45 protein-coding genes (1 of these 45 running past the window's edge) are annotated in these 57,671 nt (G+C 66.1%); 24 read left to right on the top strand and 21 right to left on the bottom strand.

The annotated features are described in order from the left end of the window. The 6 genes from HGR_RS05595 to rfaE1 all read left to right on the top strand — a co-directional run. Positions 1–1,438, top strand: partial view of a bifunctional 3-phosphoshikimate 1-carboxyvinyltransferase/cytidylate kinase gene (locus tag HGR_RS05595; RefSeq protein WP_006297154.1) — the 3' portion only. Its footprint begins 653 nt before the window's first position; only the last 1,438 of its 2,091 coding nucleotides appear in the window; its start codon lies off the left edge, out of view; the stop codon is at positions 1,436–1,438. Between the two features lie 229 nt (positions 1,439–1,667). Next, positions 1,668–3,347, top strand: coding sequence for a 30S ribosomal protein S1 (rpsA, locus tag HGR_RS05590; protein ID WP_006297153.1), 1,680 nt, complete (start codon positions 1,668–1,670; stop codon positions 3,345–3,347). 119 nt (positions 3,348–3,466) lie between these two features. Next, positions 3,467–3,769 (top strand): integration host factor subunit beta, encoded by a 303-nt coding sequence (locus HGR_RS05585; protein WP_006297152.1) that lies wholly within the window; start codon positions 3,467–3,469, stop codon positions 3,767–3,769. 66 nt (positions 3,770–3,835) lie between these two features. Further along, positions 3,836–4,165, top strand: a complete 330-nt coding sequence (locus tag HGR_RS05580; RefSeq protein WP_006297151.1) for a LapA family protein — start codon at positions 3,836–3,838, stop codon at positions 4,163–4,165. A gap of 36 nt (positions 4,166–4,201) precedes the next feature. Further along, positions 4,202–5,473: a lipopolysaccharide assembly protein LapB gene (locus HGR_RS05575; protein ID WP_006297150.1), complete on the top strand. Its 1,272-nt coding sequence runs from the start codon at positions 4,202–4,204 to the stop codon at positions 5,471–5,473. Positions 5,474–5,521: 48 nt separating this feature from the next. Beyond that, positions 5,522–6,454, top strand: coding sequence for a D-glycero-beta-D-manno-heptose-7-phosphate kinase (rfaE1, locus tag HGR_RS05570; protein ID WP_006297149.1), 933 nt, complete (start codon positions 5,522–5,524; stop codon positions 6,452–6,454). Between the two features lie 84 nt (positions 6,455–6,538). On the opposite strand, the gene HGR_RS16760 is transcribed toward rfaE1, so the two are convergent. From HGR_RS16760 to HGR_RS05515, 11 genes are all read right to left on the bottom strand, one after another. Further along, positions 6,539–6,901 (bottom strand): hypothetical protein, encoded by a 363-nt coding sequence (locus HGR_RS16760; protein ID WP_006297148.1) that lies wholly within the window; start codon positions 6,899–6,901, stop codon positions 6,539–6,541. Between the two features lie 12 nt (positions 6,902–6,913). After that, positions 6,914–7,528, bottom strand: coding sequence for a hypothetical protein (locus HGR_RS05560; RefSeq protein ID WP_006297147.1), 615 nt, complete (start codon positions 7,526–7,528; stop codon positions 6,914–6,916). Positions 7,529–7,581: 53 nt separating this feature from the next. Continuing rightward, entirely contained in the window at positions 7,582–11,292 is a 3,711-nt protein-coding gene (locus tag HGR_RS05555) for a hydantoinase B/oxoprolinase family protein (RefSeq protein WP_006297146.1), read from the bottom strand. Between the two features lie 49 nt (positions 11,293–11,341). Continuing rightward, positions 11,342–12,139 (bottom strand): putative hydro-lyase, encoded by a 798-nt coding sequence (locus tag HGR_RS05550; protein ID WP_006297145.1) that lies wholly within the window; start codon positions 12,137–12,139, stop codon positions 11,342–11,344. After that, the gene (locus HGR_RS05545; RefSeq protein ID WP_006297144.1) at positions 12,136–13,494 is read right to left on the bottom strand and encodes an amidase; all 1,359 of its coding nucleotides are present in this window, start codon (positions 13,492–13,494) and stop codon (positions 12,136–12,138) included. Before HGR_RS05545 ends, HGR_RS05550 begins: the two co-directional genes overlap by 4 nt. Position 13,495: 1 nt before the next feature. Then, positions 13,496–14,176: a DUF2848 domain-containing protein gene (locus HGR_RS05540; protein ID WP_006297143.1), complete on the bottom strand. Its 681-nt coding sequence runs from the start codon at positions 14,174–14,176 to the stop codon at positions 13,496–13,498. Positions 14,177–14,193: 17 nt separating this feature from the next. Continuing rightward, positions 14,194–15,477: a TRAP transporter large permease gene (locus tag HGR_RS05535; RefSeq protein WP_006297142.1), complete on the bottom strand. Its 1,284-nt coding sequence runs from the start codon at positions 15,475–15,477 to the stop codon at positions 14,194–14,196. After that, positions 15,474–16,070: a TRAP transporter small permease subunit gene (locus HGR_RS05530; protein WP_006297141.1), complete on the bottom strand. Its 597-nt coding sequence runs from the start codon at positions 16,068–16,070 to the stop codon at positions 15,474–15,476. Before HGR_RS05530 ends, HGR_RS05535 begins: the two co-directional genes overlap by 4 nt. Then, positions 16,070–17,122 carry a TRAP transporter substrate-binding protein gene (locus HGR_RS05525; RefSeq protein ID WP_006297140.1) on the bottom strand — a complete coding sequence of 351 codons (1,053 nt, stop codon included), beginning with the start codon at positions 17,120–17,122 and terminating at the stop codon, positions 16,070–16,072. Before HGR_RS05525 ends, HGR_RS05530 begins: the two co-directional genes overlap by 1 nt. Before the next feature lie 127 nt (positions 17,123–17,249). Continuing rightward, complete coding sequence (locus HGR_RS05520) at positions 17,250–18,176, bottom strand: LysR family transcriptional regulator (RefSeq protein WP_006297139.1); 927 nt, start codon at positions 18,174–18,176, stop codon at positions 17,250–17,252. 93 nt (positions 18,177–18,269) lie between these two features. Then, positions 18,270–18,809 (bottom strand): winged helix DNA-binding protein, encoded by a 540-nt coding sequence (locus tag HGR_RS05515; RefSeq protein WP_006297138.1) that lies wholly within the window; start codon positions 18,807–18,809, stop codon positions 18,270–18,272. A 164-nt stretch (positions 18,810–18,973) separates the two neighbouring features. Here HGR_RS05515 and HGR_RS05510 point away from each other — a divergent pair, with 164 nt between their 5' ends. From HGR_RS05510 to HGR_RS05490, 5 genes are all read left to right on the top strand, one after another. Next, complete coding sequence (locus HGR_RS05510) at positions 18,974–19,945, top strand: TRAP transporter substrate-binding protein (protein WP_006297137.1); 972 nt, start codon at positions 18,974–18,976, stop codon at positions 19,943–19,945. Between the two features lie 12 nt (positions 19,946–19,957). After that, the gene (locus tag HGR_RS05505) at positions 19,958–20,521 is read left to right on the top strand and encodes a TRAP transporter small permease (RefSeq protein WP_006297136.1); all 564 of its coding nucleotides are present in this window, start codon (positions 19,958–19,960) and stop codon (positions 20,519–20,521) included. Further along, on the top strand, positions 20,522–21,832 hold the full coding sequence (locus HGR_RS05500; protein ID WP_006297135.1) for a TRAP transporter large permease: 1,311 nt from the start codon (positions 20,522–20,524) through the stop codon (positions 21,830–21,832). 26 nt (positions 21,833–21,858) lie between these two features. Beyond that, entirely contained in the window at positions 21,859–23,550 is a 1,692-nt protein-coding gene (locus HGR_RS05495) for a methyl-accepting chemotaxis protein (RefSeq protein ID WP_006297134.1), read from the top strand. A 502-nt stretch (positions 23,551–24,052) separates the two neighbouring features. Beyond that, positions 24,053–25,804, top strand: coding sequence for a methyl-accepting chemotaxis protein (locus HGR_RS05490; protein WP_006297133.1), 1,752 nt, complete (start codon positions 24,053–24,055; stop codon positions 25,802–25,804). Positions 25,805–25,853: 49 nt separating this feature from the next. On the opposite strand, the gene HGR_RS05485 is transcribed toward HGR_RS05490, so the two are convergent. Both HGR_RS05485 and HGR_RS05480 read right to left on the bottom strand, forming a co-directional pair. Next, complete coding sequence (locus tag HGR_RS05485; RefSeq protein WP_006297132.1) at positions 25,854–28,289, bottom strand: two-component system response regulator; 2,436 nt, start codon at positions 28,287–28,289, stop codon at positions 25,854–25,856. An 11-nt stretch (positions 28,290–28,300) separates the two neighbouring features. Then, complete coding sequence (locus tag HGR_RS05480; RefSeq protein WP_006297131.1) at positions 28,301–29,707, bottom strand: sensor histidine kinase; 1,407 nt, start codon at positions 29,705–29,707, stop codon at positions 28,301–28,303. A 207-nt stretch (positions 29,708–29,914) separates the two neighbouring features. Between HGR_RS05480 and HGR_RS05475 the strand changes: the two genes are divergently transcribed. From HGR_RS05475 to HGR_RS05425, 11 genes are all read left to right on the top strand, one after another. Further along, positions 29,915–31,144 (top strand): nitrate regulatory protein, encoded by a 1,230-nt coding sequence (locus HGR_RS05475; RefSeq protein WP_006297130.1) that lies wholly within the window; start codon positions 29,915–29,917, stop codon positions 31,142–31,144. A 434-nt stretch (positions 31,145–31,578) separates the two neighbouring features. After that, a complete protein-coding gene (locus HGR_RS05470) occupies positions 31,579–32,844 on the top strand; it encodes a CmpA/NrtA family ABC transporter substrate-binding protein (RefSeq protein WP_006297129.1) in 1,266 nt (421 codons plus the stop codon). Between the two features lie 32 nt (positions 32,845–32,876). After that, a complete protein-coding gene (ntrB, locus tag HGR_RS05465; protein WP_006297128.1) occupies positions 32,877–33,854 on the top strand; it encodes a nitrate ABC transporter permease in 978 nt (325 codons plus the stop codon). A gap of 61 nt (positions 33,855–33,915) precedes the next feature. Beyond that, positions 33,916–34,728, top strand: a complete 813-nt coding sequence (locus tag HGR_RS05460) for an ABC transporter ATP-binding protein (protein WP_006297127.1) — start codon at positions 33,916–33,918, stop codon at positions 34,726–34,728. 83 nt (positions 34,729–34,811) lie between these two features. Continuing rightward, positions 34,812–37,295, top strand: a complete 2,484-nt coding sequence (gene nirB, locus HGR_RS05455) for a nitrite reductase large subunit NirB (RefSeq protein ID WP_006297126.1) — start codon at positions 34,812–34,814, stop codon at positions 37,293–37,295. 48 nt (positions 37,296–37,343) lie between these two features. Further along, positions 37,344–37,730 carry a nitrite reductase small subunit NirD gene (gene nirD, locus HGR_RS05450; protein ID WP_039852528.1) on the top strand — a complete coding sequence of 129 codons (387 nt, stop codon included), beginning with the start codon at positions 37,344–37,346 and terminating at the stop codon, positions 37,728–37,730. Between the two features lie 20 nt (positions 37,731–37,750). Beyond that, positions 37,751–40,648 (top strand): nitrate reductase, encoded by a 2,898-nt coding sequence (locus HGR_RS05445; protein ID WP_006297124.1) that lies wholly within the window; start codon positions 37,751–37,753, stop codon positions 40,646–40,648. Between the two features lie 34 nt (positions 40,649–40,682). Continuing rightward, positions 40,683–41,423: a type IV pili methyl-accepting chemotaxis transducer N-terminal domain-containing protein gene (locus HGR_RS05440; protein WP_006297122.1), complete on the top strand. Its 741-nt coding sequence runs from the start codon at positions 40,683–40,685 to the stop codon at positions 41,421–41,423. Between the two features lie 30 nt (positions 41,424–41,453). Continuing rightward, positions 41,454–41,867 carry a fluoride efflux transporter CrcB gene (gene crcB / locus HGR_RS05435; protein ID WP_006297121.1) on the top strand — a complete coding sequence of 138 codons (414 nt, stop codon included), beginning with the start codon at positions 41,454–41,456 and terminating at the stop codon, positions 41,865–41,867. Continuing rightward, positions 41,864–42,814 (top strand): uroporphyrinogen-III C-methyltransferase, encoded by a 951-nt coding sequence (gene cobA / locus HGR_RS05430; RefSeq protein WP_006297120.1) that lies wholly within the window; start codon positions 41,864–41,866, stop codon positions 42,812–42,814. Before crcB ends, cobA begins: the two co-directional genes overlap by 4 nt. Then, positions 42,811–43,524 carry a Rieske 2Fe-2S domain-containing protein gene (locus HGR_RS05425; protein ID WP_006297119.1) on the top strand — a complete coding sequence of 238 codons (714 nt, stop codon included), beginning with the start codon at positions 42,811–42,813 and terminating at the stop codon, positions 43,522–43,524. Before cobA ends, HGR_RS05425 begins: the two co-directional genes overlap by 4 nt. A gap of 475 nt (positions 43,525–43,999) precedes the next feature. Here the strand turns inward: HGR_RS05425 and HGR_RS05420 are convergent, their stop codons facing one another. Both HGR_RS05420 and gstA read right to left on the bottom strand, forming a co-directional pair. Then, positions 44,000–45,532, bottom strand: coding sequence for a chromate transporter (locus HGR_RS05420; protein ID WP_006297117.1), 1,533 nt, complete (start codon positions 45,530–45,532; stop codon positions 44,000–44,002). Beyond that, positions 45,532–46,137 (bottom strand): glutathione transferase GstA, encoded by a 606-nt coding sequence (gene gstA, locus HGR_RS05415; RefSeq protein ID WP_006297116.1) that lies wholly within the window; start codon positions 46,135–46,137, stop codon positions 45,532–45,534. Before gstA ends, HGR_RS05420 begins: the two co-directional genes overlap by 1 nt. Before the next feature lie 346 nt (positions 46,138–46,483). On the opposite strand from gstA, the gene HGR_RS05410 reads away from it, so the two are divergent. Further along, the gene (locus HGR_RS05410; protein ID WP_006297115.1) at positions 46,484–47,743 is read left to right on the top strand and encodes an Hsp70 family protein; all 1,260 of its coding nucleotides are present in this window, start codon (positions 46,484–46,486) and stop codon (positions 47,741–47,743) included. A gap of 144 nt (positions 47,744–47,887) precedes the next feature. Here HGR_RS05410 and HGR_RS05405 read toward each other — a convergent pair whose 3' ends face one another. The 6 genes from HGR_RS05405 to HGR_RS05380 form a co-directional block, all read right to left on the bottom strand. Continuing rightward, positions 47,888–48,109 carry a formate dehydrogenase subunit delta gene (locus HGR_RS05405; RefSeq protein WP_006297114.1) on the bottom strand — a complete coding sequence of 74 codons (222 nt, stop codon included), beginning with the start codon at positions 48,107–48,109 and terminating at the stop codon, positions 47,888–47,890. 19 nt (positions 48,110–48,128) lie between these two features. Then, positions 48,129–49,010, bottom strand: a complete 882-nt coding sequence (fdhD, locus tag HGR_RS05400) for a formate dehydrogenase accessory sulfurtransferase FdhD (protein ID WP_006297113.1) — start codon at positions 49,008–49,010, stop codon at positions 48,129–48,131. Between the two features lie 20 nt (positions 49,011–49,030). Beyond that, the gene (gene fdhF / locus HGR_RS05395) at positions 49,031–51,916 is read right to left on the bottom strand and encodes a formate dehydrogenase subunit alpha (RefSeq protein ID WP_006297112.1); all 2,886 of its coding nucleotides are present in this window, start codon (positions 51,914–51,916) and stop codon (positions 49,031–49,033) included. Between the two features lie 34 nt (positions 51,917–51,950). Beyond that, positions 51,951–53,531, bottom strand: a complete 1,581-nt coding sequence (locus HGR_RS05390; RefSeq protein ID WP_006297111.1) for a formate dehydrogenase beta subunit — start codon at positions 53,529–53,531, stop codon at positions 51,951–51,953. Beyond that, positions 53,528–54,010, bottom strand: coding sequence for an NAD(P)H-dependent oxidoreductase subunit E (locus HGR_RS05385; protein ID WP_006297110.1), 483 nt, complete (start codon positions 54,008–54,010; stop codon positions 53,528–53,530). The genes HGR_RS05390 and HGR_RS05385 overlap by 4 nt, the downstream gene beginning before the upstream one ends. 286 nt (positions 54,011–54,296) lie before the next feature. Continuing rightward, complete coding sequence (locus tag HGR_RS05380; RefSeq protein ID WP_006297109.1) at positions 54,297–55,121, bottom strand: EAL domain-containing protein; 825 nt, start codon at positions 55,119–55,121, stop codon at positions 54,297–54,299. Between the two features lie 180 nt (positions 55,122–55,301). Here HGR_RS05380 and HGR_RS05375 point away from each other — a divergent pair, with 180 nt between their 5' ends. Continuing rightward, on the top strand, positions 55,302–57,620 hold the full coding sequence (locus HGR_RS05375) for a putative bifunctional diguanylate cyclase/phosphodiesterase (RefSeq protein WP_006297108.1): 2,319 nt from the start codon (positions 55,302–55,304) through the stop codon (positions 57,618–57,620). Positions 57,621–57,671: the final 51 nt, after the last annotated feature.

Below are 57,671 nucleotides of genomic sequence, written 5' to 3'. Positions count from 1 at the left end.
CACCATTGAAGTGGTCGGTGAACTGATCTCCAAGCCCTACATCGAGATCACGCTCAAGCTGCTCGCGCGCTACGGCATCGAGGTCGAACGCGATGGCTGGCAACGGTTCACCATCCCGTCTGGCAGCCGCTACCGCACCCCCGGGACGCTGCACGTGGAAGCCGATGCCTCCTCGGCCAGCTACTTCATCGCCCTGGGTGCCCTGGCGGCCGACACCGCCACCCCGGTACGCATCGAGGGCGTGGGCGAAGACTCCATCCAGGGTGACATCCGCTTTGTCGAGGCCGCGCGCCGCATGGGCGCGCAGATCTGGAGCGGCCCCAACTGGCTCGAGGTATCGCGCGGCCACGGCCCGCTCAAAGCCATCGACCTGGATTGCAACCACATTCCCGACGCGGCCATGACGCTGGCGGTGATGGCCTTGTTCACCGACCCGGCCGGCGGGCCGACCACGCTGCGCAACATCGCCAGCTGGCGCGTCAAGGAGACCGACCGCATCGCCGCCATGGCGGCAGAGTGCGCCAAGCTGGGCGCCATCGTGGAAGAAGGTCCCGACTACCTGCGCATCCATCCGCCGACCACGGCGCAATGGCGGGCCGCCGCCATCCACACCTACGACGACCACCGGGTGGCGATGTGCTTCTCGCTGGCGGCGTTCAACCCGGCCCATCTGCCCGTGCGCATCCTGGACCCGCAGTGCGTGGCCAAGACCTTCCCGGACTATTTCGAGACCCTGTTCACCGTCACCAGCCCCGTCGCGGGCACCGTGCCGGTGCTCTGCGTGGACGGCCCCACGGCCTCGGGCAAGGGCACCCTGGCCGCGCGACTGGCCGCGCGCCTGGGCTACCACTTGCTGGATTCCGGTGCGCTCTACCGCGTGACCGCCCTGGCCGCGTTGCAAGCCGGGCTGAACATCGACGCGGCGAACGAGACCGCCATCGCCGAGCTGGCTCGGCGCCTGCCCGTGCGCTTCGAGGGCGACCGCGTGCTGCTGAACGGCCAGGACGTGAGCGACGCCATCCGCAGCGAGGAAGGCGGCATGAACGCCTCCAAGGTCTCCGCCCTGCCCGCCGTGCGCATCGCCTTGGTCGCCCTGCAGCACAGCTTTGCCCGCCTGCCCGGCCTGGTGGCCGACGGGCGTGACATGGGCACCGTCATCTTCCCGGCCGCGCCGCTCAAGGTCTTCCTCACGGCCAGCGCCGCCCAGCGCGCCGAGCGCCGGCATAAGCAATTGATTTCCAAGGGAATTCCGGCTAGAATCGACGTCCTTCGCGCTGACCTTGAGGCGCGTGACGCACGGGACATGAACCGCGCGGTCGCGCCCTTGAAGCCCGCCGAAGACGCCCTGCTCCTGGACAACTCCAGCCTCTCCATCGAAGCCTCGGTGGATCAGGTGTTGGCCTGGTGGCAGGACAAACAGCCGTTCAAGGCTGCTTGACTCAAACACGCTGTCAAGCACCGTGTGTTGAACACCTTGAACAGTTGACCGGTCCCGTCGGTCCTTCTCGCGCAGCAGCGCACCGATCGACGGGTTCATTCACTCTTGCCGCGGAATATCCGCACACAACCACCGTCGAAAGCTAGCCCCCATCGGCAATGGTGCCGGTGTCACGCCACATGCCGCGCCGCAAGCGGGCCGTGGACGCTGAGACGGTCAAGGAAACTCAATGTCTGAATCTTTTGCCGCCCTGTTTGAAGAATCCCTCAAGCGCTCCGAAATGAAAGCGGGCGAGGTCATCACGGCCGAGGTCGTGCGCATCGACCACAACCACGTCGTGGTGAACGCGGGCCTCAAGTCCGAAGCCTTCGTGCCCGTCGAGGAATTCAAGAACGATCAGGGCGAGCTCGAAGTCCAAGTGGGTGACTTCGTGTCGGTGGCCGTGGACGCCATCGAAAACGGCTACGGCGACACCATCCTGTCGCGCGACAAGGCCAAGCGCCTCGCCTCGTGGATGAGCCTGGAAAAGGCCCTGGAATCCGGCGAATTCGTCACTGGCACCACCAGCGGCAAGGTCAAGGGTGGCCTGACCGTGCTGGTCAACGGCATCCGCGCCTTCCTGCCCGGCTCCCTGGTCGACACCCGTCCGACCAAGGACCTCACGCCCTACGAGAACAAGACCCTGGAATTCAAGGTCATCAAGCTGGATCGCAAGCGCAACAACGTGGTGCTGAGCCGCCGCGCCGTGGTGGAAGCCTCCATGGGCGAAGAGCGCGCCAAGCTGATGCAGAACCTCAAGGAAGGCGCCATCGTGCAAGGCGTGGTCAAGAACATCACCGAGTACGGTGCGTTCGTGGACCTCGGCGGCATCGACGGCCTGCTGCACATCACCGACATGGCCTGGCGCCGTGTCCGCCACCCGAGCGAAGTCGTTCAGGCTGGTCAGGAAATCACCGCCAAGATCCTCAAGTTCGACACCGAGAAGAACCGTGTCTCCCTGGGTCTGAAGCAAATGGGCGACGATCCCTGGCTGGGCGTTTCGCGCCGCTACCCGCAAAGCACGCGCCTGTTCGGCAAGGTCACGAACATCGCCGACTACGGCGCGTTCGTGGAACTGGAGCCGGGCATCGAAGGTCTGGTGCACGTGTCCGAAATGGACTGGACCAACAAGAACGTGGCCCCGTCCAAGCTCGTCTCCCTGGGTGACGAAGTGGAAGTCATGGTGCTCGAGATCGACGAAGACAAGCGCCGCATCTCCCTGGGCATGAAGCAGTGCAAGGCCAACCCCTGGCAAGAGTTCGCGCAGAACACCAAGCGCGGCGACCGCGTCAAGGGCCCCGTCAAGTCCATCACCGACTTCGGCGTGTTCGTGGGCCTGGCCGCTGGCATCGACGGCCTGGTGCACCTGTCCGACCTGTCCTGGAACGAGCCGGGCGAAGCCGCCGTGCGCAACTACAAGAAGGGCCAAGACGTGGAAGCCATCGTTCTGGCCATCGACGTGGACCGCGAGCGCATCAGCCTGGGTATCAAGCAGCTGGACGGCGACCCCTTCGCCACCTTCACCTCGATCAACGACAAGGGCGCGACCGTGACCGGCAAGGTCAAGACGGTGGATGCCCGCGGCGCCGAGATCGATCTGGGCGAGGACGTGATCGGTTACCTGCGCGCCTCCGAAATCAGCCGTGACCGCGTGGAAGACGCGCGCAACGTGCTGAAGGAAGGCGACGAAGTCACGGCCGTGGTCACCAACGTGGACCGCAAGACGCGCAACATCCAGTTGTCGATCCGCGCCAAGGACTTGGCCGACGAGCAAGGCGCCATGGCGAACCTGAACCAAAATTCGGGCAACGCTGGCACGACCAACCTGGGCGCGCTGCTCAAGGCCAAGCTCGACGGCAACAACGGCTGATGATGTCTGACTGACCCTGCCGCCCACGCGGCCCCGCCGACGCAGGACCCTCGCGGGTCCTGCTTGTCGACGGAGTCCAAGCGGCTGGGTTCCGCATCGACCCACGCGCACGTCACGTCATGACCCGCTCCGACCTGGTTGAAGCGTTGGCTGCCCGTTTCGAGCAGCTCACGCACCGAGACGCCGAATCGGCCGTCAAGGCCATCCTGGACGCGATGAACGACGCGCTGGTGCGTGGGCGCCGCATCGAGATTCGCGGCTTCGGTAGTTTTTCCATCAACCGTCGTCCACCGCGCATGGGTCGCAACCCGCGCAGTGGCGAAAGTGTCGCGATCCCGGAGAAGCGCGTCCCCCATTTCAAGCCGGGCAAGGCCCTGCGCGAGGCGGTGGACGAGAGTGCGCCAAGCGAAGATCCGGACTGAACGGCGCGTGCTTAAAATCGGGCCTCCCACCCGCACGGAACGAAGGTGGACAACTGAGGTCGCACGATGAACAAACTGATCTGGCTGCTCAAGTGGATGCTTCGAGCGGCCATTTTTTTCGCCCTGCTGGTATTCGCCCTCAACAACCAGACGCGGGTCACGCTGAATTTCTTCTTCGACTACCAATGGACTGCGCCCCTGGTGTTCGTCGTGCTGGCGACCTTCACGCTGGGCTTGGTCTTGGGCATCGTGGTCATGCTGCCGCGCTGGCTGACCCAGCGGCACGCGGCGCGCAAGGCACGCCGACAGCTCGAATCCGACAACGAGAGCAAGCTGGGCATGAGCACGCAGTTCATACCCTCCAGACCCTTCCCCCACGACCGAACCGCCGGATGACGCGCGCCCTTCCCGACCGCCGCACACTCTCAACTTATGACTCCTGAACTGAGCTGGCTACCCAGCTGGTTGTCTTTTGGCCTGATGGCCCTGCCCGTCGCGTTTGCCTTGGGCTGGCTGGCCTCCCGCCTGGATTGGCGCCAATTACGCCTGGAAGACCGCCGCAATCCCCGGGCCTACTTCCGGGGACTGAACTTCCTGCTCAACGAGCAGCAAGACCAGGCGATCGACGCCTTCATCGAGGCCGTGCAGAACGACCCCGATACCTCCGAACTGCATTTCGCGCTCGGCAATCTGTTTCGCCGCCGTGGCGACTACGAACGCGCGGTGCGTGTGCACCAGCACTTGCTGTCGCGCGGTGACTTGAGTGAAACCGAGCACCAGCGCGCCCAGCACGCCTTGGCGCTGGACTACCTCAAGGCAGGCTTGCTGGACCACGCGGAAAACGCCCTGCTCAAGCTGGAAGGGACCCCCTTTCAAACCCAGGCCCGCTTGGCGCGCTTGGCCAACCACGAGCGCGCACGCGACTGGGCACAGGCCGCCGCGATCGCTCGTTCCCTCGACAACGCCCGGGACTTGGGTGCGGGGGGGACCAGCGCCGGCACGCAACTCGCGGGCAGCTTCGCGCCCCGACTGGCGCACTATTTGTGCGAGCAGGCCGCCGAGCGGCTGGCTTCCCGGAACGTGGAAGGCGCGCAGGAACTGCTCTTGCGCGCCATTGACACCGCACCCCAGGCGCCGCGTCCGCGCATCGATCTCGCCCGGCTGCAAATGCAGCGGGGCCAAGCCTCGGACAACGAAACGGTGCGTCGCGAAGCCGCAAGCCAGGCGTGCGAGACCCTGAGTGCAGCGTTGGATGCCAGCCCCGCCGCGGCGCCCTTGATCGCGGCGCCCCTGGTCAAGGCCGCTCAAGCCTGCGGGCAGGAAGCCTCGGTCCAGGCCCGCTTGCGCGCGTTGTACGAACAGGCGCCTTCGCTGGATCTGCTGGAAGCCCTGATCGCCTTGCACGCGCCCGTGCCCGATGCCGCCCCAGGGGACGCGTCCAAGCCCGAGAACTTGCGGGGCTGGTACCTGCGCCATCTGCGGCACGAACCCTCCCTGGCGGCGGCCAGCAAATGGCTGGCCGGTGAAAAACTGGAGCACGAGGAAGAGCGCCCGCTGGTCCAGCGTGCCCTGGACCGCGCGGCGCAACCCTTGCTGCGCTACCGCTGCGCCGCCTGCGGCTTCGAGGCCAAACAGCATTTCTGGCAGTGCCCAGGCTGCCAGTCCTGGGACAGCTACCCCGCGCGCCGGGTGGAAGAGTTGTGAGCGGACGCCCTCGGCGAACTTCTCTCCCCGCGTCACGGCCCCTCCACCATGGAAATCACCCCGGCTCAGCTCTCGCGTTCCCGCGTGCTGGTGGTGGGCGACGCCATGCTCGACCGCTACTGGCACGGCGCGGTGGACCGCATCAGCCCCGAAGCGCCGGTGCCCGTCGTGCGGGTGACGCGCGAGGACGTGCGCATGGGAGGTGCCGCCAATGCGGCCGCCAATGTGGTGGCGCTGGGCGCGCGAGCGTCCCTGCTCACGAGGGTGGGAGATGACGATGCCGGTCGCACCCTGGACAGATTGATCGCGCACAGTGGCATTCAAGCGCACGTGGGACGGGACCCGGGATTAACAACCACGGTGAAGCTGCGGGTCATCGGCCGTCAACAGCAATTGATCCGCCTCGATTTCGAGAACCACCCGCCCCAGGACGTGCTGGCAGCGCAGACAGCCAAGTTTGAGCAGTTGCTGCCCGCGCATGACGCCGTCCTGTTTTCCGACTATGGCAAGGGCAGCTTGGCCCACCTGCCCGGGATGATCGGACAGGCGCGAGCGATGCGTCGGCCGGTGCTGATCGACCCCAAAGGCCCGGACTACACCCCCTATGCAGGCGCCACGGTCATCACGCCCAACCGAGAAGAACTGCGACAAGTCGTCGGCACTTGGCGCAACGAGGACGAACTGAGTGCCAAGGCTCAGGCCTTGCGTGCAGGTCTTCAGCTCAGCGCCCTGCTGCTGACCCGCAGCGAAGAAGGCATGACGCTGTATGACGCCGACGGGGAGATCAGCGTGGCGGCTGAGTCACGCGAGGTCTACGACGTGACGGGCGCGGGCGACACGGTGATCGCCACCCTCGCGGCCTTCATCGGCGCGGGCTTTTCAGCCCGCGCGGCCATGCCTTGGGTCAACAAGGCTGCGGGCATTGTCGTGGGCAAGTTCGGCACGGCCACCGTCAGCTACGAGGAGCTGATGGGCGCTTGAGCTAACCCCGCGGCCCAGCCTCTGCGGCACGGAGGGACCACGGGGTCGGCCTCAGTGGACGGCCCCACGGTCGATGCGCAAGGCTCAGGGGCAGCGGTACACCTCGAAAGTGCGCTGCCCCAGCTGGGGCGACGCACCACTCACCAGCGCATTGCCACCCAATCGAAACGCTTGACGTCGCGCCTCGATCAGCAGGTTTTCTTCCACGGCTTCGGAAACGCGAGCCACGGGCCCCACGCCGGCCCACACGGTCACCGCGGTGCTGCCCAGGTGTCGGCAAGGGAACACCTCGACCTCCGTCGCGAGGCGGATGTCCTCGTGCTGGCGCGGGTTCAGGGCGCTGCAGGCCGACAAGCCGCAAACCGCCAACAAGGCCCAGGCGCCAAGCCAACGGCCACGCCGCACCTTGAAGTGCGCGGATGTACGGTTCAGCTTCCAGTGTGTCATGCCATGTCCTTGTCAAGCGCGGATGCCAGTGACCTGCAGATAGCCCGTGCGGGTGGCGGGTGACACCGCGTCGAGCAACTGGGCGTGCCGGGTTTGGTGACGGGTCACCATGCGCGCGTCGGCCACGCCGCGCGAGCGGCAGAACCAGTGGCAGCTGTGCTGCATCAGCAGCAATTCCGCCATCAGGGTGAAGGCCTTGTCACGGGGCGAGCGCTGCTCGCGGTTGTCCGCCACCGCGCCAATGCCCTCGGCATGGACGGTCAGCAAGGCGCGCATGTCGAAGGTGCGCCGAGGCAGCAGCTTGTCCGCGTAGGGGAAAGACCAGTCCAGGGTGCTGACCAGGGTCTGGTCGTTCCAGACCTTGGAAAAATCCTCGGCGAAACGCTTGAATTGTCGACTGAGGTCCTGTTCGGCGCCTTGCAGACTGGCCCAGATCTGCTCGCGGCGGATGGGCTCACTGGCGTCGAGCGCGCGCAGGTAGCCTTCCGTCACGGTCTGCATCAGCTTTTCGATCTGGTGCTGGTTCAGGAACCGCGCCAGCAGCAGGATGCGCCGGCGCTGGTCTTGAACCTTGAGGAATTGGAAGCCCAGAACGGGCGCGAGCACGAGGGCGAGGAAGATCTCCATGCGTTCTTCTGATGGGTCGTTGCGGATGAACAGCCCATCAGTGTAGCCAAGGCTCAGATCGCCGCGCCGTATCCCCCACCGCCCGGCGTGTGGATTTCAAAGACGTCGCCAGGCCGCATCTCCGCGGTCCCGATGTGTCCCAGCACTTCCACCGATTCGGTCGATCCATCGCTGGATGCGCGGACCACGCGGTTGATGCCCGCTTGCCCCGGTGCGCCGCCAGCCATGCCAAACGCGCCATGCACGCGACCGTTGGACAAGATGCCCGCGGTCATGGGTTCGAGGAACTGCACGCGCCGCACGCCGCCGTCACCGCCGCGCCAACGGCCTGCACCGCCGGAACCTCGTCGGATCTCGTAGGCCAGCAGGCGCACCGGGAAGCGGAACTCCAACACCTCGGGATCGGTCAGGCGCGAGTTGGTCATGTGCGTCTGCACCACGCTCGTGCCATCGAAGCCGCCCACCACCCGACCCGTGTCGTCGACCACCGCGCCCGCGCCAGAGCCCCCGGAAATGGTCTCGTAATACTGGTACTGCGCGTTGCCGAAGGTAAAGTTGTTCATCGTGCACTGGCTGGCCGCCATCATGCCCAGGGCGCCGTAGAGCGCGTTGGTGATGCACGACGAGGTTTCGACATTGCCCGCCACCACCGAAGCGGGCGGATTCGGGTTCAGCATCGAGCCCGGCGGGATGATGACCTTGAGCGGCTTGAGGCAACCCGCGTTGAGCGGGATGTCGTCGTCGACCAAGGTGCGGAAGACATAGAGCACCGCCGCCATGCAGACCGCCGTGGGCGCGTTGAAGTTGTTGATTTGCTGCGGACTGGTGCCCGTGAAGTCGATCTCCGCGCCCCGGTTGGCGGCATCGACGCGCACCGCGACGCTGATCTGCGCGCCGTTGTCCAAGGGCAGTGTGTAGCGGCCATCCTTGAGCCGGGTGATGACCCGGCGCACCGACTCCTCGGCGTTGTCCTGCACGTGCCGCATGTAGGCCTGCACCACGTCCAGACCGAACTGAGCGACCATCTTGCGCAGTTCCTGCACGCCTTTTTCATTGGCGGCGATCTGCGCCTTCAAATCGGCCATGTTCTGCTGCGGGTTGCGCGAGGGGTACTCACCACTGGCCAGCAGGGCCAGCACCTCGGCCTCGCGCAGCGCACCGCGGTCCACCAGCTTCACGTTGTTGATCTGCACACCCTCTTCCTCGATGCGCGTCGAGAACGGCGGCATGGAGCCCGGCGTCGTGCCGCCGATGTCGGCGTGGTGCCCGCGCGAGCCGACGTAGAAGGTCGGCTCCGTGCTGCCCGCGATGTAGACCGGTGTGATCACCGTCACGTCGGGCAGGTGGGTGCCGCCGTGGTAGGGGTCGTTGAGCATGTAGACATCGCCCGGCTGCATGCGCCCCGTGTTCTCACGGATCACGGTCTTGATGCTCTCGCCCATGGAGCCCAGGTGGACCGGCATGTGCGGCGCGTTGGCAATCAGATTGCCTGCGGCGTCGAACAGCGCGCAGGAGAAATCCAGCCGTTCCTTGATGTTGACCGAGTGCGCGGTGTTCTGCAGTTGCAGGCCCATCTGCTCGGCGATGTTCATGAACAGGTTGTTGAACACCTCGAGCAGCACCGGATCGGCCTGCGTGCCCGCCGCGTAGCGCTGTTCGCGCGCGAGGCGGCGCTCCAGCACCAGGTGGTCCAGGGCAGTCAACTTCGCTTCCCAGCCGGGTTCGACCACCGTGGTCGCGTTCTTCTCGGCGATGATGGCCGGGCCAGTGATCACATCACCCGGACGCAAATCCTCGCGCACGACCAGGGCGGCGGGGTGCCAAGCGCCGCCGGAGTACAGCCGCACGGTGTCGCGGCGCGGCGTCTCGCGCGGCACGCTCAAGGCATGCCGACGCTCAGCCGGCGCGTCGCCAGCGATCACGGCCTCCACCGAAACCGCCTCGACGATCAGGCCCTTGCCCGGCATGAGGAAGGCGTAACGCTGGCGGTAGGCGGACTCGAAGCCAGCGACGATGCCCGCCTGGATGGCGGCTGGACTCGCCGCCTGGGGATAGGACACGACCAAGGCCGCATCGCTGCCCTCGTAGCGCACGTGCACGCGCCGCTGCACGGTGATCGCGCCCTGGCTGACCTGCTGCCCGGACAGTGCCTCGGCCGCGCTGTCCGCCAGCGCATCGAGCCGCGCCTTGAGGTCCGGCAGCGCGGCCGCGCTCAGGGCGATTTCCACGGCTTGCTCGCGGATCAAGCTCTGATCGGCCAGGCCCATGCCGTAGGCCGACAACACGCCCGCGAGCGGATGCACCAGCACGCGCGTCATGCCCAGGGCGTCGGCGACCAGACAGGCGTGCTGACCACCCGCGCCGCCGAAGCATTGCAAGGTGTAGCGCGTCACGTCGTAACCGCGGGCCACCGAGATCTTCTTGATGGCATTGGCCATCTGTTGCACGGCGATGTTGATGAAGCCTTCGGCCACCTCCTCCGGACTGCGGCCCGTGCGGGTCGCGAGTTCGCCGAACTTGAGGCGCACGGCCTCGGCGTCCAATGTTTCATTCGCCTTCGGGCCAAACACCTGGGGGAACCAGGCCGGCTGAATCTTTCCGAGCAGCACGTTCGCGTCGGTCACGGCCAGCGGCCCGCCGCGCCGATAGCTGGCTGGGCCCGGGTTGGCGCCAGCGCTCTCGGGTCCGACGCGGAAACGCGCGCCGTCAAAACTCAGGATGGAGCCACCGCCTGCCGCGACCGTGTGGATGCTCATCATGGGCGCGCGCATGCGCACGCCCGCCACCTGGGTCTCGAATTCGCGTTCGAAGGAACCCGCGTAGTGGCTCACGTCGGTGCTGGTGCCCCCCATGTCGAAACCGATGACCTTGACGCCGCCCTCGGTCGGCGCGGACGCCGCATCGGTGAAGGCCAGCTCCGCCGTGCGCGCCATGCCCACGATGCCGCCGGCCGGGCCCGACAGGATGGCGTCCTTGCCTTGAAAGGCTCGTGCGTCCGTCAGCCCGCCCGAGGACTGCATGAAGTACAGCGGCACGCCCGGCATCTCGCTCGCCACTTGCTCGACGTAGCGGCGCAGGATGGGCGAGAGGTAGGCGTCCACCACCGTGGTGTCGCCCCGGCTCACGAACTTCATGAGCGGGCTGGTGCCGTGCGAGGTGCTGATCTGGGTGAAGCCGACTTCGCGCGCGATGGCGGCGGCTCGCGCCTCGTAGGCGCTGTAACGGTAGCCGTGCATGAACACGATGGCCACGCTGCGCAGGCCCGCGTCGAACTGCGCCTGCAAGTCGCGACGCAAGGTCGACGCGGCCACATCTCCCAGCGGCGCCACCACATCCCCATGCGCGCCCATGCGTTCATGAGCCTCGATGACGGCGGTGTAGAGCAGTTCCGGCAGCAAGATGCGGCGGTCGAACAGACGGGGCCGATTCTGATAAGCGATGCGCAGCGCGTCGCGAAACCCCCGGGTGGTGACCAGCAGCGTGGGCTCGCCCTTGCGCTCGAGCAAGGCGTTGGTCGCCACCGTCGTGCCCATCTTCACGCACTCCACCTGCGCGGGCGTGACGGGCTCGCCTGGCTTGAGACCCAGCAGATGGCGGATGCCCGCCACCGCCGCGTCCTTGTACTGCTCCGGGTTTTCGGACAGCAACTTGTGGGTGGTGAGGGAACCGTCGGGCCGCTTGGCCACGATGTCGGTGAAAGTGCCGCCGCGGTCGATCCAGAATTGCCAGCGACCCGCGTGCGTGAGCGTGTTGTTTTCAGCCATGTTTGGAAAGTGCGTGTAAGTGCGTATGAGAGCGCGTGAAAGGAAATCGTTAGAAAACCGCCATGCGGCTGTTCAACAGGTCGGTGACCAGCATGTGACCGGGCGCATGGGTGATGCAGAACTCAGGCTTGACCGCGGCCACCACCGACTGCGGCGTGACGCCACAGGCCCAGAACACGGGGACTTCGCCAGGGAGGATGTCCACCGCGTCACCGTAGTCTGGGCGTTGGATATCGGAGATGCCGATCTCGGCCGGTTCACCGAAATGCACCGGTGCACCGTGCACCGAAGGGAAGCGCGACGTCACCTGAATGGCGCGGATCGCGTCGGCGGCCTTGAGCGGACGCATCGACACCACCAGCGGGCCCTTGAAAACCCCCGCGGCCTGTGTCGGCACATTGGTGCGGTACATGGGAACGTTGCGCCGCTGCTCAATGTGACGCACGGGCAGGTCGTTCTCTTGCATCGCCTCCTCAAAAGAGAAGGAACACCCAATCAGGAACGACACGAGGTCGTCACGCCAGAAGTCACGCACATCGGTCGGCTCGGCGATCAGTTGCCCATCCTTCCAGACGCGGTAGCGCGGAATGTCGGTACGAATGTCGATGTCATGACCCAATTCCGGCAACGCCGGGCTGCCAGGCTCGGACATGGCCAAGAGCGGGCAGGGTTTGGGATTGCGTTGGCAGAAGAGCAGGAAGTCATCGGCCAGCGCGCGCGGCAGGATGGCCAGGTTGGCCTGCACCCGCCCTGGCGCAAGGTTCGCGGTCGGCCCGGTGAGTTCACCGGCACGCGCGCCCAGGCGCACCTGGTAAGCGGCGTCATTGATCTGGGTGTCGTGGTTCATGGGGAAATCTTCTTCAGCTCGGCCTCCACGGCCATGCCAATGGACAGGATGCGCCGGTCGCTGCCATTCGAGCCAGCAATCGTCAGCCCCACGGGCGCGCCGCCGCGGGGATGACAGGGCAGGGACAAGGCGCAGCCATCCAGGAAATTGATGAGGGTGGAATTGCGCAGCATCAAGAGATTGGTGGCGCCATACAGCTCGTCGGACTCTTGCAGCGCGGCAATGGGCGGGGCCACCACGGGCACGGTCGGCAGCAGCAGCGCGTCATACCCCGCGATGCGTTGCTCGACGGCCGCGACCCAGGCCTTGCGCGCGGCCATCAAATCCAGCCAGTCCGCCGCCGACAACGCCGCGCCACGCCGGATGCGCGAGATGACCCGCGGGTCGTAGCGCTCGGGCGCGCGCGCGATGTGCGGACGATGCCAGGCCCAGGCCTCCGCGGCGGTGAATCCGCCCTGGGCGTTGATGGAGGCCAGTTGCGCGAACTCAGGCAGCGCCAGGTCCTCGACCAGGGCTCCGGCCGACGACACGGCACGCAGCGCCGCATCAAAGGCCGAGGCGACGCTGGCATCCATGCCTTCGCGCACCAAGGTCAGGGGCGCGGCCAGGCGCAGAGGGCGCAAGGCAGCGGGCTCGGGCAGCTTGCCTCCCTCCCCCGACAAGACAGCGTCCAGCACCGCGCAGCAGACCACGCTGGCCGCCAACGGACCGATGGAATCCAGTTGGATGGACAAGGGCAGCACACCGTCCATGGGCACCCGGCGCGCACTGGGCTTGAAGCCCGTCAGGCCGCAGAGGGCCGAGGGAATGCGCACCGAGCCGCCCGTGTCCGAACCTATCGCGGCCAGTGCCATGCCATCGCTCACGGAGACGGCTCCGCCCGACGTCGAGCCGCCCGGAATACGCCCGGTGGCCCGGTCCCAGGGATTGCGGGGGGTACCGTAGTGCGGGTTCAGCCCCAGGCCGGAATAGGCGAACTCCGTCATGTTGGTGCGCCCCATGATCACCGCACCCGCGGCGATCAAGCGTTGCACGACCAGGGCGTGAGCCTGGGCGGGCGGGGCGTCGCGCAGCACCACGGACCCGGCCAGCGTGGTCTCGCCCGCCACGTCGAACAAGTCCTTGATCGACACCGGTAAGCCTTCCAACGGCGAACGCGCCAGGCCGGCGCCCAACAGGCAATCGGATGCCTGGGCTTGGGCGCGGGCGCGCTCGGCATACACGCGGGTGTAGACACGCGTGCCCTCGCCCGCCGGGTCGCTGGTGCGCGCCAGCGCCGCCTCGACGAGATCGCGCGCCGTGACTTGGCCGGTGCGCAGGGCATCGGCCTGTTGCTGCAAGGTCGGCAGGGTCATGTCAGGACACCTCGGGCAAGACGTCAACCTGGTAGCGGTGCTTCAGGCTGCGATCACGGCGCGGGTCGTGCAGTTCCATGGTGAAGACCGCCGCGGGGCGGATGCCCCCGATGGCGGCCATGGTGCCGCAGGTCATGCCGGTGCCCTCGGGCAAGGTGCCACTCTCGCAGGCGGCGATCAGCTCGATCGGTGTTCGCAAGGAGGCCACCGGCCCTTCCTGGTACAGAACGGTCTGGCCGTTCTCGACGATGTAGGAGCGCAGCACCAGCTCGTCCCAGTAATCCGCCACCTCGCTGTACAACCAGGCCGCGCGCGCCACGGGCTTGACGCAGACCTGCTTGGACAGAGCCACGCTGTGGGCTTCCAGCTTGCGGTCGGTGTGGTCCGAGGCGACACTGACGTACAGCTCACCGCCGTGCGTGAAGACGAAGGCCTCCGCCTCCCCCGAGGTGTGCGGTCCCACGACCTGCACCTGGTCCGCCTGCGTGAGCTGGTTGCTCGCGACCCGGTAGTACAAGGGCACGCGGCTGGGACGCGGAACACCCAGGGCCTCGAGTTCCTCGATGTGGTGCTCGACGGCGGCGCGATCACGCCCCGCCCAGCCCGCCACGATCAGCGTGTGGAAATCGACGTCCAGCACACGCAGGCCCGCACTCGTTTCAACTTGAAATCCGGTTTTCATGGTTCAGTCAGAGAAAGTCAACCCAAGACGCTGGGCAGCCAGAGCGCCAAGCCGGGAAACCAGGCCAGCAAGAGGAGTAGGACGGCCATCGCGCCAACGAAAGGCAGACTGCCCACGATCACCGCAGCCATGGAGCCGCTCTTGCGCACGCTTTGCACGACAAAGAGGTTGAGACCGACCGGCGGCGTGATGAGCGCGGCCTCCACCAGCACGATGATCAGGATGCCCAGCCAGACCGGGTCATACCCCAGGCCGATCATGATGGGGGCGACGATCGGAATGGTCATGATCATCATGGACAGGGTCTCCATGAAGCAGCCCAGCACCAGGTAGAAGAGCACGACGATCAGCAGCATCCAGCCGGGCGACAAGCCCAGCCCGGTGATCGAGCGGGTCAGCGCATCGGTCAGCCCCGTGGCCGCCATCACGAAGTTGAGGAAGGCCGCCGCCAGCACGATCAGCATGATCATGGCGGTGGACTTCATGGTGCCTTCCACCGCTTCGCGCAGCATCGACAGTGTCAGGCGTCGGGAACACGCCGCCAGCACCATCGCGCCCAGCACCCCTAGCGCCGCCGCCTCCGTCGGCGTGGCCAGGCCCGCGTAGATCGAGCCAACCACCAGCAGGAAGATGCCCAGCGGCGGCAGCAGATGGAGCAGGCTGGCGAAACGCTCGCGCCAGGAAGCCCGGATCTTCTTGCCACCCCAGGCGGGCTTGGCCACGCAGGCGATCCAGACCGTCAGCATGAACAGGCCCGTCAGCAGCAGCCCCGGGATGATGCCCGCGAGGTAGAGCTTGGGCACCGAGGAATTCGTCAGCACGCCGTAGATGACGAGGTTGATCGACGGTGGAATCAAGATCCCAAGCGTGCCGCCCGCGGCCAGGCTGCCGAGAAAGAGCGGCTCGTTGTAGCCATTCTTGTGGATCTGCGGAATGGAGACGGTGCCCACCGTCGCCGCCGTCGCCACGCTGGACCCCGAAGTCGCCGCGAACAGGGCCGAGGCCCCGATGTTCGCGTGCATCAGGCCCCCCGGCAGCCAGGACAGCCACAGGCTCATGGCGCCGTACATGCGTTCGGCGAAACCGCCGCGCAGCAGCACCTCGCCCAGCAGCACGAACAGCGGAATGGAAACGAGAAGAAACTCGTTGTTGGTGCTCCAAGCGATCTCTCCGATGCCGCGCGTCAGCGGCAGCATCGAAAACAGACCGTCCAGCGTGAAGCCCAGCAAGCCCAGGGCCGCGCCCACGGGCAAGGACAAGCCGATGAGCACGAGCAACAGTATCAGCGCGGTGGCAATCATGTGGCCTCCTTCATCAGCAGACGTTCACCCGCCTCGGCTTCTTCCTCGGCTTCCTCTTGGGAGGAACGCACGCCGCCAATGGCCTTGACCGTGGCGATGTCGCCCGTGACCAGGGCGATGGAGGCACGCAGCAGCATGAGGACCACCATCACGCACATCCAGGTCATGCCCAGGAACCACAGGCCCTGAGGAATCCACAAGGGCGTGCCCAGCGGCGTGTTGGCCGCGGAGTTCTGCACCCAGGAGGACTCGACCATGTCATAGACGTAACGGGTCAGCACCACCATGAACACCCCCAGGGACGCCAGGGCCAGCCAATCGATCACCGCCGACAGACGCACCGGCAGGTACTGATAGATCACGTCCACGCGCACGTTCGCGCGCTGCAGGGTGACGAAAGCCAGCGACCAGGAAGTACCGATGGCGAAGGCGTAGCTCGACAGTTCGTCGGCCCCGCCCACGGTGAAGCCGAAGAGCTTGCGCGCGATCACGTCAAAGGAAATCAGCAGCACGCTCGCGATGGACAAGGCGCCACCGAACCAGACCGCCCAGCGGGACACGGTTTCGGCGCGACGCAGGATTTGGGAAAGCATCATTTCTTGGCCACGAAACCGAGCGTTTTGCCGATGGTGGCGTTGAAGTCGCTCACGCATTGATCCGAGCAGCGCGCGGCCCACTTGGGCAGAACGACCTCGCTGGTCAACTTCTTGAGCAAGGCCTTGTCAGCGGCACTGGGTTGCACGACCTTGACCTTGCCCTTGACCGGCAAGGTGCAGGCCGCGGCGCCGCTGTTGCAGTCATAGCCCAGCTGGGTCTGCTTGGCGGCGGCATCCCACATGTCGTTCATCAGCTTGTCGATGTTGCTTTGCAGGAAGGTTTGCACCTTGGGATCGAGCTTGTCCCAGGCCTTTTGGTTGACCGCATGGATCTGCTGGTTCCAGTTGATCGGCAGGGCATAGAGGTGCGTCGCGACCTCGTACCACTTGGCTGAGTAGCCCGAGAGCGAGCCGGTGATCGCGCAATCCACGACCTTGTTCTGCATGGCGGGCACGACTTCACCGAAAGCCATGGTGACGCTGGTGCCCCCCAGCGCTTCCACGAACTCGGCTTGCGTGCGGCTGCTGGTGCGAACCTTCTTGCCCTTGACATCGGCCAGGCCGTTGATGGTGGCGTTGCAGAACAGCACCTGGGCGGGATAGGGGGAAATGCCCAGGATCTTGATGCTGGAGCCCTGACCGTAGAACTTGTCGTAGACCGGCTTGAAGAGATCGGTCACTTTGCGTGCGGATGCCGCGTCAGGCGCCAAACCGGGAAGGTCGATCGCCTCGTTGATCGGGTTGTCGCTGGCGAAGTAGGACAGTGTGGCCGTGCCGAACTCCAGGACACCGGACGACAAGAGGCGCATCAGCTCCGGGCCCTTGACACCCATCTCGTTGAAGCCCTTGATCTCGGCGGTCACTTGGCCCTTGGACAGCTCGGGAATGGTCTTGGTCCAGAACGGCTGTTCGAACTCTTGGTAAGCCGTGAGGTTGCTCAGCCCCCCGGCGATCTTGAGCTGCGTGCGGGGCAGGTTCTGGGCCTGCGCCGAAAGCTGCACGGCCATGGCGGCGGTTGCGGCGAGCAAGGCGAGGAGGTGTTTTTTCATCAGAGGGACTCCTGTGCGGTTGAAGAAGGGAAGGTGTCCCATTGCAACCGAGCCGTCACACACTGTCCAATCGTGATTTCGGATGCCCAGGTATAAATTTTTCTTGGGTCTGATGGTTTTCCGGTTTTCATGCCCCACCCCTCTTGCGCGAGGGTTTGCCGCGGCGCTCGTACTCGGACGCAGTGCGTTGCGCGAGCTGCGCGATCGCCTTGAAGGTTCGGCTTTCAGGGCCCTGCACCCAGGTCGCCGTGAACACCAGGTCAGGCAGATCGCCAACGCGCACGTCGAGGATGCGCAGCTCGCCATTGGCGAGTTCCTTGTCGAGAAAGATGGGTGCGATCACGCCCACGCCCACGCAATCGAGCATCATCTTCACCACCATGGACAAGGAGGCGCTGCCGATCATGCGCGGCGCCTTGATCTTGGCTTGAGCGAGCATGTCCTGCACCACCTTGTAAGGCGCGCTGTTCGAGGGGTAAGTGATCACGGGAAAACGCGCCACCTGCGTCAGCTTCAAGGGGCCGGCCCCCTGCTCCAGGCGCGGGCTCGCCACCCAGGCCAGGGGATAGGCGCACAGATGCAGATTCTCCAAGCGAGCCTCTTCCAATGGGCCGAGCATGAATGCGAGGTCGATCTGCCGCGACAACAACTGGCTGCGCATCACATAGGACGTGTCCACCTCAATCTGGGGCACAAGGGCTGGATACGCCGTGTGCAGGTGCTCCAGAAACTTCGGCAACCAGGTCTGCACGATGGTCTCGGCCACGCCAATGCGGATGGGACCGCTCATGACGTTTTGCTCGCGCGCCGCCTGCATCATGTCCTGCCGCATCTGCAGCATGCGCTCCGCGTGCGACAGCAGTTCCTGACCCTTGGCCGTCAGGTTCACGCCGCGGGCATCGCGCTCGAACAAGCGCACCCCCAGGCCTTCCTCGAGCGAGGCGATGCGCTGCGACACGGCGGGTTGCGTCGTGTGCAGCTTCTCCGAGGCTGCGCGAAAGCTACCGAGCTGCGCCACCCAGAAGAAGGTCTCGATGTGACGCAGGTCAACCATGGGACTCGGGGCATGCCCTCAGGGTCGCTTGAGCCCACGCGGGCTCACGCACCCAACCATGCGGGCGGATCACACTGGAGGCGAGCTGTTGGGTCATAGGCTGGCGGCCGAGCGGGCCGCTTGGTCGTACACACCGGACAGCACGCGCAGCAGCCGCGCCAGCTCACCGATGTCGCGATTCAAGGCGTCATCGGCCTTGAGTGCGTCGATCAGGCAGGTTTCGCGAATCTCACGGTAGCGCCGCACATACTGCTGCCCCTCCTCGGTGGAGGCGTAGGTGACTTCCTTGCCGTTCTTGCTGGAAGCCACCACGCCCAAGCCTTGCAGCTTCTTGAGGGAGTAATTGATGAGGTGGGTGTCTTCCACGTTCATGATGAAGCAGATGTCCGCGAGGCGCTTGTCACGGGCACGGTGCGTCACGTGGTGCAGCACCAGCACGTCAAGCGGCGTCAGGTCCTTCAGACCGGCCGCACTCATGCAGTGCGCGATCCAGCGGTGAAACGCATTGCCCGCGACGATGAGTCCGAATTCGAACTCGCTCATCTCGGCGCTGCGCGGCGAAACCAGGTGCGCCGAGGAGACGATGGGCGCCCCAGAGGTCTTGGTGGAGGAAACAGCGGCTTTGCGGGGCATCAGCACGCTCCTGTCTGGCATTGATATTGCATGCGACGAATTGTAGGGAGATAAAAAACAATTTAACAACGAAATGTCGTCATTTCGGGAAAACACCAAGCAGCAATCGTGCCACCACCCATACAGTTCGCAATCCGTTTTCAACCCATTTCATTGGAGATCACATGAAACGTCGCCTGTTCACCCTCGCCGCCGCGACCCTCGCCCTGATCGGCGGCAGCGCCTTGGCCCAGACCAAATGGGACCTGGCCTCGGCCTATCCAGCCAGCAATTTCCACTCTGAGAATCTGGTTCAGTTTGCTTCGGACGTGGACAAGGCCACGAGCGGCAAGCTCAAGGTCACCGTGCATTCCAACGCAACGTTGTTCAAGGCCCCCGAGATCAAGCGCGCCGTCCAGGGCGGTCAGGCACAGGCCGGCGAAGTGCTGATGGCCAACCTGCAAAATGAGTGGCAGATCTACGGCGCCGACGGCTTGCCTTTCCTCGCCGACAGCTATGACGCCTCGGTCAAGCTCTGGAAGGCGCAAAAGCCCCTGATCGAGAAAAAGCTGGCCGAGCAAGGCATGGTGCTGCTCTACGCGGTGGCTTGGCCCCCACAAGGCATCTACACCAAGAAGGTGCTCAACAGCGCGGCTGACCTCAAGGGCGTGAAATGGCGCGCGTACAGCCCGGCCACGGCACGCATCGCCGACCTCGTGAACGCGCAGCCCGTCACCGTGCAAGCCGCCGAACTGCAACAAGCGCTGGCCACGGGCGTGGTGGAAAGCACCATGACCTCCGGCGCCACCGGCGTGGACAGCAAGCTGTATGAAAACCTCACGCACTACTACGACATGCAGGCCTGGTTGCCCAAGAACATGGTGATCGTGAACAAGGCGGCTTATGACGCTCTAGACAAGCCCACGCAAGCCGCGCTAATGAAGGCGGCCGCCGAGGCGGAATCTCGCGGTCTGACCGCGAGCAAACGCGTCAACGCGGAGACGCTGGCCAAGCTCAAGGCCAGCGGCATGCAGGTGCTGGCGCCCTCGGCCCAGCTCAAGGCCGACATGAAGAAAGTCGGCGACACCATGCTGAAGGAATGGCTTGAGAAGGCCGGTCCCGAAGGCAAGACCTTGATTGACGCCTATCAACGCTGATCACCCACCAAGATGACTGCATCAACTGCGCGGCCTCGCCGCATTCGCCGCGCACTTGACGGCCTGTACGCCCTGGGTGGCGCGCTGGCCGCCCTGTGCGTTCTGACCATCCTGGTGCTCATGATCGGTGCTTCCATCGGCCGGCTCGCCAACTGGCGGGTCGCCTGGATCAACGATGTGGTGGCTTGGTTTTGCGCCGCGGCCGCCTTCCTGGGCATGGCCTACAGCTTTCGCAACGGCGACTTCGTCCGCGTCACGCTGGTGCTCGAATCAGTGCCGCGACACGTTCGACGTTGGTTCGAACTCGCCTCGCTCGCCGTCGCCGCGGTGGCCATCACCTATCTGGGCTGGTGGGCCGCGCGCTTCACCTATGAAAGCTGGGTGTTCAACGACATCGCGGGCAACATGGTCGCGATACCCATGTGGATTCCTCAGCTGAGCTTCGTCGTGGGCGCCCTGATCTTCGTGGTGGCCGTCGTCGACGAATGCGTCACGGTGTTGCGTGGCGCGAATCCCAGTTATGTCACGCGGGTGGAAGAACGCCACGCGCGTGGTGATTTTTCCGAGGAGCTTTGAATGGGCTTGCTTGAAATCGGAGCCCTGCTGCTCCTTCTGATGTTGTTGCTATTGTCCGGAGGCGTCTGGATCGCCATGACGCTGGCCATCGTGGGCTGGGTGGGACAGGCGTTCTTCACCAGCACCGCGCCGGGCAAGAACCTGTTCTCCGCCTTCTGGGAAACCACGGCAAGCTGGGAGCTGGCCGCGTTGCCGTTGTTCATCTGGATGGGAGAAATCCTGTACCGCACGAGACTGTCCGAGCAGATGTTCGACGGCCTCTCGCCCTGGCTGTCACGTGTTCCTGGTCGGCTCATGCACACCACCATCCTGGGCTGCGGCATCTTCGGCTCGGTCTCGGGCTCTTCCGCCGCCACCTGCGCCACGATCGCCAAGGTGGCCCTGCCCGAGCTGGAACGGCGTGGCTACGACCGCAACCTCGCGCTCGGCTCGCTGGCCGCGGCGGGTGGCCTGGGCATCCTGATTCCGCCGTCTATCACCATGGTGGTCTACGCGGTCGCGGCCGACGCGTCGGTGATCCGCCTCTTTCTCGCGGGATTCCTGCCGGGCTTCCTGCTGATGGGATTGTTCTCGGGCTACATCATGTGGTGGAGCCTGCGCAACCCGCACAAGGTGCCCGCGCCCGACGAACCGACCACGTTGCTCGAAAAGCTGCGCCGCTCGGGCAGCCTGATTCCCTGCGGCTTGCTCATCGTCTTCATCGTTTGGGTGCTCGTTGCTGGCATCGCCACCGCGACCGAATGCGCGGCCTGGGGCGTGGTGGGTTCGCTGGCCATCGCGGCGGCGGGCCGCTCGCTGACCTGGCGCAACTTCTGGCAAGGCCTGATGGGCGCGACGCGCATGAGCTGCATGATCATGTTCATCCTGGCGGGCGCCGCCTTCCTGACCAAGACCATGGCCTTCACCGGCATACCGCGCGAGTTGGCGGAGTTCGTGCAAGCGCTTCACCTGTCGTCGTATGGCCTGATCGCGGTGCTTGTCGTGGTTTACCTGGTGCTGGGCACGGCGCTCGACGGCATCTCCATGATCGTGCTCACCAGCGCGGTGGTGCTGCCCATGGTGCAGCAAGCCGGGTTTGACCTCGTGTGGTTCGGCATCTTCATCATCCTGCTGATCGAAATCGCCGAGATCACGCCGCCCGTGGGGTTCAACCTCTTCGTGCTGCAGAACATGACAGGCATCGACAGCAACCGCATCGCGCGTGTCACGCTGCCTTTCTTCGCCTGCATGATCGGCGCCATCGTGTTGATCACGGTCTTCCCAAGCATCGTGACCAGCGTGCCGAACTGGTTGATGGGTGTCGAGCGCTGAGCGATTGAATGCCCAAGAGATTTTCGATGAACAAGCTGCGTCTCTCCCATCGCCTCGCGCTCGGCTTTGGCGCCGTCTTGACCTTGCTGGCCATCATCACGGCCACCTCGTATTGGGGACTGAGCCGCATCAACGAAGGTCTGCGCTTCATCGCCGAGGTCTACACCAACAAGGCCCATCAGTCCCAACAGATGGACCGTGCCGTCAACCACGCACTGATCGCCATGCGCAACCTTTCCCTGGAGGAAACGCGTGAGAACGAACTGCGCCAGATGGATCAACTGCGCCAGGCGCTCCAACGCTACGACGCGGTGAAAGCCCAGCTCTCGCCCTTGCTCACGAGCGCCGAGGAGAAGGTGCTGTTCGCCAAGCTCGAGGGTTCCGAAAAGGCTGCGCGGCAGATCTTCCTGGACGCGCGCCAGCAGGCCGGAGGCGATGACGCGGAAAAGAACGCCTTCCTCTTGCGCTTTGACCTGCGCCGCAACATGGAGAAATGGGACGGACTGCAGCGCACGTGGAGCCAGGACATCGAAAACCTCGCACGGCTGGAAGCCGAGCTGGGCCAGCAGTACTCCGCCGAACTGCAGTCGACATCGACCCGCATCCGCGCCATCCTGCTGGCCGTGGCGGGGGCCGCGCTGTTGGCGGGCATCGGCGCCTCGTTGCTGATCGCCCGGTCCATCACGCGCCCCTTGGCTTCGTCCGTGACCTTGGCCGACCGCATCGCGCAAGGTGATTTGTCGTTGTCGCAGCACACGACCCGCCGCGATGAAATCGGTCAGTTGCTGATGGCTTTGGAATCGATGCGGGGTCAGTTGCATGAGCTGGTCTCTGAGGTGAAGGCCACGACGGACGGCATTGGCAGCGCCTCCTCCGAGATCGCGCGCGGCAGCATGGACCTGTCGCACCGCACGGAAGAAGCCGCCAGCAGCTTGGCGCAGACCGCGCACTTCATGGCGGAGTTGACGGGCCAGGTGAGCGAAGCCGCGGACGTGGCCCGGCAGGCCAGCCAAGTCGCGGTCTCGGCCTCCGACGTCGCGGGGCGCGGTGGCCACGTCGTGACCGAGGTGGTCACAACCATGGAAGACATCGCGGCCGACTCGGAGCGCATCGCCGACATCGTGGGCATGATCGATGCCATCGCCTTCCAGACCAACATCCTGGCCTTGAACGCCGCCGTGGAAGCGGCCCGCGCGGGTGAACAGGGCCGGGGCTTCGCCGTCGTGGCAGGTGAGGTGCGCAACCTGGCACAACGCTCCGCCGAGGCCGCCAAGGAAATCAAGGGGCTGATCGGCATGTCGACCAGCAAGGTCACGGCCGGCACGCGTCTGGTGCGGGAGGCAGGCTCCACCATGGGCGACATCGTGGCTTCGGTGCATCGGGTCTCGAAGATGATCGGCGAGATCAGCGCCTCGACCACGGCGCAGAACGAGCGCATCACGCAAGTCAACAACGCCGTGGCCCAGCTCGACGGCATGTCGCAGCAGAACGCGGCCCTGGTCGAGCAATGCACGGCGACCGCCGCGCTGCTGGCCGACCAGGCCAGCACCTTGGCCCACGTGGTGCAACGCTTCAAGCTCACGCCACACGATGCGGTCCTTGGCGCGCTGCCCCGGGCTCAGGCGCTCGCCGACGGCAACCCACGCGTCCCCGCCCTGGCCGCGGCCTCAGCTTCTGCCAGCCCACGCAGTCTCGCGCGTCCGCGCGCCCTGACCTGACCGAGTTGCCCAAGGCAAAGAAGGGCTCCAGGCTCAGGTCGGCAGCCTGAGCCGCTGGGGCGGCTCGACGGGCCTAGGCGCAATCTCCACTTTCTCTCCGCCTTCTCCCTGCCTTCTCTCCCTCTCCGCCGTCCCTCCGCTTCACATCAGCGGCCTCCTCGGCTGCCCGTTCTGTCTGCAGCTCGCGCGGTTTCCCGCACAGCGCAAGGCTGCTGCGCTCAGTGCACCGTGCACGTGCACAAGCCGCCCATTCCCGCCATCCGTGCGGCATTTTCGGCATGCCTCCCGGTCTTCCCATCTGCACGCCGCGCGGGCCGGTGGCCATTTCAAGGTCCGAACTGGGGGGACAAAACCCAACTTTTGTTCGACGTGGTTTTTACATTTGTAACGGAGACTTCAGGTCACGGACGTGCCCCCCGCGCGAAGCGCCTCACCTCACCGGCAAGCCGCCACCGGCGCTGGAGACGCCAGGCCGTCCCAACCCGATCCAAGGAGGATCACCATGAAGTTGTCCAATCTCAAAATCAGCGCCCGCCTGACATTGGCGTTTTCCGCGCTGCTGTTCATCACGGCCACCATCACGGTCGTCGGCACCTCGCGGCTTGGCGCCTTGAGCAAAACCAGCGACCAGATCGCTTCGGTGGAAATGCAGCGCGCCTTACTGGCTCAGAGTTGGTGGATGCGGACCTCCATGAACTGGGTACGCGCCTCGTCAGCGCTCAAGACGCACGACGCCAACTACCAGGCTGAATTGGACCGCGACATGTCAGCCACCTCCAAGCTCATTGGGGAAGACCAGAAACAGCTGGTCGAACTGATCACCGATGCTAAGGGCAAGGAACTGATGGACACCATCGCGCGCAATCGCAAGGTGTACGTGGACGCGCGCACGGCGCTCATCAAGCGCCAGCAGGCGGGCGAAGACATCATGGCGCGGGTGGACGCCGAACTGCTGCCCCTGGCCCAAACCTACCTGCGCTCGCTGGAAGACATCGCGGACCATGCGCGCGATCTGCTGGCGCAGACACAGAAGCGGGCCCATGCCACCGCCGAACAAAGTCAGTGGGCCTTGAGCGTCGGAGCCACCCTGGCCGTGTTGCTGGGCATGGTGTTGGCCATGGCCGTCGCGCGCTCCATCGTGCGCCCCATGCGGGAAGCCGTCGGCGTGACGCAACGCATCGCAGACGGTGACCTCACCGCCCGCATCGAATCACAAGCCCAGGACGAAACGGGTGAACTGCTGCGTGCCCTGGGCGCCATGTCCGACCGCTTGCGCACCGTGGTTGCCGAAGTGCGCACCGGCGTGGAAGCTGTGTCGACCGCTTCGCAGGAGATCGCGACGGGCAACGCCGACCTGTCCGCGCGCACCGAACAAACCGCGGCCAATCTGCAAGAAACGGCGGCCAGCATGGAAGAGCTGACGGCCACGGTCTCGCAGTCGGCGGAAACCGCCACCCAGGCCAATCAACTGGCGGCCAGCGCGGCCCAGGCCGCCCGCACCGGCGGCGAGGTGGTGAATCAGGTCGTGCTCAGCATGAAGGAAATCACCGCGTCGTCCAAGCGCATCAACGACATCATTGGCGTGATCGACGGCATCGCCTTCCAAACCAACATCCTGGCACTGAACGCAGCGGTGGAAGCCGCGCGGGCGGGCGAACAAGGCCGGGGTTTCGCGGTGGTCGCGGGCGAGGTGCGCAACCTCGCGCAACGCAGCGCGGACGCCGCCAAGGAAATCAAGACGCTGATCTCGACCAGCGTGCGCAATGTGGAGACTGGCTCCAACCAGGTGACCCAGGCGGGCCACAGCATGGAAGAGATCGTCTCCAGCGTGCGCCGCGTGTCCGACCTGATCGGTGAAATCACGGCGGCCTCGGCCGAACAACGCGACGGCATCGGACAGGTCAACCTGGCCGTGACCAACCTCGACCAAATGACGCAGCAAAACGCCGCGCTGGTGGAGGAGTCCTCCGCCGCCGCCACATCCCTGAGCGACCAGGCGCGCCGTCTGTCGCAGGTGGTGTCGGTCTTCAACGTGGGCAGCAACAGCGTCGTGGCCTCCGTCGTGGCCGCACCCGCCGCGACGATGGCCCCCCGCCCTCAGACCGGCGCGGCACGGGTGACAGCCCGCCCCAGCACCGCAAAGGTCAGCGGCAAGGCTGCACCCGCCAAGGCCTTGGGCAACGCCAAAGCCGCCGGTCCCGCGCTGGCGACGGCAAGCCAAAGCGGTGATGAGCAGCAGTGGGAGCAATTCTGATGAACACCGGCGCCCGCCCTTGAGCACCGAGCCAGTCCCGCACCTCAGCTCACCGGCGAGCGACCAGCAACTCGGTGAACTTCCCCACCGGCAGAGCCGGGTGGTAGAGCCAGCCCTGCACCTCGCGCACGTTCAGGCCCAGCAGGATGGTGCGCTGGATCTCGGTTTCCACGCCCTCGGCGGTGACCTCCAGCCCCATGGTCATGGCCATCACCGCGATGGTGCGCGCGATGGCCATGTCGTTGGGATCGGTGGCGAGGTCGCGGATGAAACTGCGGTCGATCTTGAGGCGCGTCAAGGGCAGGAACTTGAGCATGGACAGGGACGAGAACCCCGTGCCAAAGTCGTCGAGCGCAAGGTAAACGCCCAGCGCCCGCAGCTTGTGCAGGGCCATCTGGACGGCTTCGCCATGCTGGAGCGAGGATTCGGTGAGCTCAAGCTCCAGCATCTCGGGCGACAGACCATGGCGTGACAAGGCCTCGCCCACGCGCTCGGCGTAGCCCTCCTGCTGCAGTTGCAGGGCCGAGACATTGATGGCCAAACGCCCCGGCTCCAGTCCTTGAGCCTTCCAGTCCGCCGCGTTGCGGCAGGCTTGTTCGAGCACCCAATCGCCAATCGGCAGGATGAGCCCGGTCTCCTCGGCCAGGGGGATGAAGCGTTCGGGGCTGATGCGACCCGAGTCCCCATGGTTCCAGCGCAGCAGCGCCTCCGCGCCGATGATGCGGCCGTCGCGCAGGTCGATCACGGGCTGCCACTGCAGCTCCAACTCGCCCCGGACGATGGCCTGACGCAGTCCCTGTTCCAGTTGCAAACGCTCCAAGGCTCGCCGGGCCAGGCCCTGCGAGAAGACCGCGCCCCGATTGCGGCCAGCGGCCTTGGCCGCGTACATGGCGGTGTCGGCGGCCTTGACCAGTTCGTCCGCGCTGTCGGCGTGCTCGGGAAAGAGCGCGATGCCGATGCTGGCCGTGGTGCTGACGGTCTGGCCCACGCTGGTGCGTATGGGTTCGCTGATCAATGCCAGGAGCTTGCGGCACAGCGCCATGGCGTCCTCGGTGCTGCGCAATTGGTCCAGCAGGATGAGGAATTCGTCCCCGCCCATGCGTACCGCAACGTCGTTCTGGCGCAGCGTCGTGCGAAAGCGGCGAGCGATCTCCACCAGCATCTCGTCACCCACGGAGTGTCCCAGGGAATCGTTGATGTTCTTGAAGCCATCGAGGTCGATGAAGAGCAGACCAAAGCCGCCATCGTCCACGCGGCTGGCCGCCCGGGCGATGTTGTGACGCAGGCAGATGTCGAGTTGGTGGCGGTTGCCCAAGCCCGTCAAGGCATCGTGCAGGGCCACATGGGTGAGGCGGCTCTCCACGCTGCGCAGCGCGGAAATGTCGCAGAAGGTCAGCACGTAATGCGTGAGCTTGCCCACACGGTCAATCACCGGCGACAGCCCCTCCCACGCCGGGAAGAGGCTGTTGTCGCGCCGACGGCAGGTGATCTCGACCTGGATCGAATCTTGGTCGTCCGTGGCGACGACGCGGCGCCGGTCACCGCTGCGCGAGGCATGCAGGAAATCATCGGGCCGCTGGCCCAGCACCTCCTGGACGCGCCAGCCGGTGATGCGCTCGAAGGCCTTGTTGCCCATGCATACGCGCTGCTCGCGATCCAGGATCAGGATGCCATCGCCGGTGGTTTCAAACACCACCGCGGCCTGGCGCAGATGTTCCTCGGCTTGGACACGTTCGCTGACATCACGCAGGATGCCCACCACGCGATCCTCCTCGGGAAAGTAGCTGGCATGGATCTCCAGCCAGATGCGCTCGCCGTCATCGCGCCGCCAGGCCGTGCAGACCTGCACCATGCGCCCGGCCAGTAGCAAGCTGTCGATGCTCTGGCGCACCTCCGACTCTTCGATGTGACGCAGAAAGGCGTCATGGCCCACCGTGAAGCTCTGGGAGGGCTGAGCAAGGATGGATTCCATGAAACCATCGAGCTCGAATTGCCGCCGAGCCGCGTCGAACTCCATCACGCCGAAGCGCCCGGCCTCCATGGCGAGCCGAAAGCGCCGCTCGGCCCGACGGGTCTTGCGTTCCTCTTCCACGCGGGCCAGGGCCGCGCGGATGGTGGCGTTGAGCTCCACGATCTGGATGGGTTTGAGCACGTAGCCATAAGGCGCGGCTTCGATGGCGCGCTGCAGGATGTCGTCGCCCGCGTAGGCCGTGAGGTAGATCACGGGCAGGTGGAGCTGATGCGACACCTGCTTCGCCGCGCGCGTGCCATCCCCGCCCCTCCCGAGGTTGATGTCCATGAGGACCAGGTCCGGGCGCTCACGCGCAGCCAGATCCACGGCCTGCTGCTCGCTGGACGCGATGCCGGTGACGCTGTAGCCCAGCGCTTCCAGGTTCTGCCGCAGGTCATAGGCGAAGATCAACTCGTCCTCGACGATCTGGACCCGTATGGGCCTCGGCGCTGCCAGGCTGGTCTCTGTGTCCATCGCGTGCTCCTCTAGTCCTCGATCAGAAACGTGAAACGCAGGCCTGTGCCGGGCCCCGGCAAAGTCTCCACCTCGGCACCGATCTGCTGAGCCAGCATGTACACCAGCTGGTAGCCCATGGACCGCGAGGACGAGGGATCGAAGCCCGCTGGCAAACCCACCCCGTCGTCCCCCACCTCCAGCTCCGCCCGCGGGCCCACCCGCCGGGCTGAGACACGGATGTGCCCCGAGCCGCGCCCCGTGAAGGCGTGCTTGTAAGAGTTCACCACCAGCTCATTGACGATCAGCCCACTCGGCACGGTCTTGTGCGTCTCGATGCGCATCCCCTGCGCAGGCACATCCAGTTGCAGCTCCACGTTCGTGGTCTCGCGCACATAGGTCTGCTTGAGCAACTGCACCAGCTTGCCCAGGTAGGGGCCAAACTCCAAACCGGAAAAATTGCTGCCCTCGTAGAGCAGCTGATGGGTCATGGCGATGACGCCAACGCGGCTGCGGCTGTCACGCAGCACCTCGCGGGCCTCGCCCTCGGCGCTGCGCGAATGGATGTCCAGCAGGCTGGCCACGATCTGCAGATTGTTCTTGACCCGGTGGTGCACCTCGTTGAGCAGCAAGGTCTTCTCGCGCAAAGAAGCTTCCATGGCGGCCTGGGCCGCCAGGCGTTCGGTGATGTCCACCACGGTGGCGAGCACCTCGGGTGGATCACGTCCGGGGATTGGGCTCAACGCCACCTCCACCGGGAACTCGCTGCCATCGAGGCGCAGGGCCGTGAGCTTGCGACGCTCGGCCATCACGCGCTTGGTCGGCGCCTGAAGGTAACGCCCCATTTCCACGCGGTGGGTGGCGCGCCGTGCCTCGGGCAAGAGCATGTTGACGTGCTGACCCAGCAGCTGGTCGGGCTCGCAGGCGAACAGCTCGCCCATGTTGCGGTTGACCAGCAGCATGCGGCCCTCGGCGTCCACGAGGGTCATGCCCTCGGGCGCTTGTTCAAACAGGCTGCGCAGGCGTGCCTCGCTGGCGGCGAGCGCGCGCTGGTGGGCCTGCTGCAACGTCATGTTCACGGCCTTGACCAGAACCCCGTTGACCGTTCCATCGCGCGCGCGGATGGGCAGGTAGCTGGCGCGCCACTCTGAGGCCTGGCCCGGCAAGCTGGGCACCTCGACCATCACCCGAAAACCTTCCTGAGGTTCGCCGGACAAGACCTTGTTCAGCAGCGGCTCGATCTCCGGGTAAGCGGCAGGCAGCACGTCGGACACCTTGCGCCCCAGCGCCGCGTCCACGGACACCCCATTGAAGGCCGCCAGGCTGCTGTTCATGCGCCGGTAGCGCAAATCGCGGTCCAGCACCGCCAGGCCCAGGCCGAGATCGCTGGAGAACAAGGCGTCCAGGACGGCCGCGTCTTCGATGGCAAAAGCTTGCATGCGACCCCCTGTCGAAGCGCGCGAGGTTCGCGCTGCTTTCTTATCAGGACCAAGTTAGCACATCGACCCGATGCTTCCAATCCCCTGAACCGCTCCAATACCCGGGCAGCGGCGTCACGCAGTCAAGCCAAACCGTGAAAAATACACACCCTATGATCCGCCATCCGCCCCGCATTCAGACGAGGCCCATGAAACCACCGCCCGCCGATGAACTCCGGATTGAACTTCCTCGTCGCCGCACGCCAGTGCGAGATCAGTGAACTCGAACACCTGGCGCTGACCAGCGAGCTGGTGAGCGTGATCGGCCGCCTGGTGCATGCCCTGCAAAAGGAACGCGGCATCTCCAATCTGTTCCTGGCCTCGCGCGGTGAGCGCTTCGGCGCGCAGCGCGCGCCGCAGGTGGAGGAATGCCAGCGCCTGCAGGCCGAGGTGGCCGCGCGTTTTGACGCGCTGGACACCGACGCCAGCCGGGCGCGCAATGGCGCGCGCCTCTTCAACCGCATCGCCTACGTCTTGCAGGCACTGGAGGGCTTGCCCGCGCTGCGCGCGCGCATTGCTGATCTGGCGCTCACCCCCGAGGAGGCCACCACGGCCTTCGTGCGCCTGATCACGGGCCTGATGGGCGTGGTGCTGGAAGCCGCCGACAGCGCCACCGACCCCGAGATCGCGCGTGCCCTGGTCGCCCTGTTCCACTTCATGCAAGGCAAGGAATACGCGGGGCAGGAACGCGCGCTGGGCTCGGCGGCCTATGCTTCCGGCCGCATCGACCCGGAGCGCCAGCAGCAGTGGCGCCACTTGATCGAGGCCCAGGACGCCTGCTTGCAGGTCTTCCACGATTTTTCCGACGACAACGCGCGTGCATCCTGGGCGGAGCATCAGGACACCGAAGCCCAGGCCCTGCAGCAGAAGATGCGCCGCGTGGCGGCGGACGCGCGCCTGAGCAGCGCGCTCGACTCCAACGCCAGCCTGCCCTGGTATGAGTGCTGCACCCGGCGCATCGACGCCATGCGCAAGGTGGAGGACGCGCTCGCCCTGCACCTGCGCAGCCTGTGCGAGCGCCGCATCGCGCAGGCGCGCGCGGAGCTGCGCGACCAGCAGGCCAGCCTGCAGGCCCTGCAACGCCAGGCCGCCGCATCGGATGCGCAGCCCGCGACCCTGCTGCTGTCCCCCTCCCTGAGCCCGCACCTCGAGCGCTCGGTGCTGGGGATGGTGCAGGAGCAAAACCGCCGCCTGCAGGCCATCAGCGACGAATTGGCGACCACGCGCGCGGCGCTGAACGAACGCAAGGTGATCGAACGGGCCAAAGGCTTGCTGATGGCCTCGCGCAAGCTCAGCGAGGAAGAGGCGCACGCCATGTTGCGCCAGACCGCGATGAACCAGGGACGCAAGCTCGTCGATGTCGCCAACACGGTGCTGACCATGGCGGACCTGCTGTAGCCCCTGGCCTGGCACACAGCGCTTCCCTTAGCCCCTCATAGCCTCTCTCAGTAGCACTGCGCGGCCCTGACTGAGATGCCTGTGGCGACGCCGGGCGGCCCCACACGCCACCGTTGCGCAATCGCCCGCGAGTTCATCCGTTCTTGGTGCGTCGCACAAGAACAGTGCCATGGCCCCTGAGTTGTGCGTGGATGCCGATGCGCTGGCCCACCCCGAATTGCCTGTTTTCCCCAGGAAACGCGCATCCGCCCCATCGCTGCCGTGCTTGGCATGAATTCTGCTTGAACGTGACCGTGCCCAACCAATGACGGTCAGGCACCGCGTTCTTGAAGAACGCGCTTGGACAACGGCGTCCATTTCCCGCGAGCTCACGGTCGCGGCGGAATGGGCGCCGTTTTTGTTTTTGCTTTCCGTCCTTCTCTCAGGAGCTGATCATGCAGGACCCCAAGATCGCCAATGTCGGCGGCAACCACGGCAGCCTCAGCCGCCGCACCCTCCTCCAGGCCGCCGCCGCTGGCGCGGCCGGCATCAGCCCCGCGCTGCGCGCGGTGGTGCATGCCGCGGGTTCGGACGCGCCCGAGAAGAAGGAAGTCAAGATCGGCTTCATCCCGCTGACGGACTGCGCCAGCGTGGTCATGGCTTCCGTCCTGGGCATCGACCAGAAGTACGGCGTCAAGATCATCCCGAGCAAGGAAGCCAGCTGGCCCAGCGTGCGCGACAAGCTGGTCAATGGCGAGCTGGATTTCGCCCACGTGCTCTACGGCCTGGTGTATGGCGTGCATCTGGGCATCGGCGGGCCGAAGAAGGACATGGCCGTGCTGATGAACCTCAACCACAACGGCCAGGCGATCACGCTGTCCAAGCAGCTCGCGGACAAGGGCGCCGTTGACGCGGCCAGCCTGGCCACGCTGATGACCAAGGAGAAGCGCGAATACACCTTCGCCCAAACCTTCCCCACCGGCACGCACGCGATGTGGATTTATTACTGGCTCGCCTCGGCCGGCATCAACCCCTTCACGGACGCCAAGGTCATCACTGTGCCGCCGCCCCAGATGGTGGCGAACATGCGCGTGGGCAACATGGACGGCTTCTGCGTCGGCGAGCCCTGGAACCACCGCGCCATCCTCGATGGCATTGGCGTGACCGCGGCCACCACCCAAGAGATCTGGAAGGACCACCCCGAGAAGGTGCTGGGCACGACGGGAGACTTCGTGAAGCAGTACCCCAACACGGCACGCGCGGTCACCGCCGCCATCCTTGAAGCGGGCCGTTGGATCGACGCCAGCGCCGCCAACCGCCAAAAGATGGCCGAGACCGTGGCGGACAAGAGCTACGTCAACACCGGCGTTGACGCCATCCAGGACCGCATCCAAGGCCGTTACCAGAACGGCATGGGCAAGACTTGGGATGACCCGAACCACATGAAGTTCTACAACGACGGCGCCGTGAACTACCCCTACCTGTCCGACGGCATGTGGTTCCTGACCCAGCACAAGCGCTGGGGCCTGCTGAAGGACCACCCCGACTACCTCGCCGTCGCCAAGCAAATCAATCAGACCGAGATCTACAAGCAGGCCGCCGCCGCCGCCAAGGCTCCCGTGCCCAAGAGCGATCTGCGCAGCAGCAAGCTGATCGACGGCGTGGTCTGGGATGGCAAGGACCCGAAGAAGTACGCCGACAGCTTCAAGGTCAAGGTCTGAGCCTCGACGACGCTTCACGAAAGGAGCACCCCATGGTCAGCGCCGTATTCCACCTGCCACCCCTCGCCCTGCCCGAGCCATCCGCGCCAGCGCCGGAGCCCGAACGCACCGCCACGATGCACCAGCCCATGCCCGTCCAGACAGTCCAAGCCGAGGCTGCGCCGGCCCCCACCGACGCCGCCATGACCGCCACGGTCGAGCCTGCCGCCAAGCCGCGCCACGCCTTCGATTGGCGCGGCCTGTGGATGCGCGTCATCCCGCCGGTGCTGGGCCTGGGCCTGCTGGTGCTGCTGTGGGAACTGGTGTCGGCCAGCACGGGCCGGAGCATCCCCACGCCCGCCGACACTTGGCGGCAGGCAGTGGAGGTGTTCAGCGATCCCTTCTACCGCAAGGGACCGAACGACCAGGGCGTGGGCTGGAACGTGCTGACCTCGCTGCAGCGCGTGGCCCTGGGCTTTGGCCTGGCCGCGCTGGTGGGCATCCCGGTGGGCTTCCTGATTGGCCGCTTCGAGTTCCTGAGCCGCATGTGCAACCCCATCATCAGCCTGCTGCGTCCCGTCTCGCCCCTGGCCTGGCTGCCCATCGGCCTGCTGGTGTTCAAGGGCGCCAACCCGGCGGCCATCTGGACCATCTTCATCTGCTCCATCTGGCCCATGGTCATCAACACCGCCGTCGGCGTGCAGCGCGTGCCGCAGGACTACCTGAACGTGGCGCGGGTGCTGCAGCTGTCGGAGTGGAAGGTCATCACCAAGATCCTCTTCCCCGCCGTGCTGCCCTACATGCTGACGGGCGTGCGCCTCGCGGTCGGCACGGCCTGGCTGGTGATCGTCGCGGCCGAGATGCTGACGGGCGGCGTGGGCATCGGCTTCTGGGTCTGGGACGAGTGGAACAACCTCAACGTCAAGAACATCATCATCGCCATCGTGATGATCGGCGTCGTCGGCCTGCTGCTGGAGATCGCCCTGATCCGCCTCGCCAGCGCCTTCACTTACGAAGAGGTGAAGTCATGAGACCGCACGAGACCACCCCACGGAAGATTTCAACTGCATTGCAAGCCATGGAGGTTTCCCCGTGAGTGCATCCCTGACCACCAAGTACATCGAGATCCAAGGCGTGGCGCAGACCTTCCGCACCCGCAACGGACGCTTTCCCGCCCTGCGCGACATCCATCTGACGGTGGCCAAGGGCGAGTTCGTCGCGCTGATCGGTCACTCGGGTTGCGGCAAGTCCACGCTGCTGAACCTGATCGCGGGCCTGGCCACGCCCACCGAAGGCACGCTCATCTGCGCCAACCGCGAAATCGCGGGACCTGGCCCAGAACGCGCCGTGGTGTTCCAGAACCATTCGCTGCTGCCCTGGCTGACCTGCTTCGAGAACGTTCACCTCGCGGTTGAACGCGTCTTCGGCGGGCGCGAAAACAAGGCCCAGCTCAAGGCGCGCACCGAGGCGGCACTGGCCCTGGTGGGCTTGGCCCACGCCGCGCAGAAGCGCCCGGGCGAAATCTCCGGCGGCATGAAGCAGCGCGTGGGCATCGCGCGGGCCCTGTCCATGGAGCCGCAGGTGCTGCTGATGGACGAGCCGTTCGGCGCCTTGGATGCGCTCACACGCGCGCGGCTGCAGGACGAATTGCTGGAGATCGTGGCGCGCACGCACAGCACCGTGGTCATGGTGACGCACGACGTGGACGAAGCCGTGCTCTTGTCCGACCGGATCGTGATGATGACCAACGGACCCGCCGCGACCATCGGCGAAGTGCTCACCGTGGACCTGCCGCGCCCGCGCAAGCGCGTGGAACTGGCGGAAGACCCGCGCTATCACCAGTGCCGCAAGGCGGTGATCGACTTCCTGTACACGCGCCAGGGCCACGTGGAAAAAGCAGCCTGAAACACAAGGGTGGATGGTGCCGGTTGCCGCGCTGGCGGCGCTGACCCTGCCCCGTCCTCTGCCCTTCGTCTAGGAGACCCCTCGTGAAGAAAATGAACCTCGTCATGATCGGCAACGGCATGGCCGGCGTGCGCAGCCTTGAAGAGCTGATCAAGCTGGCGCCCGAGCTCTACAACATCACCGTCTTCGGCGCCGAGCCCCATCCCAACTACAACCGCATCCTGCTCTCGCCCGTGCTCGCCGGGGAGCAGCAGTTGGAAGACATCGTGCTCAACGACTGGGCCTGGTACGAGACGAACGGCATCACCCTGCACGCGGGCTGGACCGTGACGGAAATCGACCGCCAGCAACGCCTCGTGCATGCCCGCAATGCCCAGGGTGAAACGCGCAGCGCGCCCTACGACCGGCTGATTCTCGCGACTGGCTCCAAGCCTTTCATCCTGCCCGTGCCGGGCAAGGACCTGCAAGGCGTGCTGGCCTACCGCGACATCGCCGACACCGAGGCCATGATCGCGGCCGCCGCGCAATACAAAAACGCCGTGGTCATCGGCGGTGGGCTGCTGGGCCTGGAGGCGGCCAACGGCCTGATGAAACGCGGCATGGACGTCACCGTGGTGCACGTCGCGCCCTGGCTGATGGAGCGGCAGTTGGACGAGGTCGCGGGCCGCATGCTGCAGAAGTCGCTGGAAGACCGGGGCATGACGTTCCGCATCGGTGCGCAGACCCAGGAGCTGCTGGGCGACGCCAACGGGCGAGTCGCCCATGTGCGCTTTCAAAATGGCGAAGAGTTGCCCGCCGATCTGGTGGTGATGGCCGTGGGCATCCGTCCCAACACGACACTGGCCGAGCAGACCGGCCTGCATGTGAACCGGGGCATCGTGGTCAACGACACGCTGCAGACCACGACCGACCCGCGCATCTACGCCGTGGGCGAATGCGCGGCGCACCGCGGCATCGCCTACGGCCTGGTGGCGCCGCTGTTCGAACAGGGCAAGGTGCTGGCCAACCACCTGGCGCAGTTCGGCATCGGCCGCTACACGGGCTCGCTCACTTCGACCAAGCTCAAGGTCACCGGCATCGACCTGTTCTCCGCCGGAGACTTCCTTGGCGGCCCCGGCACGGAGGAGATCGTGCTGAGCGACCCGCACGCCGAAGGCGGCGGCGTCTACAAGAAGCTGGTGCTCAAGGACGACAAGTTGGTCGGAGCCTGCCTCTACGGCGACACGGTGGACGGCAGCTGGTACTTCAAGCTGCTGCGCGATGGGCGCAACGTGTCCGACCTGCGCGACAAGCTGATGTTCGGTGAATCCAACATCGGCGACGCCGGTCACCAGGGGCAGTCGCGCGCCATGGCCATGGCCGACAGCGACGAAGTCTGCGGCTGCAACGGCGTGACCAAGGGCACGATCTGCAAGGCCATCAAGGAAAAGGGCCTCTTCACCCTGGACGACGTGCGCAAGCACACCAAGGCCAGCGCCTCGTGCGGCTCCTGCACCGGTCTGGTGGAGCAGATCCTGATGTTCACGGCCGGTGGTGACTATTCGGCCACGCCCAAGACCAAGGCCCTGTGCGCTTGCACCGAGCACGGACACCAGGCCGTGCGCGATGCGATCCGCACGCCCTTGCCCGACGGTGGCAAGCTGCTGACCATCCCGGACGTCTACCGGCATCTGAATTGGAAAACGCCCAACGGCTGCGCGACCTGCCGCCCCGCGGTGAACTACTACCTGCTCAGCACCTGGCCCAAGGAAGCGCAGGACGACCCGCAAAGCCGCTACATCAACGAACGCAGCCACGCCAACATCCAGAAGGACGGCACGTACAGCGTGGTGCCGCGCATGTGGGGCGGCGAGACCACGGCCGACGAGTTGCGCCGCATCGCCAACGCGGTGGACAAGTACAAGATTCCCACCGTCAAGGTCACGGGCGGCCAGCGCATCGACCTGCTGGGTGTCAAGAAAGAAGACCTGCAGGCCGTCTGGCGCGACATAGGCATGCCCAGCGGCCACGCCTATGCCAAGGCCCTGCGCACGGTCAAGACTTGCGTGGGCAGCGAATGGTGCCGCATGGGCACGCAAGACAGCACGCAGATGGGCAAGGACCTGGAGCGCGCGCTCTGGCGCATGCAGGCGCCGCACAAGGTCAAGCTCGCCGTCAGCGGCTGCCCGCGCAACTGCGCCGAGTCCGGCATCAAGGACGTGGGCGTGATCGGCGTGGACAGCGGCTGGGAACTGCACATCGCTGGCAACGGCGGCATCAAGACCGAGGTGGCCCAATTCCTCTGCAAGGTCAAGACCGCCGCCGAGGTGCTGGAGTACAGCGGCGCCTTCTTGCAGCTCTACCGCGAGGAAGGCTGGTACCTGGAGCGCACCGTGCACTACGTGGGCCGCGTCGGCCTGGACTACGTCAAGAAAAAGATCCTCGACGACCACGAAGGCCGCCGCGCCCTGTGGGAACGCCTGCAGTACACGCTGGACGGTGAACCCGATCCCTGGTTCGAAGCCGACAAGGCCCGCGTGGACCAGCGCCAGTTCATCCCAATCAAGGTCGAGAAGACCACGGCCTGACTGACGCCCATCACCCATCCGCGAGCAACACCCAGCCCCGCCATGAACATGAACCAATGGACCCCCATCTGCCAGCTTGAGGACATCCCCCGGCTGGGCGCGCGCCGCGTCGAACGCCCCCAAGGCATGGCCGTGGCGCTGTTTCGCACGGCGCAGGACGACGTCCACGCCCTGCTCGACCGCTGCCCGCACAAGGGCGGCCCGCTGTCGCAAGGCATCGTCTTCGGCGCCAGCGTGGCCTGCCCGCTGCACAACTGGACCATCGAACTGACCAACGGCTGTGCCCGCGCGCCCGATGACGGCAGCACGCCGCGCTTCGCGGTCATGGTGGAGCGAGGCCTGGTGCATCTGGACGCGAACGAACTCGCCACGCTCGCGCTGGACATCGCCCCGCCCGTGGCCGGCCCCTGCCTGCGCAAGGCGACCTGCGCCTGAGCATCATCCTGGGACTCGGCATGCTTAAGGAAACGCGCTCCACCTGTCCCTACTGCGGTGTGGGCTGTGGCGTGGTGATCGAATCGCGCGGCGATCAGATCACCGGCGTGCGCGGCGATCCGGACCACCCGGCCAATTTCGGGCGACTCTGCTCCAAGGGCTCGACCTTGCACCTGACCGCCGCGCCCGAGATCACGCGCCAGCAACGGCTGCTGCAACCCTTGCGGCGCGCGCAGCGGGGCGACGCGCCCGTGGCGATTGGCTGGGACGAGGCGCTGGACGACGCTGCCACGCGTTTCGCCGGTTTCATCGAGGCGCACGGCCCGGACGCCGTGGGCTTCTACATCAGCGGCCAGTTGTTGACCGAGGACTACTACGTCTTCAACAAGCTGGCCAAGGGCCAGATCGGCAGCAACAACATCGACACCAATTCGCGCCTGTGCATGAGCAGCGCCGTGTCGGGTTACAAGCTCACGCTGGGCGCGGATGCACCACCCGCGTGCTATGAGGACATCGACCACGCGGGTTGCCTGTTCATCGCGGGCAGCAACACGGCCTGGGCGCACCCCGTGTTGTACCGTCGGATCGAGGACGCCAAGAGGCGGCGCCCGGACCTGAAGATCGTCGTGGTCGACCCGCGTCGCACCGACACCGCCAGCAGCGCCGATCTCTTCCTGCAAATCCAGCCCGGCACCGACGTGGCGCTGTTCCACGGCATGCTGCACCTCATGCTCTGGGAAGGCTGGACGGACAGCGCCTACATCGCCGCGCACACCACGGGCTTCGACGAACTCAAGGCCCGCGTGCGCGACTGGACACCCGACCGGACCGCGCAGGTCTGCGGCATCCCGAAGGAAGCGTTGGCCGAGGCCGCCCGCCTGTTTGCGGGCGGTGGCGCCGCGCCGCAAGACCGACACCCCACCCTCAGCCTCTACTGCCAAGGCCTGAACCAGAGCAGCAGCGGCACGGCCAAGAACGCGGCCCTGATCAACCTGCACCTGGCCACGGGCCAAATCGGCAAACCCGGAGCCGGGCCCTTCTCGCTCACGGGCCAGCCCAATGCCATGGGCGGACGCGAGGTCGGTGGTATGGCCAACCTGCTGTCTGCCCACCGCGACCTGGCCAATCCCGCGCACCGCGCGGAAGTGGCCGCGCTGTGGGGCCTGCCGTCCGTGCCGGACAAGCCCGGCAAGACCGCGGTGGAGATGTTCCAGGCCGCCGCCGACGGCGAGATCAAGGCACTCTGGATCGCTTGCACCAACCCCGCTCAGAGCCTGCCCGACCAAGCCACCGTGCGCCGCGCGCTGCAACGCGCCGAGTTCGTGGTCGTGCAGGAAGCGTTTGCCACCACGGCCACCTGCGACTTTGCCGACCTGTTGTTGCCTGCGACCACCTGGGGCGAGAAAGAGGGCACCGTCACCAACAGCGAACGCCGCATCAGCCGCGTGCGTGCAGCCGTGCCCGCGCCGGGCTTGGCTCGGCACGACTGGCAGATCGTCATGGACTTCGCGCACCGTCTGCAAGCACGGGGCATCGGCCCGCGGCACGACCTCTTCCCCTACGACGGCCCGCAAGCCATCTGGAACGAACACCGCGCCAGCACGCGCGGGCGTGACCTCGACATCACCGGCCTGAGCTACGACATCCTGGAAACGGCCCCCCAGCACTGGCCCTGCCCCGCCGACGCGAGCCAAGGCGGCGCGGGTGAAACGGCAGCGCAGGCCCGTGCGCCAGGGCAGTCCACCGGCTCGCTGGGCCGAGCCCGCTTGTACGAAGACGGGCGCTTTCCCACCCCCGATGGGCGCGCGCGTTTCGCGGCGGTGGATCACCAGCCCGTGGCCGAACCCCGCAGCGCGCGCTTTCCCTTGGCCTTGACCACGGGCCGCTTGCGCGACCAATGGCACGGGATGAGCCGCACCGGCACCCTGGGCCGGCTCTTCGGTCACGCCCCCGAGGCGGTGGTGCAGATGAACAGCGGCGACATGGCCCGGCGTGGGCTGCAGGAAGGAGAGCTTGTGCACCTCAGCAGCCCACGCGGCGCCATCGTCTTGCCCGCGCAGGCCAGCGAGGACGTGGCCAGTGGTCAGGCGTACCTGCCCATGCATTGGGGATCGGAATTCTTGAGCGGGCACGACAGCACCGGCCAGCCTTCGGCGGGTGTGAACGCCCTCACGACCTCCGCGTTTGACCCGACCTCCAAGCAACCCGAACTCAAGCATGCGGCGGTCAAGGTGGTGAAGGCCGAACTGCCCTGGACGCTGCTTGGCCTGGCCTGGCTGCCGCCCGAGCGCGCCGGGACCGCGTGCTCGGCATTGCGCCGGCTGATGCCGCGCTTTGCCTATGCGAGCTGCGTGCCGTTCGGGCATGACAAAACAGGCGTGCTGCTGCGCGCGGCCGCTCAGGCGGCGCCGTCCGACGAATTGCTGGGCGAGATCGAGGCCCTGCTGGGTCTGGATGCCCGCGGCGTATTGCGTTATGCCGACCGCCAGCGCGGACAGCGCCGTGCCTTGCTGCTGCGCCGTGACGCCGATACGCCCGCCGGGCCGGCCACCTTGCAAGCCCTGCTGCTGGGCGGCGACACCCGCGCCGAAAGCTGGCTGCGCGCCCTGCTGCAACAGGAGTTGCCCGTGCAGGACTATGGCCGCTTGCTGCTCATGCCCGGGGCCCAGGCGCCCGTCGCGGCGCAGGCGGCCCCGGCGCGCGGCCGTCAGGTCTGCACCTGCTTCAACGTGAACGAGAACGACATCACCGCAACGCTGGCGCGCTGCGGCGGCGACGAACGCGAACGCCTGACCACCTTGCGGCAACAGCTGAAATGCGGCAGCAACTGCGGCTCCTGCGTGCCGGAGTTGCTGCGCCTGGTGCGCGGCACGCCCGCGTCGGCACGGCCTCCCGAGCGTCTTGAAAAAGCGGTCTGAGTCACCCAACGCCAGCACGCCGCGCGTCCTCCCCATGCCCACCCAGCGTTTCTCGATCCCCACCGTGCCCCCGCTTGCCGCCAGCCCCCTGGCCTCAACGGCCAACGAAGCGGCGCGCCCCGGGTCGGCCGTCGCGAGCCGATCACAGGACATCTCCGTCGTGAACCTGGCGGCGCGCCAGCGCATGCTGTCGCAGCGCCTGATCCTGCAAATCCTGCTGGCCGCGCGCGGTGACCGGTCCCGGCTCGACGAGGCCCGCCGCACCTTGCAGCTCTTCAGCGAAAGCCACCAGCGGCTGACCAGCGCGTCCAAGGCCCTGCCCCCCGCCGAGGCGCAGCGCATCGACACGACCTACCAAGGACCCGCAGGCGTGGGGCCGGTCATCGACGCCTTCGTCCACCGGGTGCGCGAAGCGATGGACGGCATCGCACAGGAACGCGCATCCGCGCCCGAAGCCATCGATCGGCTGATCGGCCAGACCGACCGCATCCTGGCCGCGCTGGACATGGCCACGATGGCGTTCGACGAGATCACCCGCGCGCGCTCCGAGGCCATGGTCAAGGAACTGGTGAGCATCGTGGGTGACATCCAGGGCGTGGCCAAGGAGGCCAAGATCGTCAGCTTCAACGCCCAAGTCATTGCCGCGCGCGCGGGTCAGCAGGGACGTGAATTCGCCGTCGTCGCCAACGTGCTGTCCAACATCACGGACGTGATCGATCGTCTGACGCGCAAGGCCGCGGTGCTGGCCGAGCAGCGTCACACCATCGCCGCGTGAGCGCGCGCTGCACGGGCTAAACTTCCCGCCATGTTTGCTTCGATTCTTGCGATTTGCCTCGGCGCCTGCCTCGGTGCGCTGGCACGCTGGCAACTGGGCCTGTGGCTCAACGCGGGCGGCGCCATCGCGGGCACCTTCCTGCCCTGGGGCACGCTGGCCGCCAACCTGATCGGGGGCTACCTGGTCGGCGTGTGCGTCGCCGTGTTCCAGGCCCTGCCTCAGCTCGACCCGGCATGGCGCCTGCTGCTCGTCACAGGCTTCCTGGGCGCGCTGACCACGTTTTCCAGCTTCTCCGCCGAGGTGGTGGGCATGCTCATGCAGCACCGCTATGCCCTGGCCCTGGGCACGGCGGCGCTGCACCTCTTGGGCTCCCTGCTGCTGACCATACTGGGCCTGCACAGCGCGAAATGGGGCCTGGACCTCGCCGCGAGCCGCGCCGCATGAACGCTTCTCTGGCATCACGCTCTGACCTCGCCCACGGCACCACGGGGCGCGTCTACCTCGTCGGCGCGGGCCCGGGCGACCCGGATCTGCTGACCCTGCGCGCCGCGCGCATCCTGGCTCAAGCCGATGCCTTGGTCTACGACAACCTGGTGTCCGACGGCGTGCTCGCCCTGGCCAATCCGGCGGCCCAGCGCATCTACGCGGGCAAGCGCCGCAACGAACACACACTGCGCCAGGAGCAGATCAACACCCTGCTGGTGCAGCTGGCGCGCGAAGGCCGTCAGGTCGTGCGCCTCAAGGGCGGCGACCCCTTCATCTTCGGCCGTGGCGGCGAGGAGATGCAAAAGCTGGCCGAGGCCGGCATACCTTTCGAGGTCGTGCCAGGCGTCACGGCGGCCAGCGGAGTGGCCTGCTATGCGGGCATCCCGCTCACCCACCGCGACCATGCGCAGAGCTGCCTCTTCGTGACCGGCCACCTCAAGAATGTGCAGGGCGCCGAGGCTCCACCCGACGCCGCACCGCACGCCCCACAGGACGGCGCACTGGGCAGCGCACACGGCAGCGCACGCGGCCCGACCCAGCCCGATTTGGACTGGGCCGCGCTGGCGCGCCCGCAACAGACCGTGGTGATTTACATGGGCCTGTCCGCCCTGCCCGCCATCTGCCGCAAGTTGATCGAACACGGCGCCCCGCCCTCGCGACCGATCGCCGCCGTGCAGCACGCCACGCTGGCGACGCAGCGCGTCATCACCGGCACGCTGGCCGACCTTCCAACGCGGCACGGCGTGCAAGAGTTGCGTTCCCCCAGCCTGCTGATCGTGGGCGACGTCGTGACCCTGCATGGCACGCTTGACTGGTTCGACCCCCGCAGCGGGGCGGCCATGCGCCTAACCCACGATGACGCGCAATCGCAGACGCCCTCGCCCCTTCCAGGAGTTCCCTCATGAGCGCAGCGCTCGACTACCTCGTCCAGGCCCGGCCCGAGGCCATGACGCATTACTTCAGCTTCCTCAAGGACGCGGGCAAGCAGCTGGACCCCAAGACCCGCAACCTGATCTCGGTCATCACCAAGGTGCATGCGCAGACCGAGCGCGGCCTCAAGCAATACCTCAAACGCGCCTTGCGCGAGGGCTGCAGCGCCGCCGAGGTGATCGACGCGCTACTCATGGCTTTTCCCGCCCTGGGCCTGACCAAGATCGTCTGGGCCACCGACGTGATCCTGTCGATGAATCTGCCCGAGTTCACGCTGGAATCGCTGCGGGCGGGCATGGCGGGCACGGGTTCCACCCAAACCACCCAAACCACCCAAGCGCCCCCAGCCGACCGTGCCGAACCAGGGCCGCGCTGGCGGGATGTGCTGCCGCTGGAAGAGGTGCCCGATGGTGAAGTCCGGCGGGTGGAGTGCGAGGGCCGGGGTCTCTTCGTCCACCGCCAGGGGCACGCGGTCAAGGTGTACGACAGTCTTTGTCCGCACAAAGCCACCAACATCCCCGAACTCGCGCTGAACCAGGCAGACAAAAACGGCATCACGCTGACCTGCCCCCAGCATGGATGGCAGTTCGACGTGCACAGCGGCGACTGCATCAAGAACGGCGACACGCCGCTTACACGGGTGGAGAGCCAGGTCCACGCCGGGCTCATCCAAGCGCGCTGGTAGGCCGTTGCCCGCTGGCTGCGCAGAGGCGCGGTCTGGCGCGCTGCGCCCCGGTGCCCACAAGCCGCACCCGTTGCAGCACCGTCACGGCCCGAGACTCCCTGCCACGCCAAGGTCCAACCTGAGGAAACTGAAGGCCAGCCCAGCACGAGCAACAGGCGTTCACGATTGCGAACTGTCCGAGTAGTCCGAGTTGTCCGAGCGCCATCAGGCGACGGTCGCCCGCCGCCAGTGCAAGGCCCAAGATCAACACGGGCTTGCGGCGCAGGCGCTCCGACGCCGGGGCTCAGACCCGTTGCAGGGCTTCCGTACACCGCCACCTAGGCGCCGAATCTCAGCGACACCGTGCCCTGGCTGGCACCGAACTCGTGGGCTCAGTCGGGCAGCACCGGCAGGCACAGGGTCATGGCCACCAGGCCAGACGCCAGCTGCAGCAACACGTTCACGGTCAGGCCACGGTGCGGGGCAACAAGAACAGTCATGCTGACCCACCCAGGAACTGAAACAGCAGGCCCAGCAGGGCACAGACCGCGATCACCTCCAGCACGGGGCGCCGGTAGCGCCACAGCGCCAGCGCTGCGGCCAGCGCGAGACCCAGGGCCAACCAGTCCACGCGCCCGCCCACGCCCTGCGGCCAGATCACATGGACCGCGAAGAACAGCGCGAGATTCAGGATCACCCCGACCACGGCGGCGGTGATGGCCGTCAAGGGCGCGGTGAAGGACAGGCGGCCGCGCGTGGACTCCACCAGCGGCCCGCCCGCGAGGATGAACAGAAAGGACGGCAGAAAGGTGAACCAGGTGACCAGCAGCGCGGCGACGGCCCCGGCCATGAACAGGGCATCCGGCCCCAGCAGCGCCTGGTTCCAGCCGCCTGCGAAGGCAACGAAAGCCACCACCATGATGAGCGGCCCCGGCGTGGATTCCCCCAGCGCCAGGCCGTCCATCATTTGCGCGTTGCTCAGCCAGCCGTAATGCCCCACGGCCCCCTGATGGATGTAGGGCAGCACCGCGTAGGCGCCACCAAAGGTCAGTAAGGCCGCCTTGGTGAAGAACCAGCCCATCTGCGTGTAGTCGTGCCGCCATCCCAGCAAGCCCCAGAGCAGGCCCATGGGCAGCATCCACAACAGCGCGCCGACCGCGAGCACGCACGCCAGGCGGCGCCAGGCAAAACGCGCATGCGCGGGCGGCGGGGTGTGGTCGTCGATGAGGGCAGGCCGCTCGCCGGACGGCGTGGCCTCTTGCCCCGCGTGCTCCGTTTGCCCCGCGTGCGCGGCGTGCACCGCCGGTTCGGCAGAGGTCTGCGCGACCGCACCATTGGGGCCACCGCCCTCGTCACGGCGTTGATCGCCCCGAGAGTCACCGCCCTGTTCAACACCGGGGCGAGCCGCGCGACCAGCACCGGACACGCGACCCCACCGTGCCGCCGCCCAGCCCAAGAGCGCCGCCACCGCCACGATCAGCGGGAACGGAAGCTGCAAAACGAAGATGGCCACGAACGCCGCGACCGCGAGGCCCGTCAACCCCAGGTCCAGGCGCCCCTCGCGGTACAGCACACGTGCGCCGATGCGCCAGGCCGCGAAGGCGACGATGGCCGTGATGGCGGGTTTGACGCCGTGGAACAGGCCGGCCACCCACGGCGTCTGGCCCCAGGCCATGTACAGCCAGGACAGCGCGATCAGGATGACGAGCGAGGGCAGCACGAACAGCGCCCCGGCGACGATGCCGCCCCAGCTCCGATGCATCAACCACCCGAGGTAGGTGGCCAGTTGCTGGGCCTCGGGCCCGGGCAAGAGCATGCAGTAGTTCAGCGCGTGCAGGAAACGCTGTTCCGAAATCCAACGCCTTTGCACCACCAGGTCTTGGTGCATCAGCGCGATCTGGCCCGCAGGGCCTCCGAAGCTCAAGAATCCGAGCCTCAGCCAATAGCGCAGGGCCTGGCCCCGCGAGACCGGCCCCACGGCGGCGTCGGACTGCGGGGACACCGGGGCGGGCGGTCCGCCCTGCGGCATCAGGCCAGGCCTTCCGCCTTCAACGCGGCGTGCACGCCGGGACGCGCCGCGACGCGGGCCATGTAGGCCGTGAGGTTCGTGAAAGCGCTGATGTCCAGCTTGACGGGGCGCGTCCAGTTGGCGACGGTGAAGAGGTAGGCGTCGGCCACGGTGAAGTCGGCGCCCATCAGGTAGTCCTTGCCCGCGAGCTGCTGGTTCACCCAGCCGAGGCGGCGCTCCAGGTTGGCCCGCGCGATGGCCTTGGCCTCTTCCGGCATGGCCGAGTTGAACAGCGGGCTGAAGGACTTGTGGAGCTCGGTGCCGATGAAGGTCAGCCAGCTTTGCAGGCGGTACCGCTCCATCGTGCCGTTGGCCGGCACCAGCTTCTTCTCGGGCTTCTGGTCGGCCAGGTACTGGACGATGGCCGGTCCTTCGGTCAGCACCTCGCCGCTGTCGAGTTGCAGGGCGGGCACATAGCCCTTGGGATTGATGGCCAGGTAGTCCGAACCGTCGGGCAGCTTCTTGGCCTTGAGGTCCACGGCCACCGCCTCGTGCGACAGGCCCAGTTCCTCGAGCACGATGCGGGGGGAGAGGGAGCAGGCGCCGGGCTTGAAGTAGAGTTTCATGGCTTGTTGTCTCTTGAGGGAAGGTTGAAAAATAGGCCCCGGCTCTCTGGGCCTGGGACGCGCGGGAAAAGCGTCAAGTGTAGGCAAATCCGCACGCCTCGCGCTGGCCCCATGGGCATGACGGGGCGGCAAATCCGGGGGCACGGCCGATGGGCACAACCCGACAGTACAACCCAGCAGCACGAGCACGACCCATCAACTCAAGCGAATGGCACAATCCGCGACCTTCGAAGCGCAGCGCAGTCTCGCCAGGTGATCTTTCTTGCCTGATGTCCGATCAGCGGACCCACCCACTGCCGCCGCGCCTTCCCTGCCCCGTTCTTCACGCTCCCCTCGCTCTTCCCGCATGACCCGCACGCTCACCGGCACCCTCGGCATCGATTTCGGCACCTCCAACTCCGCCATCGCCTGGGCCGAGCCCGGGTCGCGGGCGCGACTCATCCCCCTGGAAAACGAGGCCACGGCCATGCCCACGGCCGTCTTCTACGACAACGAAGACCTCAGCACCCACTTCGGCCGTGAGGCCCTCGCGCGTTACCTGGAAGGCGCCGAGGGCCGGTTGATGCGTTCGCTCAAAAGCCTGCTGGGCAGCCCCTTGCTGCAAGAGACCACGACGGTGCACAACCGCGCGCTGAGCTACCAGGACATCATCGCCACCTTCCTGGCCACCTTGCGCGAGCGCGCCGCGCGCACGCTGGGCGCCGCGCCCACGCGGGTGGTGATGGGCCGGCCCGTGCACTTCGTGGACGACGATGCCGAGCGCGACGCGCTGGCGCAAGCGTCCCTGCTGAAAGCGGCGCAGGCCGTGGGCTTCGAGCAGGTGTCCTTCCAGCTGGAGCCCATCGCCGCGGCGCTGGACTATGAACGGCGCCTGGAGCGGGAGAGCACCGTGCTGGTGGTGGACTTGGGCGGCGGCACCTCGGACTTCACCGTCGTGCGCCTGGGGCCAAAACGCATGCAAGCGCCCGATCGCGCGGCTGACGTGCTGGCCACCACGGGCGTGCACATCGGCGGCACGGACTTCGACCACAAGCTCAACCTGGAACAGGTGATGCCCCTGCTGGGTTACCGGCATCTGGGCCCGCAAGGCCGCGAAGTGCCCAGCCGCATCTTCTTCGACCTCTCGACCTGGCACCTGATCCATTGGCTGTACCAACCCCGGGCCATCGCCGACGCCCAAGGCCTCTGGACCAACTATGCGGACGCGCGCCTGCACCAACGCCTGATGCGCGTGCTGCGCGAACGCCACGGCCACCGCATCGCCCATGCGGTGGAGCAGGCCAAGATCCGTTGCTCACAAGAGGACCGTGACACGGCGATGGACCTCTCCGAACTGGACAAGGACTTGGTCGCGGCGATGACGGTCAAGGGGATGCAAGAGCAGCTGAGCGCACTGCTGGCGCGCACCGTGGCCTGCGCACGGGAGTGCGCGCGTCTGGCGGGCGTGGCCGATGGCGCGCTCTCGGCCATCTACCTCACCGGCGGGTCCTCCGCCTTGCGCCCCTTCCAGCAGGCGCTGCGGGCGGAGTTCGCGGGCGTGCCGCTGGTGGAAGGTGATCTGTTCGGCGGGGTCGCCTCAGGGCTGGCCTATGGCGGCAGGGACTGAGGCGCAGCGCGCCCTCCGCTGATTCGGCAGCGACGGCGGGCTCGGCCTGGGCCGCGCACCGGCACACTGTCGAATGGAGTCGGCGGCGGTGACGCGTCGGCGTCGAAACCGCAGTTGCAGTTGCAGTTGCAGTCGCTGTGGCGGTCAGGCCGGCGAGGGATGCTTGCTCAAGGCCTCGCGCACGATGGGCAACAAGGCCTCGGCCTGACCGGATTCGATGGCAGCAGCCAATTCACGGCGCATGCGCGCCTCCCAGAACTTATGGATGTGGTTGGCGATGCCCTCCAGCGCCTCGGCCCGGTCGGGCATGGCCGCGAAGAAGGTGCCGATCTGGTTGGCCATGCGAATGAGGTGTTCGAGGTTCATGGTGGAGTCTCACAAAATCTCACAAAACAATTCTTTGGGGCTGGCTGTACACGGAGAGGTCTTGGCCGCGGGCAAAACCCAGCAAGGTCAAGCCGCAGCCTTGCGCCACGTCGACGGCCAGACCCGTCACGCCCGAAACAGCGGCCAACAGGGTCACGCCCGCGCTGGCGGTTTTCTGCACCATCTCATAGCTGGCGCGGCTGCTCACGATGATGAAGCCTTCGCTGGCGCGCGCGGCGGCCACGGGTACACCGGGACGCGACAAGGCGCCAATGAGCTTGTCCAGCGCGTTGTGGCGACCCACGTCCTCGCGCAGCAGGGCAATGGCGCCCTCCGCCGAGCACCAGGCCGCGGCATGCGTCGCGCCGGTGATGCCGAGCAGCCGCTGACGCTCACGCATCTGACCAAGCGCGGCCGAGACCGCCGCGGCGCGGAACACGGTGTCCGTGTCCTTGGGCAAGGTGGAGGGAGCACGCACGGCTTGGTCGAGACTGTCGGTTCCGCACAGGCCACAGCCCGTACGCCCCGCCAAGGTGCGACGCCGTTCCTTGAGGCGGGCGAAGCAGGCCGAGGCGATGTCCAGATTCACGCTGAGGCCGGGCTGACCATCGCACGAGCGTTCCGACTGGACTTCGATGCCGTACACCTGGGCCGGGCTGTCGACAATGCCCTCGCTGAGGGAGAAGCCCAGGGCGAAATCTTCCAGGTCCGCGGGCGTGGCCAACATCACGGCATGGGAGATGCCGTTGTAGACCAAGGCCACGGGGCATTCCTCGGCGACCCAGTCTTCGCCCTGGAACACCTGCCCGTCGTGCAGCCCCGTCACCGGAACCTTGCGGGCATCCGTCATCGCCAGCTCGGCGCGGGGCTGTGTTTGCGGGGGCAGGTCTTGCAGCTTCATGCCTGCATTGTCCGGCAAACTTACTTGCCCACGACCTCGGCCTGAGCGGCCTGCAAGTGCTGCAACTGCTCGCGATTGAAGCGCTCGTAGCCCTTCTGCCACTCGGACGGCTGCGTCACGGGCAGAACCTGCACCGCCGTCACCTTGTACTCGGGGCAGTTGGTGGCCCAGTCGGAGTTGTCCGTCGTGATCACGTTGGCGCCCGACTCGGGGAAGTGGAAGGTGGTGTAGACCACGCCCGGCTGCACCTTGTCCGTGACGATGGCGCGCAGCACGGTGGAGCCTGAACGGCTCTGGATGCCGACCCAGTCGCCCTCATGGATGCCGCGGTCCTCGGCGTCCTGCGGATGGATCTCCAGCCGGTCCTCGCTGTGCCAGTGCACGTTTTCCGTGCGCCGGGTCTGCGCGCCCACGTTGTACTGGGACAAGATGCGCCCGGTCGTCAGGATGAGCGGGTACTTGGGCGTGATTTTCTCGTCGGTCGGCACGTACTGGGTGATGATGAACTTGCCCTTGCCGCGCACGAAGCTGCCAATGTGCATGGTCGGGGTGCCCTCGGGCGCCTCGTCATTGCACGGCCATTGCACGCTGCCCAGCTTGTCCAGCTTGTCGAAGCTCACGCCCTTGAAGGTCGGCGTCAGCGCAGCGATTTCGTCCATGATCTCGCTGGGGTGCTTGTAGTTCATGGGGTAGCCCAGGGCGTTGGACAGCATCTGCGTCACTTCCCAGTCGGCGTACTTGGCCTTGGGCGGCATCACCTTGCGCACGCGCGAGATGCGGCGCTCGGCGTTGGTGAAGGTGCCGTCCTTTTCCAGGAAGGATGCGCCGGGCAGGAACACGTGGGCGTACTTGGCGGTTTCGTTCAGGAACAAGTCCTGCACCACCACGCATTCCATGGACTCCAGGGCATGGGCGACGTGCTGGGTGTCAGGATCGGATTGCACCGGGTCCTCGCCCTCGCAATACAGGGCCTTGAAGCTGCCGTCCACGGCGGCACCCAGCATGTTGGGGATGCGCAGGCCAGGCTCGGCGCGCAGCTCCACGTTCCAGGCGCTCTCGAACAGGCTGCGCGCGGTGGCGTCCGACACATGGCGGTAGCCCGGCAGCTCGTGCGGGAAGGAACCCATGTCGCAGGAACCCTGCACATTGTTCTGACCGCGCAGCGGGTTGACGCCCACGCCCTCGCGGCCCACATTGCCCGTGGCCATGGCCAGGTTGGCGATGCCCATGACCATGGTGGAACCTTGGCTGTGCTCGGTGACGCCCAGGCCGTAGTAAATGGCCGCGTTCTTGCCCTTGGTGGCGAAGAGGCGCGCGGCGCCGCGGATCTGCTCGGCGGGCACGCCGGTGACGGTCTCCATCGCCTCAGGCGAGTTCTCGGGCTTGGCGACGAAATCACGCCACTCGTTGAAGGACTTCATCTCGCAACGCGCCTTGACGAATTCCTCGTCCACCAGACCCTCGGTCACGACCACGTGCGCCAGGGCGCTGATGATGGCCACGTTGGTGCCGGGCTTGAGCTTGAGGTGGAAGTCCGAACGGATGTGCGGGCTCTTGACCAAGTCGATCTGGCGCGGATCCACCACGATCAGCTTGGCACCAGCGCGCAGGCGCTTCTTCATGCGCGAGCCGAACACCGGGTGGCCGTCGGTCGGGTTGGCGCCGATCACCATGATGACGTCGCTCTTCTCGACAGACTTGAACGTCTGCGTGCCGGCGGATTCACCCAGGGTCTGCTTCAGGCCGTAACCCGTGGGCGAGTGGCAAACGCGGGCGCAAGTGTCCACGTTGTTGTTGCCAAAGGCCGCGCGCACCAGCTTCTGAACCAGATAACCCTCTTCGTTGGTGCAACGCGAGGACACCAGCGCGCCCACCGAATCCTGGCCGTACTTAGCCTGGATGCGCTTGAACTCGCTGGCCGTGTAGTTGATGGCCTCTTCCCAGCTGACTTCCTGCCAGGGATCGTTGATGCTCTTGCGGATCATCGGGCTGGTGATGCGATCCTTGTGCGTCGCATAACCCCAGGCGAAACGGCCCTTGACGCAAGCATGGCCTTCGTTGGCCTTGCCGTCCTTCCAAGGCACCATGCGCACGACCTCGTTGCCCTTCATCTCGGCCTTGAAGCCGCAACCCACGCCGCAATAGGCGCAGGTGGTGATGGCGCTGTGCTCGGGCTGGCCGAGTTCAACCACGCTCTTTTCCTGTAGGGTGGCCGTGGGGCAGGCTTCGACGCAGGCGCCGCAGCTCACGCACTCGGACGCCATGAAGGGCTCGTCCTGGCCGGGCGAGACACGGCTGTCAAAACCACGTCCGGAAATCGTCAACGCGAAGGTGCCCTGCGTTTCCTCGCAAGCGCGCACGCAGCGGTTGCAGACGATGCACTTGCTCGCGTCGTAGTTGAAATAGGGGTTGGAGAAGTCGATCAGCGGCTTGCTCTCGCCCTTGAAGTGGTTCGCGCCCGCGTCGGCGCCCTGGCCGTAGCGCACCTCGCGCAGGCCAGTGACACCGGCCATGTCCTGCAGCTCGCAATTGCCGTTGGCCGAGCAGGTCAGGCAGTCCAGCGGGTGGTCGCTGATGTACAGCTCCATCACGTTCTTGCGCAGTTCCTGCAGTTTGCTGGTCTGCGTGTGCACCTTCATGCCGTTCTCGGCGGGTGTGGTGCAGCTGGCGGGGAAACCGCGGCGCCCCTCCACTTCCACCAGGCACAGGCGGCAGGAACCGAAGGGCTCCAGGCTGTCGGTCGCGCACAGCTTGGGCACCTTGACGCCGGCGTCCACGGCAGCGCGCATCAGCGACGTGCCCTCGGGCACGGTGACGCTCTGGCCGTCAATCTCCAGCGTGACCTTTTTCTCGGATTCACGCAGGGGCGTGCCGTAATCGATTTCGAGCTTCAGATGGTCGAGCATGGTGCGCTCCTTCAAAGGTTCGGTGGTCCGGGACTCAGGCGGCTTTCTTGTCCGGGGTGGACAAGCCGAAATCCTGCGGGTAATGGTTGAGGGCGGACAGCACCGGGAACGGCGTCATGCCGCCCATGGCGCAGAGGGAGCCATTGACCATGGTGTCGCACAGGTCGCGCAGCAGCTTGACCTGCTGGGCCTTGACCTCGGGCTTGCCTTGGCGGTCCGCCTCGGCGAGGCGGTCAATGACTTCCACGCCGCGGGTGGAGCCGATGCGGCAGGGCGTGCACTTGCCGCACGACTCAATGGCGCAGAACTCCATGGCGTAGCGCGCGAGCTTGCGCATGTCGGAGGTGTCGTCGTGCACCACGATGCCCCCATGGCCGACCGTGGCGCCCACGGCCGTCCAGCCTTCGTAGTCCATGGGCAAATCCCAGTGCTGCTCGGGCACATAGGCCCCGAGCGGACCGCCGACCTGGATCGCCTTGACCGGCCGGCCGCTGGCCGTGCCACCGCCGTACTCGAACACCAGCTGACGCAGGGTCACGCCGAAGGCTTTTTCCACCAAACCGCCGTGCTTGATATTGCCCGCGAGCTGGATGGGCAGCGTGCCCTTGGAGCGGCCCATGCCGTAGTTGGCGTAGAAAGCCGCGCCCCGCGCCAGGATGATGGGCACGGAGGCGTAGGTGATGACGTTGTTGATGACGGTAGGCTTGCCGAAGAGACCCTGCAGCGCCGGGATCGGCGGCTTGGCGCGCACGATGCCGCGCTTGCCCTCGATGCTTTCCAGCATGGCCGTTTCCTCGCCGCAGACGTAGCTGCCGGCGCCCTTGCGCACTTCGAGGTGGAAGGCCCGGCCCGAGCCCAGGACGTTGTCGCCCAGGAAGCCTGCCTTCGTCGCACGGGCAATTGCCTCGTTCAGGTTATCGATCGCGTGCGGGTATTCGCTGCGCACATAGATGTAGCCGCGCGTCGCGCCCGTCGCCATGGCGGCGATGGTCATGCCCTCGATGAGCATGTAGGGGTCGCCCTCCATGGTCATGCGGTCGGAGAAGGTGCCGGAGTCACCCTCGTCGGCGTTGCAGACCACGTACTTCTGATCCGCCTGGGCGGCCGCCACGGTCTTCCACTTGATGCCGGCCGGGAAGGCCGCGCCACCACGACCACGCAGGCCCGAATCGAGCACCTGCTGCACCACGTCGGTCGGCTTGATCTCGAGCGCCTTGCGCAGACCGGCGTAGCCCTGGTGCGCCTGGTAATCCTCCAGCGAAACGGGATCGGTGATGCCCATGCGGGCAAAGGTCAGGCGCTCCTGATTCTTCAGGTAGGCGATCTCTTCGGTCAGGCCCAAACCCAGTTTGTGCGCACCGCCGTTGTGGAAACCCACGTCGAACAGACCGGCCACGTCCTCGGCCTGCACCGGGCCGTAGGCCACGCGGCCCTTCTGGGTCGACACCTCGACCAAGGGCTCCAGCCAGAACAGGCCGCGCGAGCTGTTGCGCACCAGTTCGATGGCGATGTTGCGTTTCTTCGCTTCGCTCTGAATGGCCGCCGCGGTTTCGTCCGCGCCCAGGGCCAGGGCCGCGGAATCGCGCGGAACGTAAATCTTCACGGCGGTGCTCATGCGGCCTCCTTCAGCTGCGCCAGCAGACGGTCAAACTTGGTGGGTGTCACGCGCGCGTGGAACTTGTCCTGGATCTGCACGGCGGGGGCGGTGGCGCACAAGCCCAGGCAATACACCGGCTCCAGCGTCACGTTCTGGCCGGCGGCTTTCTTGCTGGCGTGCTCCCACAGCGCCTCGGAACCGCAGGACTGGCAGGCCTCGGCCCGGCAGACTTGAACCACGGCGCCCCGTGCGGGCTCGCTGCGGAAGTGGTGGTAATAAGTGATGACCCCGTGCACCTCGGCGCGGGAGACATTGAGGGCTTCGGCGATGTCGACCACGACATCGGCGGGGATGTAGCCCAGCTGATCCTGAATGTCATGCAGGATGGGCAGCAAAGCGCCGGCCTGCTGGCTGCGCGCGTCGAGCACCGCGCGCACCGCCGCTCTCTGCTCAGGGCTGGAGGGATGGTTCCGGGCTGCGCCCGTGGTCTTGTTCATGCTTGCCTCGCTCGGTCTGACCCTCGGGATGGACGGGTCGGTGCGATGAGTTTCATCGCGGATCCGATCAAAGGCAAATTTGTTTAGGACATGCTTTGATTCAATCCGTGAATGTGACAGCGCACTTTCTCATGCCTTTGCGAATGAGAATTCATGTCAATTGCTCAACTCTCATGAACCCTCAGACTCGCACCTGGGCTTTCGCCCAATCACACGGCATCCCATTGACGCCCGATTGAGCCACCTCGTCGCGCCAAAGCTCTCGGCTTTCGTTCAAGGCTTTCGTTCAAGACACGGACGTCTGGTAAACCCCCGGGTCCACCGGCGCGATCGCGCGGAAGGCGGGGCGAGCGAAAAGGTATCCCTGCATCAGACGGATGCCCGCGTCGCTCAGGAAATCGCGCTCGGCCACGGTCTCGATGCCTTCGGCGATCAGCTGGATGCCCATCTCGGCGCACAAGGCGACCATGCTGCGAACAATCGCCTGGCGTGGCTTGTCGACGTGCACCCCCCGGATCAGGTCCATGTCCAGCTTGATCAGGTCGGGCTGGAAATCAGACAGCAACTTCAAGCCCGCGTAACCGGCGCCGAAATCGTCGATCGCGGTCATGAAGCCGCAACGCTTGTACTCGCGCAGGATGTCGGCGAACCAGGGGCCGTCTTCAATGCGCTCGCCCTCGGTCACCTCGAAGATGATGCGTTGCACGGGAAAACCATGTGCGCGGGCAGCCTCCACGGTGGTGCGAATGCACAGCTCGGGTTTGTAGATGGCGTTGGGCAGGAAGTTGACCGAGATGGGCTCGGCGATACCCAGCTCGCTGGCGGATTTGATCGCCTTGACGCGGCAGGCCTGGTCGAAACGGTAGCGGTTCTGATCGTTGACCTGGGCCAGCACGCTGGCGGCGCCTTGACCCTGCGGCCCCCGCACCAGCGCCTCGTGCGCGAAGACCGTGCGCGCGGCGATGTCCACGATGGGCTGGAAGGCATAGTCGAACTGAAAGCCCACCCGCTCCGCCTTGCCGCAATCCTCACAATCTCTTGGGGTGCCTTCCAAGGGCACGAAATCAAGGGGGAATGAGGGGTTGAAGCGGTGAATTGAATCGCTGCGCATGTGAACATTATCAAACAGGATCGCGACGGAACGGCGCTCGGCCCTTGGAACTACTGCACAGACACCACGATTTGTCGATGTGCGTATACCCTGACGGGATAAGCTGCATCACTCATGACCAACATCAAGCACGGGAAGCCCGCTGCGTGCTATAAGAAATCAACGCCACCTGTCACTCCCATGTCCAGATCCGGCCACCCGTCCCTGCGTGAACTGCGAGCCGACATCACCGAGATGTACAACGGCGAGGGTCCCGAGGCCGCGCGCATGCGGGGCGCTCACCTGAGTTCGTTGATCCGGTTGACGCCGTCGCTGATGACCGCCAATTTCGGCAGTGGCGTCTTGACGTTGTGGTTTTTCACGCCAGACGTTCCTTTCGGCCTCTGGGTCTGGATGTTTGCACTGTGCACGGTGTGCGGTTTGGCCATGCTGAACTGGGTGCGGCGTCGGGGCCGTCCGGTTCTCACGGCCTCGTCCCGCAGCGTGCACCGCGCCACGGTGCATGCCCTGCTACTGGCAGCGGTCTGGGGCGTGCTGCCGGCGCTGTGGTTCGAGGGCTCGGCCGTCGGGCTGCAACTTCCCTTGGTGGCGCTGATCAGCGGCATGCTGGGCGCCGGCAGCTTCGTACTCAGCCCCCTGCCCTACGCCAGCGTGGCCTGGGCCGCGACCATTTCGCTCGGGTCCATCTGGGCGCTGCTCGATGTCGGCAGTGCAGCCGCCGTTTCGGTAGGCCTGCTCATGAGCCTGTATGCGCCCATCGTCGTGATCGGCTCGCTGGTGAATTGGTACAAATCCACCGCGCTTCTGCGCGCGCAGGCACAGTCGGCGAGGCAAGAACAGATGCTGTCGCTGCTGCTGCAGGACTTCGAACAGAACGCGGGTGACGCCCTCTGGGAAACCGACGCCGACGGGCGTTTGCGTCACGCCTCGCAACGCCTGCGCGAATTGCTGTGCCTGCCGCTCGAGGGACAAGAAGCCGAACCCCTGCTGGCGCTGCTTTCGCGGCGCGGCATCACGGGCGCCGGGCTGTTGGAACAGCAACTGAACACGGGCCGGCCCTTCCGCGACCTGAGCCTCTCCATCCAGGACGAGCGCGGCACCGTGCATCTGTTGATGAACGGTAAGCCGCTATCGGACGAGAACGGCGCGTTTCTGGGCTGGCGTGGGGTGTTGAGTGACGTGACCGAGAAAGTGCGGCACGAGGAAACCCTGCGGCGGCTGGCCCACACCGACTCACTGACAGGTCTGGCCAACCGCTTCATGCTGCGAGACACGCTGAACCGGCTCATCGCGCAGAAGCGGCCCCTGGCCTTGCTGGCGATTGACCTGGACCGCTTCAAGGCGGTGAACGACAACCACGGCCACAGCGCGGGCGACGCCGTGCTACAGGCAGTGGCTGAACGATTGCGCGCGCACCTGCCCACCGAGGCGCTGCTGGCGCGGCTGGGTGGCGACGAGTTCGCGGTCGTGCTGTCCGAGCCGGCCGATCTGCCCAAGGCCGACACGTTGGCGCAACGCGTGGTGGATGCCTTGGCACAGCCCGTCGAAATCGGCTCACGCAGCCTGCGCATCGGCGCCAGCGTGGGCCTGACCACACGCCACAACGAACCCGTGTCACTGGACGGGCTGCTGGTGCAAGCCGACATGGCGATGTACGCAGCCAAGGAATCGGGGCGAGGACGCTGGGCACGCTACACCCCCCTGTTGGGCGAACACAGCCGGCGGCAATTGGCGATAGAGCAAGGACTGCGCAACGCGTTGGAACGCGGCGAACTGATGCTGCACTGGCAAGCCAAGCTCGATCTTGCCTCGGCCCGCATCACCGGGGCGGAGGCTTTGATGCGCTGGACCCACCCCACGTTGGGCCCGATTTCGCCCGGCGAATTCATCCCCGTCGCGGAACAGTGCGGCCTCATCGACGCCATGGGCCAGTGGGCGTTGCGCGAAGCCTGCCGCGCCGGCACCCAGGAATTGGCTGGGCTGACGGTGGCGGTCAACGTCTCGCCCGCGCAGTTGCTGAGCGGCCATTTCTTGGATCACTTGCGCGAGACCCTGGCAGTCTCGGGCTTGGAGCCGGGCCGACTCGAGCTGGAAATCACCGAATCGCTTTTCATGGAAGACGCCGAGCAAGCGCTGCAGCTGCTGCGCTCCATCCGCCAGACCGGCGTGCATCTGGCCCTGGACGACTTCGGCACGGGTTTTTCATCCCTCTCCTACCTGCGCAGCTTTCCCTTCGACACGCTCAAGATCGACCAGTCCTTCGTGACGGAACTGCTGTCCAAGGACCAGTCTCGCGCCATCGTGCGCATGATCGCCGAACTGGCTGCGACCCTCGGCATGCGCACGGTGACCGAAGGGGTCGAGACGATGGAACAGATGCAAGCCGTGCGAGCGGCCGGGTGTGACGAGGTCCAGGGCTATCTGATTTCCCGCCCGCGTCCGCTGGCGGAGTTCCAGCGCAGCTTCGAGGCCGAAGCGGCAACGAAGGTTGCGGGCTGATTCGCTGTTCTGCTGTTCTGCTGTTCTGCTGTTCTGCTGTTCTGCTGTTCT

Origin of the sequence: Hylemonella gracilis ATCC 19624 (assembly GCF_000211835.1) — a bacterium.
GTDB lineage: Bacteria > Pseudomonadota > Gammaproteobacteria > Burkholderiales > Burkholderiaceae_C > Hylemonella > Hylemonella gracilis.
The sequence above is the reverse complement of the archived record's forward strand: the minus strand, read 5'-3'. Positions and strand labels throughout refer to the sequence as shown.

Coding starts and splice junctions, on each gene's coding strand:
- HGR_RS05530 (WP_006297141.1), bottom strand. CDS start 16,070: ATGCTTTCCCAAATCCTGCGTCGCGCCGAAACCGTGTCCCGCTGGGCG.
- HGR_RS05525 (WP_006297140.1), bottom strand. CDS start 17,122: ATGAAAAAACACCTCCTCGCCTTGCTCGCCGCAACCGCCGCCATGGCC.
- HGR_RS05440 (WP_006297122.1), top strand. CDS start 40,683: ATGCCCACCCAGCGTTTCTCGATCCCCACCGTGCCCCCGCTTGCCGCC.
- fdhF (WP_006297112.1), bottom strand. CDS start 51,916: ATGCTCGACCATCTGAAGCTCGAAATCGATTACGGCACGCCCCTGCGT.
- rpsA (WP_006297153.1), top strand. CDS start 1,668: ATGTCTGAATCTTTTGCCGCCCTGTTTGAAGAATCCCTCAAGCGCTCC.
- HGR_RS05390 (WP_006297111.1), bottom strand. CDS start 53,531: ATGAGCACCGCCGTGAAGATTTACGTTCCGCGCGATTCCGCGGCCCTG.
- HGR_RS05580 (WP_006297151.1), top strand. CDS start 3,836: ATGAACAAACTGATCTGGCTGCTCAAGTGGATGCTTCGAGCGGCCATT.
- HGR_RS05585 (WP_006297152.1), top strand. CDS start 3,467: ATGACCCGCTCCGACCTGGTTGAAGCGTTGGCTGCCCGTTTCGAGCAG.
- HGR_RS05480 (WP_006297131.1), bottom strand. CDS start 29,707: ATGCAAGCTTTTGCCATCGAAGACGCGGCCGTCCTGGACGCCTTGTTC.
- HGR_RS05515 (WP_006297138.1), bottom strand. CDS start 18,809: ATGCCCCGCAAAGCCGCTGTTTCCTCCACCAAGACCTCTGGGGCGCCC.
- HGR_RS05485 (WP_006297132.1), bottom strand. CDS start 28,289: ATGGACACAGAGACCAGCCTGGCAGCGCCGAGGCCCATACGGGTCCAG.
- ntrB (WP_006297128.1), top strand. CDS start 32,877: ATGGTCAGCGCCGTATTCCACCTGCCACCCCTCGCCCTGCCCGAGCCA.
- HGR_RS05535 (WP_006297142.1), bottom strand. CDS start 15,477: ATGATTGCCACCGCGCTGATACTGTTGCTCGTGCTCATCGGCTTGTCC.
- HGR_RS05545 (WP_006297144.1), bottom strand. CDS start 13,494: ATGACCCTGCCGACCTTGCAGCAACAGGCCGATGCCCTGCGCACCGGC.
- HGR_RS05550 (WP_006297145.1), bottom strand. CDS start 12,139: ATGAACCACGACACCCAGATCAATGACGCCGCTTACCAGGTGCGCCTG.
- HGR_RS16760 (WP_006297148.1), bottom strand. CDS start 6,901: ATGACACACTGGAAGCTGAACCGTACATCCGCGCACTTCAAGGTGCGG.
- HGR_RS05445 (WP_006297124.1), top strand. CDS start 37,751: ATGCTTAAGGAAACGCGCTCCACCTGTCCCTACTGCGGTGTGGGCTGT.
- fdhD (WP_006297113.1), bottom strand. CDS start 49,010: ATGAAGCTGCAAGACCTGCCCCCGCAAACACAGCCCCGCGCCGAGCTG.
- HGR_RS05375 (WP_006297108.1), top strand. CDS start 55,302: ATGTCCAGATCCGGCCACCCGTCCCTGCGTGAACTGCGAGCCGACATC.
- HGR_RS05410 (WP_006297115.1), top strand. CDS start 46,484: ATGACCCGCACGCTCACCGGCACCCTCGGCATCGATTTCGGCACCTCC.
- nirD (WP_039852528.1), top strand. CDS start 37,344: ATGAACCAATGGACCCCCATCTGCCAGCTTGAGGACATCCCCCGGCTG.
- HGR_RS05490 (WP_006297133.1), top strand. CDS start 24,053: ATGAAGTTGTCCAATCTCAAAATCAGCGCCCGCCTGACATTGGCGTTT.
- crcB (WP_006297121.1), top strand. CDS start 41,454: ATGTTTGCTTCGATTCTTGCGATTTGCCTCGGCGCCTGCCTCGGTGCG.
- HGR_RS05555 (WP_006297146.1), bottom strand. CDS start 11,292: ATGGCTGAAAACAACACGCTCACGCACGCGGGTCGCTGGCAATTCTGG.
- HGR_RS05495 (WP_006297134.1), top strand. CDS start 21,859: ATGAACAAGCTGCGTCTCTCCCATCGCCTCGCGCTCGGCTTTGGCGCC.
- HGR_RS05405 (WP_006297114.1), bottom strand. CDS start 48,109: ATGAACCTCGAACACCTCATTCGCATGGCCAACCAGATCGGCACCTTC.
- HGR_RS05500 (WP_006297135.1), top strand. CDS start 20,522: ATGGGCTTGCTTGAAATCGGAGCCCTGCTGCTCCTTCTGATGTTGTTG.
- cobA (WP_006297120.1), top strand. CDS start 41,864: ATGAACGCTTCTCTGGCATCACGCTCTGACCTCGCCCACGGCACCACG.
- HGR_RS05540 (WP_006297143.1), bottom strand. CDS start 14,176: ATGAAAACCGGATTTCAAGTTGAAACGAGTGCGGGCCTGCGTGTGCTG.
- HGR_RS05475 (WP_006297130.1), top strand. CDS start 29,915: ATGAACTCCGGATTGAACTTCCTCGTCGCCGCACGCCAGTGCGAGATC.
- HGR_RS05575 (WP_006297150.1), top strand. CDS start 4,202: ATGACTCCTGAACTGAGCTGGCTACCCAGCTGGTTGTCTTTTGGCCTG.
- HGR_RS05470 (WP_006297129.1), top strand. CDS start 31,579: ATGCAGGACCCCAAGATCGCCAATGTCGGCGGCAACCACGGCAGCCTC.
- HGR_RS05560 (WP_006297147.1), bottom strand. CDS start 7,528: ATGGAGATCTTCCTCGCCCTCGTGCTCGCGCCCGTTCTGGGCTTCCAA.
- HGR_RS05520 (WP_006297139.1), bottom strand. CDS start 18,176: ATGGTTGACCTGCGTCACATCGAGACCTTCTTCTGGGTGGCGCAGCTC.
- rfaE1 (WP_006297149.1), top strand. CDS start 5,522: ATGGAAATCACCCCGGCTCAGCTCTCGCGTTCCCGCGTGCTGGTGGTG.
- HGR_RS05425 (WP_006297119.1), top strand. CDS start 42,811: ATGAGCGCAGCGCTCGACTACCTCGTCCAGGCCCGGCCCGAGGCCATG.
- HGR_RS05385 (WP_006297110.1), bottom strand. CDS start 54,010: ATGAACAAGACCACGGGCGCAGCCCGGAACCATCCCTCCAGCCCTGAG.
- HGR_RS05510 (WP_006297137.1), top strand. CDS start 18,974: ATGAAACGTCGCCTGTTCACCCTCGCCGCCGCGACCCTCGCCCTGATC.
- HGR_RS05505 (WP_006297136.1), top strand. CDS start 19,958: ATGACTGCATCAACTGCGCGGCCTCGCCGCATTCGCCGCGCACTTGAC.
- HGR_RS05420 (WP_006297117.1), bottom strand. CDS start 45,532: ATGCCGCAGGGCGGACCGCCCGCCCCGGTGTCCCCGCAGTCCGACGCC.
- HGR_RS05380 (WP_006297109.1), bottom strand. CDS start 55,121: ATGCGCAGCGATTCAATTCACCGCTTCAACCCCTCATTCCCCCTTGAT.
- gstA (WP_006297116.1), bottom strand. CDS start 46,137: ATGAAACTCTACTTCAAGCCCGGCGCCTGCTCCCTCTCCCCCCGCATC.